This window comes from Pseudoalteromonas sp. BMB (assembly GCF_001709235.1).
GTDB classification, from domain to species: Bacteria; Pseudomonadota; Gammaproteobacteria; order Enterobacterales; family Alteromonadaceae; genus Pseudoalteromonas; species Pseudoalteromonas maricaloris.
Genome location: NZ_MBQA01000163.1, coordinates 1 through 57,671, shown reverse-complemented (window position 1 = coordinate 57,671; position 57,671 = coordinate 1). Strand labels below are relative to the sequence as shown.

The 57,671-nt window shown below is 43.6% G+C and carries 44 protein-coding genes and 1 tRNA gene (1 of these 45 running past the window's edge); 28 read left to right on the top strand and 17 right to left on the bottom strand.

Annotation, left to right across the window (positions count from 1 at the left end; translation table 11 throughout):
- The 7 genes in view from BB427_RS12595 to BB427_RS12565 are tightly spaced (at most 14 nt apart) and all read right to left on the bottom strand, a layout consistent with a single transcriptional unit that may run on beyond the window.
- Nucleotides 1-2,635: the 5' portion of a poly-gamma-glutamate synthase PgsB gene (locus BB427_RS12595; RefSeq protein ID WP_069020976.1), read on the bottom strand. 1,433 nt of this gene lie to the left of the window's left edge; only the first 2,635 of its 4,068 coding nucleotides appear in the window; the start codon lies at nucleotides 2,633-2,635; its stop codon lies beyond the left edge, outside the window.
- Entirely contained in the window at nucleotides 2,625-6,848 is a 4,224-nt protein-coding gene (locus BB427_RS12590; RefSeq protein ID WP_069020975.1) for a hypothetical protein, read from the bottom strand. Before BB427_RS12590 ends, BB427_RS12595 begins: the two co-directional genes overlap by 11 nt.
- Nucleotides 6,827-7,579, bottom strand: a complete 753-nt coding sequence (locus tag BB427_RS12585; protein WP_069020974.1) for a hypothetical protein — start codon at nucleotides 7,577-7,579, stop codon at nucleotides 6,827-6,829. The genes BB427_RS12590 and BB427_RS12585 overlap by 22 nt, the downstream gene beginning before the upstream one ends.
- A complete protein-coding gene (locus BB427_RS12580) occupies nucleotides 7,566-9,818 on the bottom strand; it encodes a hypothetical protein (RefSeq protein WP_069020973.1) in 2,253 nt (750 codons plus the stop codon). The genes BB427_RS12585 and BB427_RS12580 overlap by 14 nt, the downstream gene beginning before the upstream one ends.
- Complete coding sequence (locus BB427_RS12575; protein ID WP_069020972.1) at nucleotides 9,805-12,909, bottom strand: poly-gamma-glutamate biosynthesis protein PgsC/CapC; 3,105 nt, start codon at nucleotides 12,907-12,909, stop codon at nucleotides 9,805-9,807. Before BB427_RS12575 ends, BB427_RS12580 begins: the two co-directional genes overlap by 14 nt.
- Nucleotides 12,910-14,883: a hypothetical protein gene (locus BB427_RS12570; protein ID WP_069020971.1), complete on the bottom strand. Its 1,974-nt coding sequence runs from the start codon at nucleotides 14,881-14,883 to the stop codon at nucleotides 12,910-12,912. It abuts the gene before it with no gap.
- A gap of 14 nt (nucleotides 14,884-14,897) precedes the next feature.
- Nucleotides 14,898-17,102: a CapA family protein gene (locus tag BB427_RS12565; RefSeq protein WP_254663627.1), complete on the bottom strand. Its 2,205-nt coding sequence runs from the start codon at nucleotides 17,100-17,102 to the stop codon at nucleotides 14,898-14,900.
- 290 nt (nucleotides 17,103-17,392) lie between these two features.
- Here BB427_RS12565 and tyrR point away from each other — a divergent pair, with 290 nt between their 5' ends.
- Complete coding sequence (gene tyrR, locus BB427_RS12560) at nucleotides 17,393-18,949, top strand: transcriptional regulator TyrR (protein ID WP_039492229.1); 1,557 nt, start codon at nucleotides 17,393-17,395, stop codon at nucleotides 18,947-18,949.
- A 24-nt stretch (nucleotides 18,950-18,973) separates the two neighbouring features.
- Here the strand turns inward: tyrR and BB427_RS12555 are convergent, their stop codons facing one another.
- Nucleotides 18,974-19,540 carry a hypothetical protein gene (locus tag BB427_RS12555; RefSeq protein ID WP_069020993.1) on the bottom strand — a complete coding sequence of 189 codons (567 nt, stop codon included), beginning with the start codon at nucleotides 19,538-19,540 and terminating at the stop codon, nucleotides 18,974-18,976.
- A 200-nt stretch (nucleotides 19,541-19,740) separates the two neighbouring features.
- Here BB427_RS12555 and BB427_RS12550 point away from each other — a divergent pair, with 200 nt between their 5' ends.
- Nucleotides 19,741-20,274, top strand: a complete 534-nt coding sequence (locus BB427_RS12550; protein WP_069020992.1) for an acyl-CoA thioesterase — start codon at nucleotides 19,741-19,743, stop codon at nucleotides 20,272-20,274.
- Between the two features lie 74 nt (nucleotides 20,275-20,348).
- On the opposite strand, the gene BB427_RS12545 is transcribed toward BB427_RS12550, so the two are convergent.
- Nucleotides 20,349-20,999, bottom strand: coding sequence for an OmpW/AlkL family protein (locus BB427_RS12545; protein ID WP_039492172.1), 651 nt, complete (start codon nucleotides 20,997-20,999; stop codon nucleotides 20,349-20,351).
- 257 nt (nucleotides 21,000-21,256) lie between these two features.
- Here BB427_RS12545 and dapE point away from each other — a divergent pair, with 257 nt between their 5' ends.
- From dapE to BB427_RS12525, 5 genes are all read left to right on the top strand, one after another.
- Nucleotides 21,257-22,444 carry a succinyl-diaminopimelate desuccinylase gene (gene dapE / locus BB427_RS12540; protein WP_069020970.1) on the top strand — a complete coding sequence of 396 codons (1,188 nt, stop codon included), beginning with the start codon at nucleotides 21,257-21,259 and terminating at the stop codon, nucleotides 22,442-22,444.
- A gap of 105 nt (nucleotides 22,445-22,549) precedes the next feature.
- Nucleotides 22,550-22,723 carry a hypothetical protein gene (locus tag BB427_RS24480; RefSeq protein WP_017217799.1) on the top strand — a complete coding sequence of 58 codons (174 nt, stop codon included), beginning with the start codon at nucleotides 22,550-22,552 and terminating at the stop codon, nucleotides 22,721-22,723.
- A gap of 318 nt (nucleotides 22,724-23,041) precedes the next feature.
- Nucleotides 23,042-23,488, top strand: a complete 447-nt coding sequence (locus BB427_RS12535) for an Hsp20 family protein (protein WP_010607857.1) — start codon at nucleotides 23,042-23,044, stop codon at nucleotides 23,486-23,488.
- A 115-nt stretch (nucleotides 23,489-23,603) separates the two neighbouring features.
- Nucleotides 23,604-24,050, top strand: a complete 447-nt coding sequence (locus BB427_RS12530) for an acyltransferase (RefSeq protein ID WP_239652681.1) — start codon at nucleotides 23,604-23,606, stop codon at nucleotides 24,048-24,050.
- A 27-nt stretch (nucleotides 24,051-24,077) separates the two neighbouring features.
- Nucleotides 24,078-24,746 (top strand): hypothetical protein, encoded by a 669-nt coding sequence (locus tag BB427_RS12525; RefSeq protein WP_069020969.1) that lies wholly within the window; start codon nucleotides 24,078-24,080, stop codon nucleotides 24,744-24,746.
- Between the two features lie 50 nt (nucleotides 24,747-24,796).
- On the opposite strand, the gene BB427_RS12520 is transcribed toward BB427_RS12525, so the two are convergent.
- Genes BB427_RS12520 through BB427_RS12510 form a run of 3 tightly spaced genes read right to left on the bottom strand, consistent with a single transcriptional unit; the run spans nucleotide 24,797 to nucleotide 27,494 of the window.
- The gene (locus tag BB427_RS12520) at nucleotides 24,797-25,309 is read right to left on the bottom strand and encodes a hypothetical protein (RefSeq protein WP_069020968.1); all 513 of its coding nucleotides are present in this window, start codon (nucleotides 25,307-25,309) and stop codon (nucleotides 24,797-24,799) included.
- A complete protein-coding gene (locus BB427_RS12515) occupies nucleotides 25,306-26,484 on the bottom strand; it encodes a peptidyl-prolyl cis-trans isomerase (protein ID WP_069020967.1) in 1,179 nt (392 codons plus the stop codon). Before BB427_RS12515 ends, BB427_RS12520 begins: the two co-directional genes overlap by 4 nt.
- A complete protein-coding gene (locus tag BB427_RS12510) occupies nucleotides 26,484-27,494 on the bottom strand; it encodes a phospholipase (protein WP_010370794.1) in 1,011 nt (336 codons plus the stop codon). The genes BB427_RS12515 and BB427_RS12510 overlap by 1 nt, the downstream gene beginning before the upstream one ends.
- 211 nt (nucleotides 27,495-27,705) lie before the next feature.
- Here BB427_RS12510 and BB427_RS12505 point away from each other — a divergent pair, with 211 nt between their 5' ends.
- Together BB427_RS12505 and BB427_RS12500 are read left to right on the top strand one after the other, a co-directional pair.
- On the top strand, nucleotides 27,706-28,521 hold the full coding sequence (locus BB427_RS12505) for a MipA/OmpV family protein (protein ID WP_010370798.1): 816 nt from the start codon (nucleotides 27,706-27,708) through the stop codon (nucleotides 28,519-28,521).
- On the top strand, nucleotides 28,511-28,909 hold the full coding sequence (locus BB427_RS12500) for a DUF3019 domain-containing protein (RefSeq protein WP_039492187.1): 399 nt from the start codon (nucleotides 28,511-28,513) through the stop codon (nucleotides 28,907-28,909). The genes BB427_RS12505 and BB427_RS12500 overlap by 11 nt, the downstream gene beginning before the upstream one ends.
- Nucleotides 28,910-28,934: 25 nt before the next feature.
- Here the strand turns inward: BB427_RS12500 and BB427_RS12495 are convergent, their stop codons facing one another.
- The 5 genes from BB427_RS12495 to BB427_RS12475 form a co-directional block, all read right to left on the bottom strand.
- Nucleotides 28,935-30,494: a cryptochrome/photolyase family protein gene (locus BB427_RS12495; RefSeq protein ID WP_069020966.1), complete on the bottom strand. Its 1,560-nt coding sequence runs from the start codon at nucleotides 30,492-30,494 to the stop codon at nucleotides 28,935-28,937.
- Complete coding sequence (locus BB427_RS12490; protein WP_069020965.1) at nucleotides 30,494-31,798, bottom strand: DASH family cryptochrome; 1,305 nt, start codon at nucleotides 31,796-31,798, stop codon at nucleotides 30,494-30,496. Before BB427_RS12490 ends, BB427_RS12495 begins: the two co-directional genes overlap by 1 nt.
- 59 nt (nucleotides 31,799-31,857) lie before the next feature.
- Nucleotides 31,858-32,370, bottom strand: a complete 513-nt coding sequence (locus BB427_RS12485; RefSeq protein WP_069020964.1) for a hypothetical protein — start codon at nucleotides 32,368-32,370, stop codon at nucleotides 31,858-31,860.
- 148 nt (nucleotides 32,371-32,518) lie between these two features.
- Nucleotides 32,519-32,989, bottom strand: coding sequence for a hypothetical protein (locus tag BB427_RS12480; RefSeq protein WP_017217789.1), 471 nt, complete (start codon nucleotides 32,987-32,989; stop codon nucleotides 32,519-32,521).
- 208 nt (nucleotides 32,990-33,197) lie between these two features.
- Complete coding sequence (locus tag BB427_RS12475; protein ID WP_069020963.1) at nucleotides 33,198-33,977, bottom strand: delta-class carbonic anhydrase; 780 nt, start codon at nucleotides 33,975-33,977, stop codon at nucleotides 33,198-33,200.
- A 487-nt stretch (nucleotides 33,978-34,464) separates the two neighbouring features.
- On the opposite strand from BB427_RS12475, the gene BB427_RS12470 reads away from it, so the two are divergent.
- From BB427_RS12470 to BB427_RS12380, 19 genes are all read left to right on the top strand, one after another.
- Nucleotides 34,465-34,541, top strand: a tRNA-Met gene (locus BB427_RS12470).
- A gap of 270 nt (nucleotides 34,542-34,811) precedes the next feature.
- Entirely contained in the window at nucleotides 34,812-35,267 is a 456-nt protein-coding gene (rimP, locus tag BB427_RS12465; RefSeq protein WP_010370818.1) for a ribosome maturation factor RimP, read from the top strand.
- 39 nt (nucleotides 35,268-35,306) lie between these two features.
- Complete coding sequence (gene nusA, locus BB427_RS12460) at nucleotides 35,307-36,806, top strand: transcription termination factor NusA (RefSeq protein WP_010370820.1); 1,500 nt, start codon at nucleotides 35,307-35,309, stop codon at nucleotides 36,804-36,806.
- A gap of 25 nt (nucleotides 36,807-36,831) precedes the next feature.
- Nucleotides 36,832-39,519, top strand: coding sequence for a translation initiation factor IF-2 (gene infB / locus BB427_RS12455; RefSeq protein ID WP_039492199.1), 2,688 nt, complete (start codon nucleotides 36,832-36,834; stop codon nucleotides 39,517-39,519).
- Between the two features lie 82 nt (nucleotides 39,520-39,601).
- On the top strand, nucleotides 39,602-40,006 hold the full coding sequence (gene rbfA, locus BB427_RS12450; RefSeq protein ID WP_010370823.1) for a 30S ribosome-binding factor RbfA: 405 nt from the start codon (nucleotides 39,602-39,604) through the stop codon (nucleotides 40,004-40,006).
- Nucleotides 40,006-40,953, top strand: a complete 948-nt coding sequence (gene truB, locus BB427_RS12445) for a tRNA pseudouridine(55) synthase TruB (RefSeq protein ID WP_045989551.1) — start codon at nucleotides 40,006-40,008, stop codon at nucleotides 40,951-40,953. Before rbfA ends, truB begins: the two co-directional genes overlap by 1 nt.
- Nucleotides 40,954-41,058: 105 nt before the next feature.
- Nucleotides 41,059-41,328, top strand: coding sequence for a 30S ribosomal protein S15 (gene rpsO, locus BB427_RS12440; RefSeq protein ID WP_010370825.1), 270 nt, complete (start codon nucleotides 41,059-41,061; stop codon nucleotides 41,326-41,328).
- A gap of 224 nt (nucleotides 41,329-41,552) precedes the next feature.
- The gene (pnp, locus tag BB427_RS12435) at nucleotides 41,553-43,679 is read left to right on the top strand and encodes a polyribonucleotide nucleotidyltransferase (protein ID WP_010370826.1); all 2,127 of its coding nucleotides are present in this window, start codon (nucleotides 41,553-41,555) and stop codon (nucleotides 43,677-43,679) included.
- A 388-nt stretch (nucleotides 43,680-44,067) separates the two neighbouring features.
- The gene (nlpI, locus tag BB427_RS12430; RefSeq protein ID WP_069020962.1) at nucleotides 44,068-44,955 is read left to right on the top strand and encodes a lipoprotein NlpI; all 888 of its coding nucleotides are present in this window, start codon (nucleotides 44,068-44,070) and stop codon (nucleotides 44,953-44,955) included.
- Nucleotides 44,933-46,060 (top strand): hypothetical protein, encoded by a 1,128-nt coding sequence (locus BB427_RS12425; RefSeq protein WP_069020961.1) that lies wholly within the window; start codon nucleotides 44,933-44,935, stop codon nucleotides 46,058-46,060. Before nlpI ends, BB427_RS12425 begins: the two co-directional genes overlap by 23 nt.
- Before the next feature lie 203 nt (nucleotides 46,061-46,263).
- Nucleotides 46,264-49,056, top strand: coding sequence for a monovalent cation/H+ antiporter subunit A (locus BB427_RS12420; RefSeq protein WP_017217780.1), 2,793 nt, complete (start codon nucleotides 46,264-46,266; stop codon nucleotides 49,054-49,056).
- The gene (locus tag BB427_RS12415; protein ID WP_010370832.1) at nucleotides 49,056-49,397 is read left to right on the top strand and encodes a Na+/H+ antiporter subunit C; all 342 of its coding nucleotides are present in this window, start codon (nucleotides 49,056-49,058) and stop codon (nucleotides 49,395-49,397) included. Before BB427_RS12420 ends, BB427_RS12415 begins: the two co-directional genes overlap by 1 nt.
- Nucleotides 49,394-50,908, top strand: coding sequence for a monovalent cation/H+ antiporter subunit D (locus BB427_RS12410; protein WP_069020960.1), 1,515 nt, complete (start codon nucleotides 49,394-49,396; stop codon nucleotides 50,906-50,908). Before BB427_RS12415 ends, BB427_RS12410 begins: the two co-directional genes overlap by 4 nt.
- Complete coding sequence (locus tag BB427_RS12405) at nucleotides 50,909-51,445, top strand: Na+/H+ antiporter subunit E (RefSeq protein ID WP_069020959.1); 537 nt, start codon at nucleotides 50,909-50,911, stop codon at nucleotides 51,443-51,445. It abuts the gene before it with no gap.
- Nucleotides 51,439-51,708, top strand: coding sequence for a K+/H+ antiporter subunit F (locus BB427_RS12400; RefSeq protein WP_010370838.1), 270 nt, complete (start codon nucleotides 51,439-51,441; stop codon nucleotides 51,706-51,708). The genes BB427_RS12405 and BB427_RS12400 overlap by 7 nt, the downstream gene beginning before the upstream one ends.
- Nucleotides 51,709-51,717: 9 nt before the next feature.
- Nucleotides 51,718-52,044, top strand: a complete 327-nt coding sequence (locus BB427_RS12395; RefSeq protein ID WP_010370840.1) for a Na+/H+ antiporter subunit G — start codon at nucleotides 51,718-51,720, stop codon at nucleotides 52,042-52,044.
- Nucleotides 52,045-52,261: 217 nt separating this feature from the next.
- Complete coding sequence (locus tag BB427_RS12390) at nucleotides 52,262-54,376, top strand: methyl-accepting chemotaxis protein (RefSeq protein ID WP_069020958.1); 2,115 nt, start codon at nucleotides 52,262-52,264, stop codon at nucleotides 54,374-54,376.
- A gap of 103 nt (nucleotides 54,377-54,479) precedes the next feature.
- Nucleotides 54,480-56,402, top strand: coding sequence for a DNA topoisomerase III (locus BB427_RS12385; RefSeq protein ID WP_069020957.1), 1,923 nt, complete (start codon nucleotides 54,480-54,482; stop codon nucleotides 56,400-56,402).
- Nucleotides 56,403-56,480: 78 nt separating this feature from the next.
- Nucleotides 56,481-57,338 carry a tetratricopeptide repeat protein gene (locus tag BB427_RS12380; protein ID WP_010607880.1) on the top strand — a complete coding sequence of 286 codons (858 nt, stop codon included), beginning with the start codon at nucleotides 56,481-56,483 and terminating at the stop codon, nucleotides 57,336-57,338.
- The last annotated feature ends 333 nt before the right edge of the window (nucleotides 57,339-57,671 follow it).

Genomic DNA, 57,671 nt, shown 5'->3' with positions numbered 1-57,671 from the left:
CGGAGGCCATATTCTGCTCGGCGGTGAACACTTGGGTGTTGTAGCCCAAAAAGGCAGACATTTCTTTTGCTACATCCAAACCTGTCGGGCCCAAAATATCTTCATGATCCGGGTAGGCATTAGTAATGGTAGCAAAATTGTCTTTCATCCAGCGCACTAGAATTTTTACATATCTCGGAGTCAGGCCCATACATTCCCACAGGAAAACGTCCGCTTTTACCTGCTTTGCAAAATGTAGCACATCAGCTTGCTCCCAAATACTCGCTTTGTCGAAAGGCCGAAATAGTGGGATCTCATATTGTTCACCAGAAATTTTTGAATAGATAAGCATCGCTTCACAGCCCGTGGTCTTGCTCACGACTCTCAGCGCCAAGCTGCTAAATAAAGCCGACTTCAGCCTCTCGGTTCCTGATTTTCCTCGTGTTCCCCAGCCGCCAATGGACACCGGAATGTGTTTGCGATTTTGTTTTATTCTTTTACTGACATAAATATGCCGAGTCCAAAAGTAGCTAATAAATGCCAGTACAAAGAAAACCAGCTGCGAAATACTATTTTGATAAATGGCATCGACGTATTCTTTAAAACTGCTCCAAATTGTGAGTAGCGCTGAGGTGGCACCAGAGCGAGTATAAAGTTGCTGAATGTCTTTCGCGACAGGAAAGGGCGTTTTTGCGATGTCGCCATAGGCACTAAAGCACAGCGAAAACCCCAGTGTGTTAAGTGCATCCAAATACTTACCTTGCTCAAGTTCGTTGCCTTTTCGTAAGCGGTCTAGCTCTGCAAACTGCCATGTTATGGTCCAGTACGCCTTAAGGCGTCGCCACAAAGTTGATGGCGGAGTAACGGCTAAAATACCATCCGGCGTATAGGTTTTGGCGTCTTCTTTACTGTGGTCATTAGTCAGTACACTTAGCAAAAAGTCGAGTAATGGTAGATGTGGTCGACTCGTTTGTTCGGCGATATTAAAGAGCAATTCCCCTGGCACTTTTGTTTCGCTAATTTCCGCGGTAGTGCAGCTAGGGACGTGGATCGATACGCTGGGCTTTTTCGCTTTGGTGTGGGAATAGCTTTGACGTTTATCGGTACTTGGTTGTCTTATTTCGTGTATTACTCGCCATAATCTTCTTGCTTGACGATAGCCTTGTTGGATACGCCAGCCAGCTTTTGTTTTTGAGGCATTAAGACTTTGACCGCGCTGTGCAATATAAGAAAGTGAGCGACCCAGTTCATCACGAGACCAAGTTGCCAGTGCGTCACTTTGTTCATTGGCTTCAAGAGAAGCATTGAGCTGCGCGATGATGGCTTGATGATAGAAGCTACCTAGCTGCTCTCTGGCTCTGGTGATATAACGGCAAACGGCGATGTTTGTTTCGTTCGATAAACAGTTATTTAAGGTATCAATAAACCGTTTGAAGCAGAGATCGGCTTGATTTGATTCAAGTTGCATATTCAGCATAATACGCGCGCTTTGCTCAAGCGCTAAGCGCTTGAGCTGCATACTAAAGTCGCCAGTTAGTACGCGTTGCCACAGTAAAAATGCAAAGTCCTGTTGGCAAAAGCGGTCTGCGGATAACTGTTTTATCAAGGTAAAAAGTACGGCATTCTCATTCTCTTGCTCAAACCGCTTGGCGATTAACTCTTGTGCAAACGATGTGGGATAAAACTCGACAAACTCTAGCGTAACCTGGCGCACCCTAGGTAAGGTGTGCTCGCTGAGTGCACAAAGCATGTTGAGATCTTTTTCTGTAAGCTTTGGCTGGCTGACAATAATTTTAGGAAAGATACTCAAAATATAAAGTACTTCGGCATCAACTTGCTGACTATTTTCAATGTCGTTCGCTTCTTCAAGCAAAGCCCACATGTAGGCACGAATAAAGGTGGGGCGTTGATGTATTAAGATCTCTAAAATATCGACGGTGGCCTGATAGGGCATATTGTCAGATTCAAGCAATTCAATAAGTTTGGCGATAAGCTCTGCGTCTAATTCTGAGTCAACCTCATAGTTGTTTAAGGTTGCGACCATATTCACCAGTGCGCGGATCAAGCCATGACGAATATGTTGATTTTGACTATGGGCGAGTAAATTTAAGCAAAATGGCTGTAAATCCAAGCGTTGCCAGGCATTTTCTAGGGTATCGTGGTGAGCACGTAAATATCGATTCGTTAGCGCCCCAAGTTTGGCGATTAAAAATTTAACCTGTTGCTCAATAGCGGCAACTTGATGTTGATATCGAGCAACGACAGCACCTTCGTCAAACCATCGTGAAAAAGCTTTTTTATCTTGTTCTAACGCGGCTTTAGTGGTGCCAAGTTCTTGAGCATATGCAATAATATGAAGCTCTTTTTCACTGGCAAATTCAGACTTAGCGATACGCTGTACAAATCCGGTGTGGGATACCTCAAGCAGCAAAATTTGCTCATGTAGAGTCTCAATTTTATGGCGTAAAAAGGCGATAGATTGAAGTACCAGCCAGTCGGTTTCATCCTCGTTTTCAGGGCGATTGTAAATGAGTTCCCATGCACACAATTCGTCGATCAACGCACTGTATTTATGTTGATACAAGTTCAGCCAAAACTTTTCAGTTTCGGCAAAAAATAGGGCTTCTAATTGACTCTTTAAGGCTTCAACGCTCATGTAAATCTTGCTCTAATAAATGACTTAGCTGTAACGATTCAAAAATAATTTCATCGTGAGCATAGGGGGCAAAAGCGGTTTGCTGTAAGTTGCCTAAACGTACTTGTAGCCCAACCTGATGGGTATTGTTAAACCAGTCTTGAGTCCAAGTTACACCTAACCAACCTGCGGTGTTATGACTAAAGTCAAAGCCCGTTTGCCAACCTAATTGAGTTAAGTATTGCCACGTTGGATTGGGGCGGTTCTGATCGGCAAATACATAGCTTGATGTTAATCCGGCATGGAAAATATGGCCTTGATAAAACTGATACCAATCAAATGAAAACAGTGCATTGTCGAGCGTTTGCCAATCTTGATTTGACGTCAGGGTAACGCCGGAGCTGAAGTAACTATCAACCCAAGGCTGATAGCGCAGCCCAGCATGCGCTTGCCAGCCGTGCTTGTGATTATTACGGTAAAAGGTGTACATATCAGGGCCAATTTGCTCGTCTGCAATAAATTCGTCCTTGCTGATACTGGTGTAAGTGTAAAAAGGCTGCCACCACCAAATGCTTCTAAAACCGCTGTTATAACGGTGAATTTGGCCAAATTTTGCCGAAATACTAGAGCTTAAATGGGTTTCACTGATTGCCGTTGCATCCTGCCAGCGATTACGCATTCTTGCTTCTGCAAACCAGTTCGACTGCTGCGAGAGCCAATCATATTGACCATTGATAGAGAAGGTGTCTTGGTGATGATTATCCATCGTGTAGAAAGTATCGATGCGGTACCAGTTATTTTCATCCTTCATTCTCAATGATAAACCTAAATCGAGTGTAGTACGGCTAGGGCTAGGCTCCGTTGTCTGTACAATGTCGTCGCTATCAATATTCAAAAAGCCTTCGACGCCAGTGCGACTCTCATCAGTTTCAATGCGAGCCTGCTGAAATACGGGTTCAGCACTTGTTGGTGTTAACTGTTGCTTGGTTTTTAAGAACATTGGCACTTCAGGTACTAGGTTAACGCGGTGCAATGTTGGGCTTAACGTCCAGATAGACATGCGTGCTAACGTTTGCTGCTGTTGGCCGGTTAGTGATACTTGTCCTGCTGGGTGAAAATAGGTGGCTTCACTTCTTATACCATCGGCAAAGGTTTCAATTTTAATCAGGCTATCTCGAGTTAATTTCGCCGTGATTGGGGTTGTTTCATCAGAGCGATAAAAAATCTGCCTCGTATCCAATGGGATATCATGCCATTGACCTTGGTCGAAGTATTGCGGACGTACACTCACACTTTGTCCCGATAGAGGGTTGAGCCAACGCAATTGCAGCAGTCCTTGTCGTGTCTCGATTTGTTTAATGCCGTAATAGAGCGGTTGCGTTGGCTGCAGCGAAATCACATCACCTTGATTTGGCCCCACCAGCTCTACATCAGCAGGCGGTGCTACAACTTGCTTGGCGGAAGAGTAAGCAAACTTTACTCTTACTTGAACTTGTTGATACTCAGAAAAATCAATAGTCAGTATTTCGTTTGCTCTGAGTGGCAGGCCTGACGGCGGATTTTCTGTGAGGTGTGCGGTGATCTGGTCACCAACGCTTTGCGCCGCAGGCGTATCAACTTTTACCTTTTGTGTGCCAACATAGCTAGTGTATTGTTCCGCAGCAAGCCATTGACCATAGCGCATCAGGCGGGCATATAAATCGGTTAAAACGGCATCACCCGATAAGCTTGGGTGCAGACGTTGAAGGACCCTGTTGTAGCTTTCATTAGACAGTGTTTGCTGGCTCAATTGATACAAGGCATTTATCGCAATTTCTCTGGCGCTGAGGTCATTTGCTATGCGCGCATCAGCGCGACTAACCAAGTCTGCAGACTTATCTACAAAAGCCGGAGTATCAGCGGTTTCTGGTTGTACCCGGATCTCTACAAACAACTCATTATTACTGAAAAGCGTGAGGCTTTCATCTGCCGCTAATTGAATATATTGCTGCGATGCAATAGATAATCGAGTCGTTTGTGGCTGCAATTGTAAGTTTGCTGCAATATCACTAAAGATGGGTAAAATTCGGGTTTTGGCGTTGTGTTCATACAGCAGCCATTGAGTATTTTTGTATTCTTGTCCTTGGTATGCTGCACGCGCACTTAGCTTGACCGTCAAAGGCGTTTTAGCAACCAGTTTGATGGGTTTTCCCGAACCTAGCGGGTACAGCTCAGTTTGATCATCCATTGACTCCACGACTTGTAAACCATAGTGATTAAGGCTGTATTGAGGCTGGGTTAGTTCGTCCGTTTGAATTGCCGCGACTTGTTCGGCCTGTTTTGGTGTTAATGCCATTTGCTGGCTTGTCCACAGCGCTTCTTGCTGAAGGCCGGAATCAAGCAGGTATGTCAACAGGATATCATTGCATTGATATTGCGTGATATCGCTTTCGTGAGCTGCGCATAATAGGCTAGCTTGGATATACTCATTCAGCGCTAAATATCTCGTGAGTAGTTCATTGGCGGCGTACTCTCTTAAAGATTGGGCAGTGCTTTTTAGCAGCGATTTTAGTAACACCTCGGCGTTTCCACTGCGTTCTAGCTGAGTCAAAATAGCAATATTAAGCTGCCAAGCCATTAACGTAACTTGCTCACTATGCCCACTCAAATACGGCTTCAGTTTTGCAAGTGCTATGAGTGGTTTGGTCTTTGCTACCATTTGTAGTTCCGCAAGCACTTTAGTGGCGGTAAACTGGTCGTGGCTGTCTGTCTTAACTCTTAGTTCCGGCGCACTCAGCCCACTCAGTGATAAATGGTAAGTGTCCGCTCGATTTTGTTTGCTTCTTGCAAGTAGACCTTGAACGAGTGGCCCTTGGCCTAGCGCCTCTTGCGTCATGGTCAAGAAGTCGGGAAATGGTTGTAAGCGGTTTACTGCTACAGCGATATCAAGCGCTTGCTTAGCCCCTTCAATCATCACAACTTTGGATGCTGGATTTATGTGTAGAGTAAGTCTTTGAAAATGACTGCTAGGCGCAACAAGCAGCGTATGTTGGCCATACTCGCTGGAGATGGTTAAGCGCTCTTGCGTTCTTGCTCGAACATACAAGGTAATTGCATTATCAACTCTCACTATATTCTCAAGATGATACTTCAGTGGTTGAGACGAGGTAATGTAATTGACTCGCTGAGCGCTTGAAGTGAGCAACACTTGCCCAGCGGCGCTGCGGCTGCCCAGTGTCACTCCACTTATCGCAATATGATGAGTGAGCGGTTGAGGGGAACTTGGCGTTAAAAAATACACCGTAGAGGCAATATCGTTAAGCATTTGCTTACGTTTGACCGCCAGCGCCGTGTCAGAAGCGTTAAAAGTAAGTGGAGAAGTATCACCATTTATGTAAAGGGCGCTAAGCTGCTCGTTCAGCTGTTTATTCCAATACGGATTAAATAGCGACTCTTGCTGCTTTATTCCCGCATTATCGTCGTAAATACCACGGTGCATTTGTAGTAAGTTAAGGTAGGTAGGCACCGATGTTGTGATTGTGAGATAACTACCTTGCGGGATGGCGATATAATCTTGGTTAGACAAGCCGACTTTAGGCTCAAGGTACTCATCCGCTTGGATATCTGATATTGCAATGGTGCTGATAACCTCACCGTTGACTTTAATTGTGACAGTACCGTTTTGCGCAATTGCGTGTAGATCTTTTCGAACCTCTAGTTTGAGCTTTTTGGCGTGTTCAAAGAATACGCTTGTCACTTGTGTAGGTTGTAGATAAAACCAGCGCTCTGTATCTTGCGCTAATTGCAGTGTTTGGTCGTCAAGCCCTGGCAGTCTGAGCGCTCTTCGATACGGATCTCTGTGGCTGTGCATGCTGCCTTGCCAAAGCGCGAGAGATTGAGTGTTATCACCGGTGTAAGCAACCTGAATTAAGCGATTTTGTGCTATTGCACTCAGTTGGCATCTGGATTGAATACATAACCAATCGGACGTTGGAATGGCACGTCGTAGCTTTGGAGTTTCCCCTGCAAAAAACTCGAATGTATCGAGGGCACTAGGTGTTGTGACTAACCATGCGTGACTTGGCAAAAACAGCCACGCTTTTTGCCGAGGTGCAAAGTGCTTGTTAGCATTGGCTTGGATAAATTGCATACGTGACAGATCAACCCATTGGGCAGCCGTTTGTATCCCTACCTCATTGGCTCGGGATATCGTTGCAAACAGCAGTAGTGTCATTATAAAAGTGATTGCACGCATTTAGTAAACTGCTCTAGTTGTTGATTGTTATTAATTAATTGCTTTCTTGTTTGATAGCTTAGCTCAATATGGATGAAGCTATATTCAGGAAGCGCAAGCTGATGCATGATATTTTGCGTCCCGCCAAGTTCTTGCACTTCTTGAGGGTAAATCAGCGCCCGATAACCTTGCTTAACAAGACAAGACTTCAACTTCCATAGTGCGTCGTCATTCGCTTTACCTTGGCTCAAAATTATTTCGCTTAGTTTACCGCCGTCGGTTTTTCGCTTCTTCTGACTAAACCCATGTATTTGGAACACTTTTGCTGTTGGGTGTAAAGATGTAAAAGCTACGATAGCTGACGCGTGAATATTGTGAGGTTGCTTGGCGTAATCATAGGTTTTACCGGTGTCGTTGTTATCGTATCTGTGTTTTGTATTGCTCAGTAACACTTGGCAACTGTGCTGGAAAATGTGCGCACCAATGGTCAGCGTATGTTTATCATGAAAGCGATGTGGAACAGACACCACGCAAGGCCGATGCTTTGGCGCATACGTGACTTCGCCGTGCGCTTCACTTTGAGGCTTTGGCGTCAATGTAAACTGCTCTGCTTGGTGCGTAAATTGCCAGCCATCGAGCGCTACGGGTTGTTTAAACCAGCGCGTCATTTTGCTGCTGTCTGGAATCGCAGCGTTAACATTCAATGACAGGCACAATGTAATGTAAAGTGCGCAGCGACTAAGGCGTTTCATCTTGCCACCAGTTTAATGTTGCATCAGGTTGTTCATGTTCCTCTAATACACTTATCCAAACATCATGTGAAAAGCTGAGCGTCATGGTTTTAGGCGATGTTAAGTCTTGAAATAGCGGCAAAGTAATACTTGGATACTCGTACAGCTCTGTGTGATTAGGGTTAAAAAACATCCTCGTTTGTGCAGGGTTTAGGTGTAAGGCAAAGTGTTTAGCTAAAATCGTGTATTCATCGCTTGGGGTGATTACCTTAGTGCTATCCAGAGCGGTTGCTACCGTGATTTCAGCTTGAGGTTCGGCACTAAACACTTTGACGACCAAAGCGTTAGGTTGCAAGTTATTCTCACTAACAGCAACGGTAAGTGGCGTTGTTTTTGCCACTTTGTACAGGCGGATCTTCCGCACGGTTCTTGGAAGCCCTTGATTGATGAAAAGTGCTTGGGTGTTCGCTAACTCCTCTATTTGTAAGCTGTTTAACGGAACTTCAAATAATGTAGGTTTGCGCTTTTGCTTCACAATCACACTGCTTGGGTAGCTTGTTGCTTTACCGAGCTTAAAGAGTGCAGATTTAGTTACCTGACGATATTCAAACTCCATTTGCGGTACTGAGTTATCAAAGTAAGCTTGCTCAATGGGCACCAACGCGATATCCGATACAGCTAAAAGCTGATCTAAGTCTTTGGAGCGGTATTGAGGCAGCAACTCAGGTACTTCAGGTGGCGCTTCAAATAAGCGCACCGATGCTATCTGCTTTTGAGTGTGAAAGAGGTAATGGTTGTCGGCCTTTTGGCTAAACCATGCGTCAATCCCCTGATAAATTGGGCTTTCAGGGTCGCACACTGGGTCACAGCGATGATTCAGATAATTAAATGTTGGGCTGCGGGCTTGCAGCTTCACCATCGCGTCTTCGGCTTCAATTTTGATTTGATTAACGTTATCTGGTATTGCCAAATAACGCTTCTCTGCGGTTGGTAAGGTTTGTCGCTCCGTGGTTTCAGTTATCAGTCTATCAAACAAAGCTTGCTCCGCCGTTGCGGTAAAAACATAGTCCTTGATCCGCTCATTGTTGCTATAGAGGCTCACAGAGAGAGTGCTGCCAATGGGCGCACGCCACTCTAAAGCGATATCGCTTTTAGGGGAGACTTGATAGTAAGCCGGCGTTTGCGCGTTGAGCATATAATAGTAACTATGCAACGGGACTATAGGGTCGACGCCATTGCTAAATACCCGAATGCTGGTGGGGGCGCTTGCGCTAACGGTAACAAGGCCAGCTGGTAAGTTGCTTAGTTTAGCTTGCGCAGCGGATAGCACCTCAGGCGTTAGTGGCTTTGGCGCATCGAGTTGGCGTAAATCGTGCCAAACAAAAGTGAGATTTGCATTCTCGGAATGGCTTAATAAATATTCCGTGTGTTCATAGACGCGAAAACTTGCGCTTAGCTGCTCAGAAATAAACAAACTATCTAAGTCTAGCTGGGTCGAGAAATCATGATTAAGCACATTGTAGGGCAGTGACTCGTATAACAAGTCAGCACGAAAGTCGATGTTAGGCACGCCCTGTGGCGCTAGCTTTTGCCAATCTAACATGACCGAATTGTATTTTTCTTCGTTGGTTAAGGCGTTTTCACCTATGGTGTGGTAATTCGTCATGCGTTCACGCCATTCGGTTGGCCTTTTCAGCCATGCTTTGGCGGGGTCGGTAATACTGTTACTGGTTTGGGCATGGACGCGTACCACCACGCCTTTAAGCTGAGCATTTTCTGGTATTAGCTTTAACATGATGGTTGCAGCCTGTTGTAACTCTTCACGATTTAAATAAAAGGATTGCCCAGACGCCACGGCCAACGCTTCACGGTTTTCAATGATCTGTTTTACCTGTTGCTGAAAGTCGTTCGAGGCAGCTTTAGCTGCATGATGATAAGTACCGCGATAAATAATCGCTCCTTTTGCATCAAGTAACTGATATTCAATAGCATAGTTGACAGGCTGATTATCCAACGGCTGCGATTCGAATATTCCATTAGACAACACCCGAACAGACATAGTCCGAGACGCAGAAAAAGAAAACTTCAGTGCACTGTCGGTTTTTAGCCAATGCACATTGGAGCGAATATTAAACAGGGTAGAGGTATTTGAAGGCTCCGCCGATTTTACCCACACAAATAAAGTGACGGCGAACCAAACAAAAAGTAGCAGCAGAGCCGTAAAAATAGCAAATCGTAATATCTGCTTAATCCAGTACATAACGCCCCTCATGAACCGCTTTTGCATAAGTGGCTAAATCAATAACGCGATTTCTTCTTGGTAAGTATAGCGCGAGCAGTGCGTTATCTCGGGTAAACATTAATCCCAGCTCACCATTTCTATGCGTGCTAAAGGCGCTTATTTTACACAGGCTTTCAAATTGACAAAGTGCTTGGAGCACAGGTAAATGTTGGGTGGTGGCATAGCGCCCTGTGGCCACTTTAAGTGCGTCAATAAATTGCGCACTGGCCTCATGCCAATCATTTGGAGAGAGGGCAAGCAAATCGATTACTTTGAGCCTAGGTGTGTGTGCAACGGCTAAAAGGCGTTGCAATAAAGCATCATTGGTAATGGCAAAGTGCGATTTAAAATCCGATGCCAACCACAGTGCCGCTAACTCACTTTTTGGTGCGAACAGCTGATATCCCGACTGTGGTGTGGTACCGAGCTCTAAGCCTCTTGTTGCTTGTTGTCCTAATACGGTTTGAGTATTAACACCAAGATCAGCTAGCACCCTTTGTAGTGTAGCAATGGTGTCATTATGAATAGGGTTAGGCGTTGTGAATTGATATGCAAGCGCTGAAGGTCTGATGCTTGCCGGCGCGCTATGACTGCGGATCTGTAAATTAAGTAAGGGGTTGTCATAAAAGTAGCGCTGTGCACTTTGATACACCACATTAAATAATGATCGCACGTTGTCGGCTGCCATTACATTTGCATCGATGCTGGTATACGGATGAGCACCAGCGATTGCCAGTAACTTTGCATGGGTGGCCGTAAACAACTGCCCAGAGAACTCCAAGGTGTTACTTTCAAAGAGTGGTCTAGGCACTGCAATGGTGAGGGATGGTTTAGCCAGCAAGGCAATAAAGTACACCCCTTGACCCAAATCATAGGCAGATTTGGTATCTAAAGGAGAAAGTGCAACGAATTGCCCTTGATTATTTTCAACTAAAGTTAATTGGTACTGTAATAGGTTTGCTACGCGATTTATCTGACTCAGCCTTACCCCAAGCGTTTCCGGCGTTGTCACTATCTCAAGGTTTTGGGTGATAGCAAATAACGGCCTTAACACTTCATATTCCCACAGTGCAGCACTGGTATCGCTCAGTGAGCTAAATGCACCGCTGCCTTTGGCGCTAATGTGACTGGAAAATGCTTCAATAAGTGCCTGTATGCTCTCATCGCTTGTGCTTATTTTATCCATGTCTTTGTCGATGCGTTGCAGGCCATATGCGCTTAGCAACGACGAATAGCTATCCGAGCTTAAATACGCCTCAATCATCTGGCCATGGAATTGGCTGTAAGGTAAAGGCGCATTTGCCGCGAGACCAAAGTGTGCATCGTTGATGTTAAATAAGGTAGCAAGTTCAGATTGTTGCACTGAGCTTGGCACACTGTTAAATATCCACATCTGTGCGTCTTCTTTTAAACTGTGTTGGTGCATCAATTGGCTTACTTGCCGATTAATTTCTCTGAGTTGGACGACCTCTGGAATATCCATCGCCATAAAAAAGTCACTATAGAACTCGCTTTGTTTACCGTTCTTATCGCCACTTTGGTTAGGTCGCGCATTGCCAAACGCCATTGCCTGGCTTTGCCAATAGGAAAACAATATCCCACCAGCCTCACTGGCAAGCCGCTCTGCAGTGGGGTAGGGGACGCTGATGATATGGGCTTTTTGAGCAGTTAAATTAATGATAAACAGACCGCGCTTGTGATCTTGTTGATTGTCTTTTATTACTAAAAATTGTGTTGTACGTTGCAAAGAAAAGTTGGCTTGTCGCAGTAAGGTGGCGGCCTCGACATAGTGTGACTCACTATCCTGCTTAAGCAACCTAATTGCTTGTTTAAAGTGGCTACGTTGCTGCTCGGTCACATATTGGCTGACATTAACGTTAGCCGCATTTTGAGTATACAGCTGGCTCTTGTAATTACTGATCACTTGACCGAGCGTTAAATCGCTGGCTGTTTCATTTATCGCTAATGTATTACTTTGTACGAATAGGCTTGGAATAACCATAATTGCAAAACCGATACAGATGGCGATAAAGCCACCAACAATTGAAGTTTGAAAAGTTGCACGGATCACAAGGCCTAGCGCATTTTTTTGGCAAATTTTAAGGGCGAGTAAGGTCGATAGCATGTAGCCAAAAGCAAAGGTATCGGTCACTTTTAAGGTTGGGAAGTAACCGACGACGACGTAGTTTAAAATCAGTTTGTAGACAAAGCCAATATTAAAAAACAGTAGCATGAGTCGCGCGCCTTCGATATTGGCGTGTTTTAAACGAGTAAAGTTTAAGACTACATATCCAAAGACCAAAATAATCGCTGTTTCTACGAATGATGTGAGCAGCTTAGTGGGTTGCATCAGTTGTAGTGCTAGCAGCGCTGGCAGCATAATGCCATTGAATTCCCAGCCGTACTTTAAATTAGCCCTTGATGCGATAAAAGCGGTGATCACCAAGATAATATAAGCTTTAGGGGCTGCAATAATGGAGGCCGCAACAGCTTCGTACATGACGGCAAGATTGGCAATGCTAAAGTTGGTAAACGTCATCAATCCAAAACGAATGATGATATAGGTAACAATCAACTGAATAGCGGTGACTTTTATGCCATATTTAAAGCCACCATTCCACATTACATTGGCGGTTAAGGCGATGATAATCAGCCCGAGGCTATACAGCTGTGCGGCGTAATCAAAAGTGATGTCCCATTGTGTTAAGTACGCGGCGACCAGCGGCCAAAACAGCACATCCATGGTAACTCGAACAATAATGCTTAACAAAACGATGGCAAAAAATCGGTCACGGCCAAACATTTCTGCATAGCCCAGTCGCTCAACAAGTGTTTTGGCAAAAAACCGCATTAAGCTATAAACAACAATGGCCTCAACAATGATCACCCAAGCCGATGTTGGGCTCACGATAAATAAAGGGACTAGGTAACCTGGAACCACTAAACCAGTTAACGGGAAGCCAAACCTTAGATTGAAAAATGCGACAACCGCGATGCCTATCCAAACACACGTGATAACGGACTGCCCAAGTCCGCCCGCGCTTGGGAATAGCGTCAGCGCCCATTCCATCTATTCGTCATCCCACTCTTCAGGCAAAAGTTGCTCATTAACCGCAAGCTGCTCTGACAAGTGTGTTAAAAAGGCTTCTTTATCATCTAGCTGAGATAACTGCTCGCCAAGGTCAATAAACTCAAATAACACCCCGCTGGTTTCAAATGGGGTACTAGTGTTAAGGCTGGTTGATTGTTTGAGTAAGGCGCGAATGCTTAATAAATAAGTTCGATTGTCTAAATATACGGGTAATACGATTTTGCCACGTTTTAAGGTTAAATAGCGCAGCTTTCCTTTAGCTTGTTCACTATCCATCTCGGTACAGCGACAAAGTAAGTCTAAGGCGGACATGTCGAAAATAGACAGCTTATGCTCTCTCGCAAAGCGTTCAAGAGATTCATTTACCTGCACAATTTGGCCAAATAAGTTATATAAAATACTGGCACTGTGAAGCTGGTTGAAGACATGCTCCAGTGAGGTGAGTTTTTGATCCATCTCATTAATTGCATTTTTGATTTTATGACTTAGTGGCTCTTTCAGAGAAAAGGTCAGCGCCCGAGTCAGTGTGCTTTTGAGGTTTTTTTGCTCAGCAGAAAACACTTTATAGTGGAATAATAATTCACCGATTTGATGTGCAAAGAGATTTACATTTTTAATAAATGCTTGCTCATCAAAGTTGTCTTGAGGAGTGACGGTTAGTGCCCAAAAACCCCGAACATCACCTGCGTACATCAAAGGTGCGATATACTGCTGCTCATCTTCCGCTAGATGTTGGAAGAAAGGGCGGGTAATTTTGATAGCACCGAACGCTTTGATTGCATCGGAATAAGGTACTCGCTCGTAATCTCGTCGCATCTCTAAGATATCACTGAGCTGACAGTGTATTGCGCGTATTTCAGTTACTCGGTGGTCACCCTCTAAGCGAGTGAGAAAGATACTTCTTCTCAGATTAAGCTGCTGATTAACTAGTTGGATGATTGCATCCCAAGGTTCATTATGCTCGAGAAAGTGCCGTGGTAGATATCGACCCATCATACGTTGTTGGATCAGGGCTATCAGAGATTTTAAGTTTTCTTCTTCTGACCATTTCAAAGAGATAAACACCCAAAGTAGCGTCAGCCATATTAAAGATAGCAGCTCACCAAGCGGCAATAACACGGAGTACCAATGATGCGCAGCAAGGCCGCTTATGATCAGTAATATGCTGGTGGATACCGCAATGATGACATTGGTCTTGGTCGCATTTCTTTGGTACCACACTAAGAAAAATATTGATGCTAGTACCATGAGTGCGACTATCGTCACTTTATTTAAAGGCTGAATAAAGCTGTCGGATGCAAAGCTATTGGCGATAAATGCCTGTAGGTAAACTGGCGGAAGTTCTTGCGCACCAAAATAAGCATTACTATTTAAGCGTGAAAACTTTGAATGCTGAGCAACTAAGATGACCTTTTCGCTGAGTTGTGCTGTGAATAGGTCACCATCAAGTACTCTCTGTGCACTGAATTTTGGTAGTGAATAATAAGGCAGCGAGTAGTCTATGATTTTGTTGAGGTATTCACCATGCTGCGGAAATATCTTATCCCACAGTATGTCACATGTGCTTGCTGGCGGTGCAAGGCTGATTGCGCTGCCATACCAATTTTCTGTTTCCAACAGACAAACCGATTGCGTATTGAATGGATAGTAAATCGAGCCGCCGTTTTGTTGTGGTGAAAGTTCGGTATTTGCAAAAAACACAACGGCTTTTGGTTCATAGTCAGAGAGTATTTTTGCCAACTGCTGATGTTGTTGCTGTAAGTTTTCTGCTTCAATCACGACTACTTGCGTTGCTTGCGTAGTGTTGAGCTTAGAAAACCATTGTAATCCAATTAGGTTTACCTGTTTATATAAGCCGGACGCTGAGGCGATCAACAAAATAGCGAATAAGCTCATAAATAGCCAAAACTCACGTTGGCGTTTTATAAAGTTTAATTGACTAAAAACCGACATGCCTTTTCACTCTCTTATTGCTGGCTAAAAGTGAGAGTCAGCTCAATCGTCTTCGCTACTTTTACTTTGATAAATTCTAGGCCATGGATTTGTGCGCTTTGCCACTGACCGTTTTGAAGCAGCACAGGGCGCTGCCACGAGATCATCGCAATATCATCTAAAAATAAGGCACTTTCACCACTACTTGGTGGCGCCATGGAGAGGCCAAACTGGACGCCACGAGCAGGCAATCCTTCATCGCCAAGCACAACGGAATCGTCAGGTAAGGTAATATCTTGTCTAAACGTTTGCCACTCATAACTACCTGCAGGCTTTAATTGGGGCGTTGACTCAGAAAAGATAAGGCTATCTTCTGATGTCAAGATACGAATATCAGCCTTAAACTCACCAGCGTTCTCTCCTTTGGCATAACCAAAGAGCGAGAGCTCATGGTAAGCCTGTGCCGTGCTCGGCGCCGGCGTAATAGGCATGGTACGAATTGTGTGTTTGAACGGCACACGCGTTGGTGTTTCGTTAAATTGCGTTCGTTGTAGACAAAGTCCTTGTACGCCACGATATTTGCCGACTAAACATGGCGCGATATCGTCGGCCTCAATTAACCAACGAGAGACTTCCCCTTTTTCGTTATCGCTGTCCCAGTCTTCAAAATCCCCAAAGAACAATAAGTCTCGACCAAGCACAATCTCTGCTTGAGCATCACTAGCCGTGAGTTTGCTAAGGAACTCAGCACTGCTTGAATATTGGCGTAAATCGACAATATGCTCACCGGCTTCTAAGGTAATAACTTGTTGCTCGGTTGCTTTTGCTTGAACCGGTTTATCAAAGGTGACTTCTGCAAACCCCGGGCGCAATGAGATACCAACTTCGGGTGAAGAAAATTCAGCGATACGTTTTAGTAGGGCATTGGCAAGATCGCCACTTACAAACTTAGGAACATAGTCTTCTAGATAAACGGGATAGGCTTTTAGTGCACTGATTTTAGGTGTGCCTGCAGTTTCTAACTCTACCACTGCTATCAGTCCCAAAAAGGTTTCAAGACGATTTTGCTCAAACACAAAGTTGCCTAGTCCAAGTATGCTTGGTACGCCATTGTATAAGCCAAACCCTTGCGCAACGTGAGGATGATGCGCAATCATCAAGTTAGCGCCATTTTTGGAAAGTAAATCAAAGCGGTTTGAAATATACGCCGTTGGTGCGTATGAATACTCATCACCGCCGTGAAGCTGAGCCACAACAAAGTGGCCGTTGTTACTGGCTTGCATCACCGTTTCTTTCATGCCATTGGTATCTGTTAGATCGGCAGCTCCCCCTTTAGCATCCGATGCCACATAAGTAACGGTATGTTGATCGCCTGTAATGGAAGTCGCAGACACAAAGTCTATGGTTGCTTCACCAAGGCTTAGGCTATAGGGCTTAAATGCCTCTGCCGCGCTTGTGCCCGCGCCACTGTGTTTAAGTCCCGCTTGCTCGACGTACTTCAAGGTTTCGTTCAGTCCAGATGCTTGATAGTCATAAACGTGGTTATTGCCAAGTGCGACATAGTCAATACCCAAATCATTGAGGGCAATTAATGACTCTGGCAGACTAAAAAATGCAAACTCTTTACTTGGATGGACCGTGGTTGGGTTTTTTAGGATTGGAGACTCCAAGTTAACCGAAGCAAAATCGATATGTTTAAATAAAGGATGCATAAACTGCACCAGCGCTTGGGCATCAGGTCCTGCGCTTTGGGGCTGGATAAGTCCGTCAGGGGTGCTGGGCAATGAATTCCCCATGGTAATGAGGTCAGGGTTGAAATAACGACGCCCAAACATGGTATCACCCGCGAAAAGTACGGTTTTTAGCGTGCTCGACTTAGCTTTTAGTTCAAGCGTGAGCTGCTGTTCATTGTTATTTTGATTCGCAAAGGTAAAAACCAAGGGTAAATAATCGGGGTGAGATATTTCTGCAACATAAGCGCCGTATGCTAGAGCCGACAGGTCAAATACACCATCGCTACTTGAGGTAAATGACAGATCATTTATCGTGAGGCTGGCATTGGCGATGGGCATCGCTTTTGTGTTTTGCAGCAACACGCTTAAGTTGGGCGTCTCGTTATCCCTATCTTGTTGGCTTTTATCTTCATCCTTATCTATTTGTGAAGGACCTGTTTCATTTGGGTCCTCTACTGAGCAGGCCGTGAGCGCAAATAGTAATACTAAATTTAAGATTTTTTTCATTGTGGCCAGCCTGCTTTCAAAAAAGATACATTATCCAATTCTTTAGTATTATATCTGTAACTCTTTATGCGTTGCAATCCTTTGAAATGGAATGTAAGTTTCCAAATCAAAAACTTAACAAGCGCTGAAAAATGTCTTAAAAAACAACTTTTTTCAGTTCTTCATTAGTATAGGACAAGAATTTGCGAGGATAGCTAAAATTCTGTTCAATATTCTTTACGTTTTTCTAGTCGGCCAGCTATTCTTAGAGTATGATCTCGTCAATTGTGAAAACCCGCTTTGAGGAACAAATGCGTCTAGAGATACATTGCGCTGACCGTATTGGTATTGCCCAAGAAATTCTCAATATCTTGGTGAGTTACCGTGTCGATTTGAAAGGTATAGAAGTCGATTCAGTAAATTGTCGAATGTACGTGAGCTTTCCACCCATCGAATTTGAACAGTTTCAGAAGATTATGCCTGAGATCCGCCTAATCGATGGCGTTGAAGATGTTCGTACTACAGCGTTTTTACCGTCAGAACGTGAACATAATGAGCTGAATACTTTGCTCAGTGCGTTGCCTGATGGTGTAATTTCTATCGACGCTAAAGGCTGGGTACGTCACTGCAATGACGCAGCTTGTCGCGACCTTAACATGGTTGAAAAGGAAGTGATCGGTGCCAACATTAACAACCTTTTGAAAGGGTTTAACTTTACCCGTTGGTTAGAAGGTAAAGAGGTGTTAGGCCAGACAACCCGTGTAGAAGTGGGCGGGGAAGATTTTATTGCTGATATTTTGCCAATTTCGGTGCCCCAAGGGATCGAAGGCGATGTATTAGCCGGTGCGGTGATTAACATTAAATCGCAGTCGCGATTAGGGCAGCAAGTCAGTGCGTTTCGTCGTTATGGTCAAGAAAGTTTTGCGACGATTCATAACCACAGCACAGCCATGCGTAGAGTCGTGCGTGAAGCCAGAAAAATGGCACAGCTAGAAGCGCCAATTCTGATCACAGGTGAAACTGGTACGGGTAAAGAGCTATTGGCTAGAGCATGTCATTATGCGTCTAACCGTTCGTTAAAGCCGTTTATCGCGCTTTCTTGCGCTTCGCTGCCAGATGATGTTGCCGAGTCAGAGCTGTTTGGTTATGCAGGCTATGAAGAAAATGCAGCGCCAAAACGTGGTGTATTAGAACAGGCTGATGGTGGCACGGTATTCCTCGACGAAGTGGGTGAAATGTCAACCCAGTTACAGACTAAGTTACTGCGTTTTTTACAAGACGGCACGTTCCGTAAAGTCGGTGACGAGAATGAAGTTAAGGTTAATGTTCGCATTATAGCTGCAACGCAAAAAGATTTGCCAGCAATGGTGCAAGAGGGCGTATTTAGAGAAGATCTCTACTATCGCATTAACGTGCTAACACTTGAAATTTCTCCGCTGAGAGATAGAAAAGCAGATATCGGGCCTTTGGCTGAGCATTTTGTACAAAAATATGCCCAGCAAAATGGTCATCCAGCGCCAACACTTGCTAGAGAATGTATTGAGTTTTTAGAGAATTACCCTTGGCCTGGTAATGTGAGGCAGCTAGAAAACGCCATTTATCGTGCGGTTTCGTTGCTTGATGATAAAGAACTTCGTACTGAGCATCTAAACTTACCGACTTTTACCCATGACTTAGGTTATTTGGAGTCTGATTTTGAAGGGACGTTAGACCAAGCGGTGAAGCGATTTGAAGCAACCTTGTTGCGCAAGCTTTACCCCGCTTATCCGAGTTCAAGGCAACTGGCTAAGCGTTTGGGATTAAGCCACACAGCCGTTGCCAACAAGCTGCGTGAGTATGGGATAAACAGAAAAACAGTCAAAGTATGATCTAAAGGCCACGCAATGTGGCCTTTATGATTTAGTTCCCATGTCTTTTGTCACGCCATCTACCTTAATATTCTTAATGCCATCTTCTTCAAAAGAGAGTGTGATACTCACGTTATCTCGCGCAAAGAAGTAATCTATCCCATTTACCGTCAAGACGTAATTACCCTTGACAGAGTCGCTAAACTCTTTTTTCACAAGAGAGATTTGATGGTCTGCAATTTGCCACTTAAATTCAGAAATAAAACCTTGATTGAATTCTTGGATCCACACGCGGGTATCGTCTTTACTCAGTGTAATGGCAACTGAGTAAGACTCTGGTAGTTCAGACATGTCATAATGATTTGCACCGATGCGAAACTGTTCAGTCTGTTTGTTCCAAGCAAAACCAAACTCAAACGCTTTCTCTACACCGGTTGGGTAGGTTAGCGCGCCTTCTCCTTTAAAGTCGAAGTCTGCGTAGCACATACTGGAAAAGACAAATAAGGTGGAACAGGTAACAAGGGATAATTTTTTCATTGACTTCACTTCAGCTATTTTACTTAATTTGAGGTTCGCGTATGTAGTAACCGAACTCATTGTTTTTAAGCTCATTTTATGGGCATTTCTGGTCATGCTAGAAAGGCGTTCATTTTTTGAAGCTCAGGTTATTAATCTAGTTTACTGACAGCATTACTGCAACCAAGGGTCAAAGTAATGTATCGGTTATAGACGCAAGCGTAGCAAAATAATCACTTTAGAATATGAATTGCTATGCTAGAATCGAAAAATTATTAACTGGTAAGACCATTGTTATGAATTTATATTTTCGTTTACTGCTGCTGTTTTGGAGAATAAGACAGAATAAACAAACGGCAGATTCCATTTTGTCTCCGATAGATATTGAGTACCGCGCCCTGCCAAGCGATTGCGATATCAATATGCACTTGACCAATTCACGATACCTGGCATTTATGGATTTGGCGCGTACTTGGATGACAGACCGAGTTGGGTTATTTGCAGCTGTGATGAAACGCCGCTGGTTCCCAATTGTTAACGCAACAGCGATTACCTATATTCGCGATATCAAGCCGCTGCAAAAGTTTACCATTACCACTAAGGTGGTGGGATGGGATCACAAATACTTTTACATTGAACAGCGCTTTCATTCTAAACGTGGACTGCATGCAATTGCTTATGTACGTGGGGTATTCAAGCGTAAGGGTGGGGTAGTTGCGGTCGAAGAAATGCTCGAAGTAGCTGGGTTTAACGATGAAGTACCTATTTTATCTCCTGAGATTATGCATTGGAAAGCCATGTTAGAGGCAAAGAAAAACAGTAATCTATAAACTATAAAGGCCACATCTGTGGCCTTGGGGATTGAGAAAGTAACAGTAAATCTGTGATTTAAACCATTTAGGTATTAGAACTTATATTTCACACCGAACATGGCCACAACAGGGTCTAGCTCAACGTCAGATGTCAGTGCCTTTACACCGTTAGCGTAAACTGTTGCATCGGTATTGATGTCAATTTTAGAGATCATGCCGTGCAGGCCCCATTTTTCATTTAAGTCGTAGTTAAAGCCGATTTGTAATGCAATACCAAAAGAGCTATCCAAATCAACTTCTACGTCGTTAGTCTTCAGTGTTGCTTTTAGTGCAGCACTTGGCTCTTCATCGAAGAATACTGTGTAGTTTAGACCCGCGCCGATAAATGGACGGAACTTAGCGCTTGCATCAAAGAAGTGATACTGTGCAAGTAGTGTTGGTGGCAAGTGTTTAATGTCTGCGATTTCAGCTCCTGCTAAGCCACCAGCACCGTCAACTGTGTGAGAAAATGGTGTTGCCGCAACCAGTTCAAATACGATGTTATCGCTGTAGTGGTAGTCAAGCGTGATGCCTAGCTGAGTATTTGAGTCAGCAACTAGACCAAGAGAGTTATCTTGATCAATTGCAGAAGCCGAATTGTCAGGGTTTACGTTAATAGCACCAACATTAACACTGAAATTTGCGTGTGCGAAGGGAGCAGCAACTAGCAGAGTAGATAAAAGTGCAGCGCTTAAAGTTTTCATTTTCTTCTCCTAACCCTATGTGAGGACATTTTTAAACTGTGAAACAGTGTGTTTTCAATGAAGTCATCTTAAAAGGGTTCAAAAAATGAAAAACTGTTCTAGATCAATTTTTAAATTGTAAGATTTCAGAAATTTTTGAAAGTTTGATTTAGATTAAGTTTTCTCGATGTCATTAATTTGCATTAAAACTGCAATGCTGTGGTCAAAGTTTCATCTTTAAATAATTGCTAGATTTCATCTACAAATCATTCTTAGTTATGTCACTAGCAACACAGTATCAAAACCTCAGTACTTCATACGCTACAGAGATATTAATGCGTTTGATCCAAGCGCCTTCGGTTACGCCTTGTGATGCAGGCACTATCGCGTTCATGTCAGAGCAACTCGCTGCGCTGGGCTTTACTATTGAGCAGTTTGAGGTGCAGGGAGTAAAAAACTTGATTGCAAGTTATCGTTTCTCTCAAGGACCAACTTTTGCTTTTTCTGGTCATGTGGATGTCGTGCCTGCAAATAATAAAGGCTGGATTGTGCCACCATTTAGTGCGCAGATTATTGATGGCGTGATGTATGGACGCGGTGCTGCAGATATGAAAGGTGGCGTTGCGGCAATGCTTGCTGCAACCAAAACATTACTACAGCATCCTGAAAAATTACGAGGAAGCTTTTACTGGTTACTTACTTCTGACGAGGAAGGTGAAGCGGAGTTCGGTTCTAAATTGATTGCAGAGCGATTAGCTGAAAATGGCATCGAGCTAGACGCTTGTTTGGTTGGTGAACCGACTTCACACCAAGTGGTGGGAGATACGGTTAAAAATGGTCGTCGTGGGGCGATTTCTGGGCGTATTCAGGTTAAAGGAAGAGCGGGGCATGTGGCTTATCCAGAACAAACGATTAATGCTGCTCACATCGCAGGCCAGTTGGTTAGCCAGCTCGCGCTTTTACCTTGGTGGAAAGACGAAGCGGGATCGCAAACCACGCTACAAGTCACTGGGATCACAGTACCAAATATTGTGGATAATTTAGTGCCAGCAGAGTGTGAAATCACCTTTAATATTCGTTACAGCCATGCCTATAAGAGCCAAGAAGTTGTGCACTATATTCAAGAGTCGCTGGCTAAATCCGGTGCTATGTTAGCGATCAGTTGGGAGCGGCCTTGTGAGTCGTTTTATACCGGCGCGAAGCAAGAAAACTGCTTCTTAACGCTGGTAGAACAAGCAATCCAGGAAACAACGGGGCAATATCCGAGTTTAAGTACTGCCGGCGGCACCTCCGATGGTCGCTTCTTTGCGACCGGAAAAACGCAAGTGATCGAATGCGGGGTAAAGAATGATTCAATTCATCAAGTGAATGAACATGTATCCCTCAATGACCTATATAAGATAGAGAAGATATACACACTGATTTTAAATAGAGTTTTCTCAGAGGATAATTATGCTTTGAGTTAGCGCTGTGTGTGGAGTTGATTTCTTTTTTTTGACACTTTAATTTCCTTTTATTGACATTGTTTTTTGTTATCGGTACGGTGTGTATTCACTAAAAAGGAGTTAAATATGAAACCACTACTAAAAAAATCCAATTTGAAAAATCTATCGGATGAAGGAATATTAAAAGCTAAAGAAACTAAAAAAGTCGGTGGCGGTGATAAAAACTGCAAAAAGACTTCAGATATTGAAATTCCACCGATTGTAGACCCAAGAACGAACTACGAAAACTGTCAAGGATAACGATTGAAAGCAAGAAGGCTCAAGTCGTAGCTTCTTGACTACGACTTGCTAATTGAAATGAAGGGGAAGTTGTTATAACTTTCAAAATGTTAAGTACCACTCTTACACGCCGATACCTCTACGGATATTCAATTCCCATATAGCGATATAAAACGCTCAAAGTAAAAAAATACTTGAAAATAAATTTGCTGACCATAAATAGCTTTATGAGGACGCCGACAGGACCTCATAAATTAAATAACTATTTGTTTTAAAAGTGCTTATTGGTTCTTTTTGAAGAGTGAGCACCTATGTATAGCTTTAAGAGGATACAAAATTATGCGTACAGTAGATTTATCACCATTATATCGTTCATTTATCGGTTTTGATCATTTAGCTTCTATGATGGATGCTGCTGCAAGAACAGATAAACAACCTAGCTATCCACCATACAACATCGAAGCGCTAGGTAAAGACAAGTACCAAATTACTATGGCTGTTGCAGGGTTTACCGAGCAAGAGCTAACGCTGGAATCAGAGAACAATACGTTGACCGTAAAGGGACAAAAGCAAGCAACTGAAGAAGCCAACGAGCGTAAATTTATTCATCAAGGGATCGCCGAACGTGGATTCGAGCGCAAATTCCAACTTGGTGATCACGTCAAAGTATTAGGCGCAGACTTAGCGCACGGCTTACTGGTTATTGACCTCGAGCGTGAGATCCCAGAAGCACTGAAGCCAAGAAAAATAGAAATTGGCTCGGGCAACTTGCTTGAAAGCAAATAATATCAATCTAATTTATTGATTTCCAACCCGCCGCCGTCAGGCGGCTTTTTTTTTTGCCTAAATACAAAGCATTTGTTATTAGTAAAGTTATGCCTCACTTGGTATCCCTCAGAAAATGAAACTAGGACTAAGACAATACGTAAAAAGACGAAATGGTGTACCACTGGGTCATAGTCAGTCACTAGGAAACATGTTACGGCGCGCTTTCGGCGCTCAGTCTTTCGATGGCTTCTGGGTTTATTGGAATCCTATCTGGAGTTATTACTTGGCGCGCTTCGTATTTCGTCCATGTACAGCGAAAGTGGGGGGAAAACTTGGCTATTGGTTTACTTTTATAGTGAGCGGCGCATTGCATGACGTTATTGTTGGATTAGTAGTGGGAGAAGCTATTTTTACATTTACCCCATTCTTTGCTGTACTCGGGGTTGTTGCGCTTGGATTTAAAGTGACGGGGTATCGTTATCCGAGTCAGCACTTTCTCATTGCATCTTTGTTTAATGGCTCGATCATTGTATTTAGTTTTTATCTAAGTAGTGTTTTTACCGAGTTACTTGTATGGTAGAAGAAAAATATAGCGTTGAGATGAAGAATGGAGCTAAAAGATAAGCTGATATTGTTGTTGAAATCAGGTGGGTTATCGTTACTCATCGCAGGTGGATTTTATACTTTGTTGTTTCACATGTCCGCACAGTTTCATCACCAAGTGCAATTTTCGCCCTTTTCGCAAGATACTGGCGTAAACGCGATGCTAATTTATAGCTTCTTGGTTTTTCTATTTAGTGCCATTTTTAGCTATTTCTTTTTGAAAATGCATGCTGCCCGTCATGATATGCATGTTGATGGCTTAGTTCTGAGCATCAAATATACACACTTAGTGCTTTGGGGAGGTGTTGTCAGCATTGCGATTTATATCTTATTACACATGAATCAACATGTTTTGGTGTTACATCAAGCCAAAGACAGCCACACTTCAGCTCAGCAACTTGAAGCGTTGGTTTCTTATCTGCCTGAAAGTGGCGATGTGATAGATCTTGCGGTTGCACAAAACCCCGCGACGGCACCAAACACGCTAACTTATTTGAGTCTAAAACGAGACTTTGCTACGCACTTAGCACTTGCCATGAATCCAAGTACTCCAAAAAAAGTGCTAGAAGAAATTATTAGCTATTATCACGGAGGACAACAAGATGTAGTCCTCAATGCGGTGATGAAAAACCCTAATGTGGCTAGCGGCAAGGTTCAGCTGCAGGTACGTTAATTGTTTTCGTTTTTGGCAGGGGGTTAGGCGAGTGGAGCTACTGCCTAACTTTATTTGTTATCACGTTCGCTCAATTCAGTACGTAGTTTACTTTGCATGTCTTTAAGTGCCGTGATTTTATCTCTTGCCTCTTGTAACTGTTGTTGTGGTAATTCCTCTTTAATCCCACGTGCTAGCAGTACTTCTATTTGTGCTACTTTATCATCGACGGCCGCAATATACTGTTGTTTTAGCTTGGCGTCTTTTTGATCCAAATACGCTTGGTAAGCTTCGGTATCCGACAAATCCCCTTGAAAATCATCCATTTGCTTTTCTGCTTGGTTTATTGGCGGCAGATATTCAGGATCCGTGATTGGCTTAACGGCTTTGGGTGAGGTCTCTGCATTTGGTTTGATAGGAGCATAAGTATTGATTAACGTTTCAGTTCTTTTCTCCTGCTCGGGCTTTGTCTGCGAGGGGGGATTATATGTGGGGTTTTGCCAACCTATGCTGGCAAAACGCAGTGTGAATACAGCGATCACTGCCCCAAGGAAGATGACAATCAATGCTTGCCAATACTTCATATTACTGCTCCGCTGTTTGCCGCTTTCCAAGCCATATAATCTTGCTCGAATTTGTGCTGAGCAAACTCTTGGGTCAGTGCCCGCAGTGCTTGGTAGCGTACTGTTTCACTTTTCACATCGTAGTAATCATATACCGGTGACTGACTATACAATACCAGCCATTCGCCACTTGGCGTGCGAATACTAGGTGTTATCTTGCCTTGTTGATTACTAAACGCCAGCTGTGTTTCCCATTTCGGCGTGCTTTGGCGCGTCAGCGGAGTGAGTTGGGCCTGCCATATTAATATCGGGGTATATTTAGCGACGGCTTGTTGCCATGAGTGTGCATTTGCATATTCATTAAATTGCTGTGCGGCTTTTTGTTCGGGAAATTTCGCTGCGCTCGCACTGACTTGCTTGATGTATTTAAACCTTTTCTTATGACGCTCATAATACTTCGCGATAGCACTTTCTGGAATTTCACTTCTCAGGGTATCAACATACTGGCTCGTTGCACCATGCATCTCTTCCTTAACACCAAGAAATGCCAACATGCTCGGCCTCAATAGTTCTGCGGTTACCACTTGTCGTAACTGTTCTATTGTCAGGCCTTGCTTAGCAACATAAGGTTTTGCGGCGGTAAATAGCGCCTGTTGATTGAGATGTTGATTGACAATAGCTTGCAGTAACGCGAGTTCTCCCTGGTGAAGTTTAAAGCGGTTTTGCATTGATTGGCTATGTAATACTTGAGCAAGTGTCAGTGGCGCTGATTTTGTAAGTTGCAGCTGTTGCCATTTGAGTAATTGCTCAGCAGGGTATTGCCCATCAGCGGGGTACTGTCCTAGTAAAGACAGCATCTGATCCTTATCAAATACCAAAGGGTAGTGTTTTTTTTCAAGCTGAGAAAGTGCCGGGAACCAATGTAAGAGTGAGCTTGCGAGAAACTTATCGACGTGATATTGGGTGCTGAAACCAACGTTAGATTGGCGCTCCAAAACACTTGGATTAAGTTGCTTCGCTTGGAATAGTAAGAACTGGTTTTCAAGTAACTGCGCTGTAGTTTGCTTTTTAGATAGTGTTCGGCCTTGCTCAAGGTAGAGTTGGTGAACCAAAGGCGTCAGGGCTTTAGGTATACTTGGTGATGCAAAGCTTGGTAAGCAAAAACTGCTTACCAAGAAAAGTAAAACAAATCGCATTATCTCACGTCCATCGCGTGATTAAGTAAATGAACCACCATCGCTATCGCATGTGGGATCACTTGTTTTCCTGTATTTACGCGATCGTAATGATCCTCAGAGTTCAATACGATACCACCTTGTGAGTAGGAGAAAGCGCCACCTTGCGTTAGTAGTGGGCGGATGTCTGTTGAGTTAGTATCAACTGCACTAAAACTATTCATTGCTTGCTTGACCAAAGTAAAGTCATTTAATGATTCTTGATCATAATAGTCTTTCACCCAAGACTCCCAGCCAGCATGATTCAGATCTGATGTTGTCCAAGTATGGTGTGGTTGAAGTAAATCCGTGGTGTGAAATACAAAACCGAGTACTTGTGGGTTCCCGCTTTGCACATAACTTTGGTACCAATACTGACCTAAGTTGTCAATCGGTTGAAAAGGCATTTCCTCAAAGTCATCATACATGCTGTACGTTGAGTGACTATCAATACGATAGTGCTTTTCTGTTATCCCATAACTATCGTATTCAGTGTCATCAGCACTAAACCATCCAGTTTCGCCGCCATGACCATCGTCTAAATAATCGCCTTTTAGCCAAGTCGCCGCCATCGTATCAACAGAGCCCCACACGGTTAACTTTTGATAGTTATAACCACCGAAGTCATTGCCGTGAGTATCAGCTCCTTGAGTATGGTTTTGGAAGTGCCAGTAACTGGTGTATTTCACGATGCTTTCAGCAGCACCCCAAAGAGGTGCCTGTACACAGTCACCCGTAATGGCACCACAAAAAAACGTATCTTCAAAATCATCGACGTCATAAGCCGCTTGGCCTAGTAAGTTGGCAAGCGCAGATACAGACATACCGTTAGCTTGTGCGTAGGCTTGTAGCTTTGCATATTGTGTTGTTGTCGGGTTTTGCGCCATGTAGTTCACAGCGTCGATTACGATACGCTTATGTGTTTCTTGACTAAATGCGTGGCTTTGACCAGCAGCAACTACTAGCGCCAAAGGGAGTAAATATTTTTTCATGAATTGCCTCTATTGATTTTAATTTATGTGAACGCGAATTTTTCTGCTTAAAGTAAAGTGCGCTATTTAAAATAATTTATGTGAAATATTTATTAAAATAAAGTTAAATTATGTTTGGGTTAAAAATTAGAGAAGATGCTTGTTGGTCACAAATGGGTCAGGTATGATCTCGGGGAGAATTTAGGCACACCTGCGCTAAACGAATGGAACTATGAAAAAACTACTTATAATAATCAGTTTATTGTTACCGTTTTATGGAATTTGCGAAGAACAAAGTGACGAGCTTGATGACGAGTTTGCTTGGCAGCTGAGTGTTGGTGCCTTTTACGTTGATATGACAATGCCTGCTTTGATTGGCACGGACTCGACATTCAAACATGGTACTTTTCTAGTCGATGCAAAAATAGAATATAAAAGTTTTTACTTGAATACCCACTCAGGAGATTTCTTTGGTGGCTCGGATGTTGGTTACCAAATTATCAACAATGGTGAATGGGGAATTGATGCCATTTATGGCAGTTATATGTTGCCTTTTTCTGAACGTGGTTACTACGATACCGACGATGTGGTACCTGAGCTAAGAGGCATTCGTAAACGCGATCAAGATAATTCTTTAGGCTTTTCCTATTATCGCCATGTCGGTGAATTTCTTGCCGTTGCTGAAATAGTCTACGATGTTTTTGGTGACACAAACGGTTGGGTTTTTCACCTCGAAGCGACACGTAACTTTGAATTGAGGAACTGGGATTTATGGCTTAACTTTGGCGCTAACTATTATTCTAGTAATTTTCATAATTACTTCTATGGTGTTTCAGAGGATGAAGTCAATGACTATTTGACTCCCTATAAACCCGGTGCTTCGGCCTCGGCGTTCGTACAAATGCAACTAAATTATCCAATTGCAGAAGATTGGGTGTTTAGCGCAGGCGCATCATGGTTAGTTGGTTCTCAAGATACGTTAGATAGCCCCTTAGTTCGCTCTCGCCACGCCAGAGTATTCTTTACTGGGGTGAAATATGTATTCTAAATTAATCACATGGACAGTGTTGTTTCTAGGGGTCTTGTGGAGCCACCAGCTCCGCGCCGAAGAAACGAACTCAGTGGGAATACTTCATGCTGTACCGAGCAAGTGTGTTGCCCTGAACCAGGGGAGGACTTGCTATGCGGACGTCAAAGTAACGGTAAATGCACCAACTGAAGGTGACTATTGCATTCGAGAGAGTTTGTCGAAAAAGATCCTCCAGTGTTGGGCCAAAGCGGATACTTTTAAATATGAGTTAGACTTTAGCTCTGATGAGAGTTTGAGCTATGAGCTTATCTCAAAGCAGTCTCGAGATGTGCTAGCAGTGACCACTATTGAGGTGAACTGGGTTCACAAAGTAAAAACCAAAAAAAGGCGTTGGCGCCTCTTTTAATGTTTAGGCTACGTCCGAGCGTAGCCTAAAGTTGCTCAATGTTATCTAAGCACCATTGTGCCCTTGTGAGCACTTCCTGCCGTGTTTTCTCATCTTGTTTTTGCCAATTTCGATAGATCATGCCAATCCGGTAGTTATTGGCAAACTTATCCTCATGGCGGTGCATAAAATGCCAATAGAGGCTGTTTAGTGGGCAGGCATCATCACTCGATTTTTGCTTGACGTCGTAGTGACAATGCTGACAATAATCACTCATTTTTTGCATGTAGTTACCGCTTGCAGCGTAGGGTTTGGTTGCTACTATGCCGTGATCAGCAAATTGTGTCATGCCTCTGGTGTTCGGCATTTCTACCCATTCAATGGCGTCGATGTATATACCTAAATACCATTCATCCACTTGATCTGGGTGAATTCCGGTCAACAGACAAAAGTTTCCCGTGACCATTAATCGTTGAATATGGTGAGCGTAGGCGTAATCCAGGCTTTGGTTGATGGCTTCACTGAGGCAGCGCATCTTCGTTTTTCCATGCCAAAAATAGCTTGGTAGATTACGCTGGGCAAGCAAGTAATTTTTATGGCGGTAGTCTGGCATATTGAGCCAGTAAACAGCTCGGATATACTCTCGCCAGCCTAATATTTGCCTTACAAACCCCTCAATTTGTGCAATATCAATTTGTGAGTTGTCTTGGTATGCTGCGATAGCACTGTCGATAACGTGTTTGGGGTGAAGCATTTTTGCGTTGAGGGCAAAAGAGAGTCGTGAGTGATACAGTGTCCATTTATCGTCACTTTTACAGGTCATTGCATCTTGAAATTGACCGAACGAAGGCAATAGGTGTTCACAGAAAAAGGTCAAAAGATCTTGAGCTTGCGCACGGGTAGTCGGCCATAGCAATGATTCTCCGCTGTTGCCAATGGTCTTTACTTTATGCCGCTTAATCCGCTTTAAAATGTCACTAACATCGTTGGCAAAACAAAGCGGATGTGGGATAGCGTCGATGTCTTTTGACTTAAGCTTGTTACGGTTTTGACTATCGAAATTCCATTGCTTGCCAAGCGGCTCGCCGTCATCCATTAATACATTAAAACGGCGTCTGAGCTTGCGATAGAAAAACTCCATTGTAGTGTGTTTTCCTGGCGTTAAGTAGTCATCCAGCTCTTCATAAGGGACTAAAAAATGCTCAGTGTCAAAGCAGCGAACCTGTAACTGGTCGAGTGTTAATTCCATCATTTGCTTCAGTAAGCGATATTCATCCGGTCTTTGATAGTCAAAACTAGACACCTGATATTTATCACATAAATGCGCAATTAAAGCGGGGAGATCCGAATAGTCCTGAGTCTCATCGAGGGTGAGATGTAGCACATGGAATCCAGCTTTATCCAGCGCAACGGCAAAATTCTCCATAGCTTTGAAGAAAGCACACACTTTTTGTATGTGATGTTTGGTGTAGTCGGTCTCTTGTTTGAGTTCTGCTATCAGATAAAGATACTTTGCTTTATCGTCAGCAAACCAACTATGTTTGGCATTGAGTTGGTCGCCAAGAATTAATCTGAGGCCTTTATATTGAGGTTTTTGTTGTGCCATTAGTTATCCTCCAAAGGCCAACCAACATGATCTTGGCTGTCGAGTTGTGGAGTGGCTTCTCCTTGCCATAATTTTATATATTCACCATCTGGGTCAAATAGTGCTTGTTGCTTTGTGATATTGAAATGGCGACCGCCACGAGGATCTGCCCCAACACCCGCAATATACTGCCAATTTCCCCAATTTGCCGCGACGTCGTAATCGATAAGATGTTGCTCAAAAAAAGCGGCACCATAGCGCCAATCTAGCTGTAGCTCATTAACACAGTAGCTCGCTGCTATTTGTCTCGCTCTGTTGGAAATCCAGCCGGTTTTAGTCAATTCGTGCATAATAGCATTAACCAGTGCGCTGGGCGTTCGGCCTTGGCACCACTTTAAAAAGCGCTCTGGATAGAAACTGGTTTTTGGTGTTTTGGCTTTGACGCCTGAAAAGCAAAATAGCCTGTGTTGATGTTTGAGCGCATACCAATAAAAATACTCACGCCACAACAGTTCAAACCAAATCCAATAGGTTGATTCATTTGCGCCTCTTTGCTGCTCAAATTGAGTAAGTGCTTGCTTGATCTGTCTAGGACTGATAGCGCCATAGGCAAGTATAGGACTAAACCGAGTGGAAAAATACTCACCGAACAAGGCGTTTCGGGTTTCTTTGTATGTGAGAGCCGCATCCGTTTGGAAGTATTGTTGTAGCTGCTGTTGAGCTTGCGCTTCACCGGCGGCTACTTTGATACTGTATGAAGAGTTTGCTTTAAATTCAGCTAACTCTGATATCCGATTCGGTCTTGGTGGAAGCTTCGCGGTTGCAATAGGTGAATTAGGTTCAATTTCCTCTACAACTTTGCGAAATGGCGTAAAGCTCTGTGGTAGTTCACTGACGCTGATTGGTAGTGAGTTTGGCTCAAAAAGGGTGTTTGAATAAGCACTAATATATTGAATGTGTGGGAAATTATCTTGTAATTTTAACCAAAGCTTTTGTTCATCGAATCCTGGATGAACAGTGCGACCGATATGAGTTACCTGCTGTGTATGAATAATCTCAGTCAGTGCTTTGAGCTGAGCTGTGTCACGCAACAGATACAGCTTCTGTTGTTGTGAAACTAGTGATTGATGTAAGGCATTGAGCGTCTGATTGCGATAACATTCGACAGCAAAAGAAGGTGAGCACTGCGCTTTGCGAGCCGTCCATAGGTTTACGGTGGGTAGATAAATGCAGATGAGTGTGTCGACTTGAGGCGCCAGCGTTGTAAGTGCGGGATTATCACTAAGGCGGCAGTCGTTTTCAAATAAATAGAGTCCTACTTTCACGTTTATTCTTAACAGTCATGAACGAATAAGACTCTATACGTAACAATCAGCTAAACTGCTCAGTTAGTTCGGCAAGATTCTATAAGTGTACGCAAGTGAGCACCAACGTCTTGTGTTTTGGTTTGGCCTCGCTCAAGTAAGTTGCTCGCTTGCTGTTTTAGCTCCGCCAAATCATACTGCTCGAGCAAAGTTCTTAAATATCTAACTGTATCAGCACCTTGCTGAAGCAAATCAGGAAATTGTTCGATGGAAATTTCCTGTTGGCTTAGGCGAGAAATAGAGTTGAGTAGGTCGCTTAAATTTGCACTGTCTTGCAATGCGCCTTCAACCGCAATAAGCGCGCCCATCGGATCGGCATCTAGATTATTTGCAACGCAAGCTGCAACACTACCTGCCTCTGCTGATGCTTGCACGGACTCGATCCCTTTATCACGGATCTGCTCAACCACTTGTTGTAGCTCTTGATGTTCAGATAAATATTGTGCCTCGATTTGGGCTTTAGAGTCTTCCAGCATATCGCATGCGGTAAGTGAAACGACCATAGTAGACGCAAAGGCAATCGCTCTTAGCATTTTATCACTTCCTATATAAAGATTTTGTGAAAGTCTAAATAGCTAGGGGCCAGAAGTCACGCAGAGTTTGGTTTTGTAAGCTCTGCATGACTTTGATCTTAGAGTAATGTTTAGTGGCTGCCGTTGTCTCTTCGTTTAGCTGCTCAAGTTAGTTTGCTTGTTGCTGCGCTCTTTTGAACTCCTGTAGACCAACGATATTCGTTTTCTTGAATAATTCAAAGCGCAGCATATTTTCGATGAGTAACAGTGCTTTGTTCCAAGCGTTTTTTGCTGCTGTGGTAAAATGCCTGCCAAGATGACTTTTTAGCGTTGCTGTAAAGGTAAACAACAAGACACTGATATCTTTTTCTGACGTTCCCATAAATAACAGCGTACCGCGTTGTTTTTGCAGATAATGTAATAAGTTTGACTGCTGTGGGATACGCATCACACAATTTTGCACAAAATCAAATATTTGATGCTCCCAGATTATGAGTTGTCCCACATTTGTTGGAATTTGCATGCGCAAATCGTAATGTTGAATTTGGTTGTACCAAGAAGTGCAAAAGCCATGGAAATTCGGACGAATACTCGCAAGCGTTTGAGTTAAAAGTTGATATTGATAGGGAGTAATGCTCATAGACGCCTCTTCAAACTGATGAAGAGCGGATCCTTTGCTCAAAAACAAATAGCCTAAGTCTGAGTATAGCTGTTTTTTTTAAATGCGAGACTTTTTAATATTTTTTGTGAGATTTTTCTTACATTGCAATAATTAATTGAATTTCAATATGCTGGACCTAGCTAAAGTAGGCCGATATTGAGCAACGGCCCACGTTCATTTAAAAATATTAGTGCTTAATTGGTGAAAGTAACTGTGGATCTGTCACGAGTTTACGAATGCCATGCGCATGGTCCTCTTCAAAATCATTGTCTTTACACCAACGCGCGAGACTATTTATATCAACTTTGGCACAGCTTGGGCGTACACTCCAGCTTACCTGTAAAGGTGAGCACTGTTGGTTGTTATAGCTAGGTCCTGTGGTTGAACCTAAAAACTCAACTGGTGTGCCGGTATTGCTTGGTAGAGCACCTGCTTGATGGTAGCCGCCAACTTGGCCTTGATAATCGAGCTCAGTGAAGTCTTGCGCATTTTCATCATTAACCACTAAAAACACCTGAGTTTCGACGCGTAGATCAGGGTTGGCGCAGCTGTCATTTAAGCAAGCACCGAGTGTCGGGCCTGGTTTTACATCACAAGAGCTATGAACCCAGTGTACTTCAATTGTATCGCCGGGCTTAACGTTGTTACATACTTTATCTTCTACAGGAGCAAGCTCCGCAGGGGTGAGGCTTGCAGTTGCATTACATTGGAATCCACCATACTTCGGGTCATTGGAAACGACAGAGAAGTCTTTGGCTTTATGTTCCGCATTTTTATGAAAGTGGATGTTACATAGGTTGAGTTTTTCTTTTGGTGGAGCCATAGCAAAAACCCGTTTGTTGTGACCCTGCAAACTATCAATATCTCTCGGTGTTTGTGGTCCTGCCGATTCACATTGCGCTGCAAACGCTTCAAAGCTAAATATAGACAGCGCTGTCAATTTGCTTGATTTTATAACCGTTCTCATTTGGTTTTCCTTTCTTTCGTGATTTTTCTGTCCCCAATTATGGATCAAATATTTCTTTTTTGTTACAGAAAATGGAAGGAGACGAAACTGGACCGATGAGTTTGGTGTCACGGTATTGTATGTGAAAAGTAAAATACCTGATTACATCTCAGCAATGAGCTGAAACGTCAGAAGATAGTTCTAAATCAAGGTTGCTATCTAGGCATACTGTCTTTATAATACGCAGCATATTTAGTCAATCGGACTGAAACTTTCGTTTTTCAGTATAATTGGCTTTAAGCATGGGCAATACATCGCTCATTCAAATGACATTTTTGAGATGTCACTTCTTTGAAAAGTAGAAGTAAAACAATTTTATGTTTCGGTGTAGAATGGAGTGGCTCGATAGATGGTCGGGTGCTTGATTTGGTAAAGTGCCGAAGGTCGTCGGTTCAAATCCGGTTACCACTTCTTTGAAAAGTAGAAGTAAAACAATTTTATGTGTTGGCGCGGGATGGAGCAGCCTGGTAGCTCGTCGGGCTCATAACCCGAAGGTCGTCGGTTCAAATCCGGCTCCCGCAACCAAGTTAAAGATTGAGTTCTTTGATTTCGCGCATTCCTTGTAATGCGCGTTTTGCGTTTAAGCATCGGCTTTTTTGTTTAAGTTGATGATTAATTTGGCTGAGATAGCTCGCAAACCAAGCACGGCCTTTGGCCACACAGTTTGTTATTCGTGTGACGCCCCGCTTGGTTCGGGGCGTTGTTGTATCTGGCGCAAGGTGTATTCTGAGCCCAAGATCAAGCAGCTATGATTTGGGGCTTTAGGCCCTTTTTTTGTTTGTATGGAGGAGTTCTGTGTCAAAACTCGAGCAAGATTTGACTGAAATGTTGGAGCCTGCAGTTGCTGCGTGTGGCTTTGAATTACTCGGTCTTGAGTTTGTGCAAGCTGGTCGTCATTCTACACTTCGTGTATATATCGATCATGAAAACGGCATTAATGTAGATGACTGTGCGGAAGTGAGTCGTCAAGTTAGTGCAATTTTAGATGTCGAAGACCCGATTACGAACGAATATAGTTTGGAAGTATCTTCTCCTGGTGTTGACAGACCATTATTCAAACAAGCTCACTATGAAGCAGCAGTGGGAGAGGAAGTACGTTTGCGTACTAAACTTCCGCAAGAAGGTCGCCGTAATTTTAAAGGCGACTTAGTAGCAGTTAATGGCGATATGATCACGTTAAAAGTTGACGCTCAGGATTTCATCTTGATGTTGAGCAACATTGAGCGTGCCAATATCATCGCAAAATTCTAACTTTGAGTGCGAAGGACAAGGGCAAGCGAGGCATTACCTATGGCAAAAGAAATATTGTTGGTGGCAGAAGCTGTTTCCAATGAAAAAGCGGTCCCAAGAGAAAAGATTTTTGAAGCATTAGAGTTCGCACTAGCGACAGCAACAAAAAAGAAGCATGGCGGTGAAATCGAAGTACGCGTTACTATCGACCGTAAAACGGGCGAGTACGATACTTTTCGTCGTTGGAAAGCAGTTGAACCACAAGAAGACGGTTCACTAGAAAATCCATATGCGGAAATCACATTTGAAGCGGCGCAAGTTGATGAGCCTGACATTCAATTAGGTGATTACGTTGAAGAGCAGATCGAATCAATTAAATTTGACCGTATCACCACACAGATGGCGAAACAGGTAATCGTACAAAAAGTACGTGAAGCTGAGCGCGCATTAGTTGTTGATGCATATAAAGATCAAAAAGGCGAGCTAGTGACAGGTGTTGTTAAAAAAGCAACGCGTGACGCTATCGTTATCGACCTTGGTAACAATGCTGAAGCGGTAATTTACCGTGAAGACATGCTACCACGCGAAAGCTTCCGTCCGGGTGACCGTGTACGTGGCCTACTTTATGAAGTGAAGCCTGAAGCGCGTGGTGCACAGCTATTTGTTACGCGTTCTAAGCCTGAAATGTTGATGGAACTATTCCGCATTGAGGTTCCGGAAATTGGCGAAGAAATGATTGAGCTTAGAGGCGCGGCACGTGACCCTGGTTCTCGTGCTAAAATCGCTGTAAAATCAAACGACAAGCGTATTGACCCTGTAGGTGCATGTGTTGGTATGCGTGGCGCACGTGTACAAGCTGTGTCTTCAGAGCTTGGCGGCGAGCGTGTTGATATCGTACTTTACGATGATAACCCAGCACAGTTCGTAATCAACGCGATGGCACCGGCTGAAGTAGCTTCAATCGTAATGGATGAAGATACGCGCACAATGGAAATTGCAGTTGAAGCTGACAACCTAGCGCAAGCGATTGGTCGTAATGGTCAAAACGTACGTTTAGCTAGCCAACTTACTGGTTGGGAACTAAACGTAATGACAGTGGAAGAGATGGAGCGTAAGAGCTCGGAAGAATCAGATAAATTGGTTAATCTGTTCACTGAAAATCTAGACATCGACGATGATTTTGCAACACTACTGATTAACGAAGGCTTCTCTTCACTTGAAGAAGTGGCTTATGTGCCAGTAGCTGAATTTTTAGAAATCGACGGTCTAGACGAAGAAACCGTTGAAGAGTTACGTAACCGTGCAAAAGATGCACTGACTACGAAAGCACTTCGCGATGAAGAAAGTCTAGAAAATGCAGAACCTGCAGAAGACCTACTAGCACTTGAAGGACTTGAGCGTCATACCGCTTTTGTTTTTGCTAGCAAAGGTATCGTTACACTTGAAGACCTTGCAGAGCAAGGTATTGATGACTTAGTTGAAATTTCTGAGTTATCAGAAGAGCAAGCTGGTGAGTTAATCATGGCTGCACGTAACATTTGCTGGTTCAGCGAAGAGTAATTTATTAACGGAGGTAACATCACGTATGGCAGAAGTGAGCATTAACAAACTAGCCGAGAGTATTGGTACAACTGTTGATAAATTACTACAACAGTTAAAAGATGCAGGGATCACCAAAGCCGAGGGCGACCAAGTTACTGAATCCGAAAAGGCGACGTTGCTTGATCACCTAAGCAAGCAACACGGTGGCACTGGTTCAACCGGCCCTGAGCGTATGACTCTACAGCGTAAGAGTAAAAGCACGTTAAGTGTTAACTCATCTGGTAAAGCGAAGTCTGTATCTGTAGAAGTCCGTAAGAAGCGCACTTACGTTAAAAAGAGCGCAATCGAGCAGCAGAAAGAGCAAGAACGCTTAGCTGCAGAGGAAGCTGCGCGCAAAGAAGCAGAGTTAATGGCTCAGCAACAAGCAGAGCAACAGGCCAAAGTAGAAGCTGAGCGCAACGCGCGCGAAGAAGCGGAACGCAAGGCCGATGAGGAAGCCGAGCGCAAAGCTAAAGAAGAGGCGAAGCGACAAGCTGATGCTGAACGTCAAGCCAAAGATAAGCAGAGTAAAGAAGTGGATAGCGCGCAACAAATTAAAGAACGTCAAGAAGCTGAGCGTCTGCGTCAAGAAGCAGAAGCGGCAGCCCTGAAAAAGGCAGAAGAAGAAGCAAAACGTCAAGCGGAAGAAGCTCGTCGTCTAGCTGAAGAAAATGAAGCACGTTGGAAGGCGGAAGAAGAAGAGCGTCTTCGTCGTGAAGAAAATGCTGATCACCACCTAACAACTTCTACTTACGCTCGTGAAGCGGAAGATGAGTCTGATGCACGTGAAGAGAAAAGCGCACGTCGTAAGAAGAAGAGAAAGCCAAGTGCGAAAGAAGAAGCTGCAGAAGCGAATGCGAAGAAGCTGAAAGGCAAAAAAGGTCGCTTAAAAGCGCCAACTTCGTTACAGCATGGTTTCCAAAAGCCAGCGGCAGAAGTGAAACAAGAAGTACGTATCAGTGAAACAATCACTGTTGCAGAGCTTGCTTCTCGTATGGCTGTTAAAGGCGCTGAAGTTGTTAAGACAATGATGAAGATGGGTGACATGGTTACGATTAACCAAGTTATCGATCAAGAAACTGCACAGCTAGTTGCTGAAGAAATGGGTCACAAAGTCATTCTAGTGAAAGAAAACGAGCTAGAAGAAAAAGTACTAAATGACCGCAGCGAAGATGGTTCTCTTGAGCCTCGTGCACCAGTAGTAACAGTAATGGGTCACGTTGACCACGGTAAAACGTCAACACTTGACTACATTCGTAAAGCGAAAGTTGCAGACGGCGAGGCCGGCGGTATTACTCAGCATATCGGTGCATACCATGTTGAGACTGAAGGTGGCATGATCACTTTCCTAGATACTCCTGGACACGCGGCGTTTACATCAATGCGTGCTCGTGGTGCGAAAGCAACCGATATCGTTGTACTTGTTGTTGCAGCGGACGATGGTGTAATGCCTCAGACGAAAGAAGCGGTACAACACGCGAAAGCGGCAGAAGTACCACTTATCGTTGCTGTGAACAAAATGGATAAAGAGGGCATTGACCCTGACCGCGTTAAGAATGAGCTTGCTCAACTAGACGTAATCCCAGAGGACTGGGGCGGTGAAACGCAGTTTGTTCATATCTCAGCGAAGACTGGTCTTGGTATTGATGAACTACTAGAAGCAATCCTGATGCAATCTGAGCTATTAGAGCTACGAGCTTCTGAAGAAGGTATGGCATCTGGTGTGGTAATCGAATCTCGTCTTGATAAAGGTCGTGGCCCGATTGCTTCTGTACTTGTTCAATCAGGTACCTTAAACCAGGGTGATATCGTACTTTGTGGTCTTGAATATGGCCGTGTTCGTGCGATGAAAGACGAAAACGGTAAAGACATCAAAACCGCAGGTCCTTCAATTCCAGTAGAGATCTTAGGTCTTTCTGGCGTACCAGCAGCTGGTGACGAAGCGACAGTAGTTCGTGATGAGCGTAAAGCACGTGAAGTGGCACTATACCGTCAAGGTAAGTTCCGCGAAGTGAAGCTTGCTCGTCAGCAGAAAGCGAAGCTTGAGAACATGTTCTCTAACATGACTGAAGGCGACGTATCTGAAGTGAACATCGTTCTAAAAGCAGACGTTCAAGGTTCTATCGAAGCAATCGCTGATTCATTGACTAAACTGTCTACAGATGAAGTAAAAGTGAAGATAGTAGGTTCAGGTGTTGGTGGTATCACTGAAACGGATGCAACGCTTGCAGCGGCTTCTAACGCTATCATCGTTGGCTTTAACGTACGTGCGGATGCTTCTGCTCGTAAAGTTATTGAAGCTGAGAACCTAGACTTACGCTACTACAGCGTTATCTACGACCTAATCGAAGAAGTGAAACAAGCAATGACAGGTATGCTTGCACCAGAATTTAAGCAAGAGATCATTGGTCTTGCTGAAGTTCGTGACGTGTTCAAGTCGCCTAAGATCGGCGCTGTTGCAGGTTGTATGGTAACTGAAGGTGTGGTTAAACGTAGCGCGCCAATCCGTGTACTTCGTGATAACGTGGTTATCTACGAAGGTGAACTTGAGTCACTTCGTCGCTTTAAAGATGACGTTGCTGAGGTTCGTAACGGTATGGAATGTGGTATCGGCGTTAAGAACTACAACGACGTTAAAGTCGGTGACCAAATCGAAGTATTTGAAACTGTACAGGTAGAGCGTACGCTTTAATTGTAAGTTATTAAAATACTTGAGATGGGGGCACTAGCCCCCATTTGTGATCTCATAGATTTTGAAATTTTAAGTGGTGAAAATGAGAGAATTTTCTCGTACAGATCGCGTAGCACAGCAAATTCAAAAAGAAATTGCGGTGATCCTACAGCGCGAAATTAAAGATCCAAGATTGGGTATGGTAACAGTGTCAGCTGTTGAGGTATCACGTGATCTTTCTTATGCAAAAGTATTCATTACTGTGCTGAATACCAGTGATGAAGACAAAACTAAGCAAAGTGCGGCTATTCTGAATGAAGCAACCGGTTATATTCGCTCGCTTCTTGGCAAGCGTATCCGTGCGCGTATCATGCCTGAGCTTAAATTTGTTATTGATAACTCCCTAATGGAAGGTATGCGTATTTCTAACTTGGTTGACTCTGTGATCAGAGAAGACAACGCAAAGCGTGGTCCTGAGTCTGGAGATAAAGACCAAGAGGAAGAGTAATGGCGCGTCGCACCAAAGGCCGTGCGATCGACGGCATTCTGTTATTAAATAAACCGCAAGGTATTTCTTCTAACAAAGCACTGCAGCAAGCAAAGGGCATTTATTTCGCTCAAAAAGCGGGCCACACCGGTGCTTTGGATCCGCTAGCAACCGGTATGTTGCCAATTTGCTTTGGTGAAGCAACTAAGTTTACCCAGTTTTTGCTTGATACCGATAAAACCTACGTGGTGAGAGCGCAGCTGGGTGAGCGCACGACGACATCAGATTCTGATGGTGAAATAGTTGAAACGCGACCAGTAAATGTAACACTTGAGCAGCTAGAGCAAGAAATTGCCAGCTTCTTGGGGGAATCTGATCAGTACCCTTCGATGTATTCGGCGCTCAAATATCAGGGCCAACCGCTATACAAATATGCCCGTGAAGGCATCGAAGTACCGCGAAAATGCCGCAAAATTAATGTTTATCGTATCACGTTAGACGAATATGACGAGCAAACTCAACAAATTCAAATGACGGTGCATGTGTCTAAGGGCACTTATATTCGTACGATAGTCGATGATTTGGGGGAAAAGCTAGGCTGTGGTGCGCATGTCATTATGTTACACCGTAGTGAAGTTGGTCATTACCCTAGCGACAAAATGATTACCTTAGTCGAGCTAGAAGCTTTACTTGAGAAAGCAAAAGCGGAAGAAGTTGCGCCTTCGACTTATCTCGATGAATTATTGTTGCCGATGGATACCGCTTTGGTCGACTTGAGCGTTGTTGATATTAGCGCTGAGCAAGGTGTTGCTTTTGGTCATGGGCAAACCGTTGCTGTCGAAAATTTACCAGACGGTATTGTTAAAGTGGTTGCTGATGGCAAGTTTGTTGGGATTGGCGAGCGTAATCCACAAGGGTTATTGAAAGCAAAACGCGCGCTATCTTCCGCTCAGCCGGAATCACAATAAAATCTTCCTATGCAAGGGGAGTTTATGCTGGTATAATCCGCCAGCTTCCGCTTTGGCTGAATTAGTGATCGGCTGAAGCATTACTAAACTTATTTTGGAGTTATTATGTCACTAAGCAATCAAGAAAAAGCAGAAATCGTAGCAAAGTTCGCACGCGCAGAAGGTGATACAGGTTCACCAGAAGTACAAGTTGCACTTCTAACTGCTGACATCAACAAGCTACAAGGTCACTTCGCTAACCACAAGCAAGATTTCCACTCACGTCGTGGTCTTCTACGTAAAGTTAGCCAACGTCGTAACCTTCTTGACTACCTAAAAGGCAAGAGCGTTGACCGTTATGCTGCACTAATCAAAGAGCTTGGCCTACGTCGCTAATATTTTTGATTTCTTGTTGGAAATTTATCCAACAGTAAAAAAGGGGCTAATTAGCCCCTTTTTTTGTGGCTGTTCTATCAGTATACTTACAGCCGTTTAAAAATACTTTTAAACAAGCGTCAATCGGATTTCCAATTGTAGTGCTTAAGTAAATTATGGTGAGTTTATTTAAGACTGTGATTGGTCCCCGTTGACGTTGAAAACCATTTAGTAAGGAAAATATTGTGCAAGCAATTATTAAAGAATTTCAACTAGGTCAACACACGGTGACTCTAGAAACAGGTGCTATCGCACGTCAAGCTGACGGCGCAGTACTTGCAAGTATTGGTGATACTTCGGTACTTGTTACTGTTGTAGGAAGAAGAGAAGCGGCTCCTGGCCAAGACTTTTTCCCACTAACGGTTAACTACCAAGAAAAAATGTACGCTGCGGGTCGTATCCCTGGTGGTTTCTTGAAGCGTGAAGGTCGTCCTTCAGACGGTGAAACACTAACAGCTCGTCTAATCGACCGTCCAATTCGTCCTCTTTTCCCAGACGGCTTTGTAAACGAAGTTCAGGTTATCGCGACAGTGGTTTCTGTAAACCCTGAGATCCAACCTGATATCGTTGCTTTGATTGGTACTTCAGCAGCACTAGCTATCTCAGGCATTCCATTCAATGGCCCGCTAGGTGCAGCACGCGTTGGTTTCATCGACGGTCAATACGTACTTAACCCTACGCTAAAAGAGCTAGAGACAAGTAAGCTTGACCTAGTTGTTGCGGGTACTGAAAACGCAGTACTAATGGTTGAATCAGAAGCTGAAGTGTTAACTGAAGAAGAAATGCTTGGCGCTGTTGTATATGGTCACGAGCAATCACAAGCTATCATCAAAGCAATCGAAGAATTCCGTGCTGAAGCTGGTAAAGCTGCATGGGATTGGACAGCACCTGAAAAAGATTTAACCCTAGCTGAAAAAGTCGCTGCAATTGCAGAGCAAAAAGTAGGTGATGCTTACCGTATTACTGACAAAGTTGCACGTAAAGAAGCACTTTCTGAAGCAAAAGCAGAAGTCATTGAAAAGCTAGGCGCTGAAGTTGCTGAAGGCGAGTCACTAGACGAGCAAGTGGTAGGTAAAACATTCAGTTCACTTGAGAAGAAAATTGTACGTAGCCGTATCATTGCAGGCGAAAAACGTATCGACGGTCGTGAACCAGATATGGTTCGTGCGCTAGATGTGATGACGGGTGTACTGCCACGTACTCACGGTTCTGCAATCTTTACTCGTGGTGAAACTCAGGCACTTGTAACTGCAACCCTTGGTACTGAGCGTGACGCGCAGATGCTAGACGACCTAACTGGTACTCACAAGCATCACTTTATGCTTCACTATAACTTCCCTCCATTCTGTGTAGGTGAAACGGGTTTTGTAGGGTCTCCTAAGCGTCGTGAAATCGGCCACGGTAACCTAGCTAAGCGTGGTATTGCGGCAGTAATGCCAACACTGGCTGAATTCCCATATTCAGTACGTGTAGTATCTGAAATCACTGAATCAAACGGTTCATCTTCAATGGCATCAGTATGTGGTACTTCACTTGCGCTAATGAACGCTGGTGTTCCAGTTAAAGCGTCAGTTGCTGGTATCGCGATGGGTCTAGTGAAAGAAGGCGAAGATTTCGTTGTACTTTCTGACATTCTTGGTGACGAAGATCACTTAGGTGATATGGACTTCAAAGTAGCGGGTACAGCAAACGGTGTAACTGCACTACAGATGGATATCAAGATTGAAGGTATCACCAAAGAAATCATGCAGATCGCGCTTCGCCAAGCGAAAGCAGCGCGTCTACACATCCTAGGTGTGATGGACCAAGCGATTTCTGCACCTTCTGAAGAGCTATCTGAGTTCGCTCCACGTATCTACACGATGAAGATCCCTGCGAAGAAGATTGCTGAAGTTATCGGTAAAGGTGGTGCAACAATTCGCCAGCTTACTGAAGAAACAGATACAACGATTGAAATTGAAGACGACGGTACTATCAAGATCGCTGCAACGAATGGTAATAGCGCACAAGCTGCTATTTCACGTATCGAAGCGCTTACAGCAGAGCTTGAAGTTGGTACGCTTTACACTGGTAAAGTTATCCGTATCGTAGACTTCGGTGCGTTTGTAAATGTACTTCCTGGTAAAGATGGTCTAGTGCACATCTCACAAATCAGTGAAGAGCGCGTAAATAACGTTTCAGATCACTTAACTGTTGGTCAAGAAGTGAAAGTTAAAGTACTTGAAGTTGACCGCCAAGGCCGTGTTCGTTTAAGTATCAAAGAAGCACAAGAGAAAAAAGCTGAGCAGCCTAAAGAAGAAGGCGCTGAGTAATCTTTGCAATGCTTTGCATAGAATAGAAGTGTAAAGGGGCTGAATAGCCCCTTTTTTTATGCTTTAATGCTGTTTGACTCAAAATGATGAAACAAAACTGAGTTTATCTGGTCAATAGAGAACAAGGCAAAGTTATAGTACATAACCTGAGCTGCGGATAATTAATGCCTTTCTAGCAGAAAGTTTTAGCGCTAACTGCGTTGAATTCACTTCCAATAGCCAGCTATTGGTGCGTAAACTCTCTGGCTAGACAAGGAGAAAACTAAGTTGTGATTTAGCAACAATGAGTTGGAACATTCCTTATCCAAACCTCAGGTTAAATAATCAGATTGTTGGTATACCTGTGCAAAGACTCTAAACGGGCAAATGCCATTGAATGAGGAAGGAAATGAAGTTAGCGAAAATAGTTGTGCCATTAGTGCTAATGGGGCTGGTAGGATGTAAAAGCACGCAGCCAGAGGCCACTAAAAACATTGTAAATGTTCCGCTTGCAGTACCACTTCAAGCCAATTTCCGTAATGAGATTGCCATTGCTCGATTTAACGAGTTACTCTTGCAGCCGGATATGGCAAATGAGCAACGCGCGCAGCTGCTATACAATCGCGGTATGCTGTATGATAGCATTGGCTTACAAACGCTTGCTCGTATTGACTTCAATCGTGCCGTACAAATTAAGCCGGATCTCGCCGAAGTATATAATTTCCTTGGTATTCATCAAACGTTAGAACAAAATTATGGCCGCGCATATGAAATGTTTGATGCTGTGCTAGAGCTTGACGAGCAACATGAATATGCTTATTTAAATCGTGGTATCGCATTGTATTACGGTGAAAGAGCTGATTTAGCAGTAAAAGATTTTGAAGCCTTTTTGGCGCGAGCTCCAAAAGATGCGTACCGTGCTATGTGGCTGTATATTGCTCAACAACAAGTAGACGGTGCGCTTGCTAAGCAGACATTGGCGGCAAATAGCCAAGCATTAGACCCTGACGAGTGGTCGTCTCAGTTAGTTGCACTGTATTTGGGTACTTTATCTGAAGAAGCATTTCTTGCGCAGATCTCTGATGGCGTGAGCACCCAAGAAGAGTATGCGCAGCGTCTCTGTGAAGCCTATTTTTATTTGGCTAAGCGATATCAGACCAAAGGGGATTTAGCCTCTGCGATTAGCTATTTTAAGCTCGCGCTGGCAACTAATGTATATGAGTTTGTAGAACATAAATACGCCCGTCTTGAGCTTGATTTACTTGCCCAGTTGAATGACGAACAAGACGCGAGCTAAACATCTTTTTATTTTCGTGCTTATTGGGCTGCTGTTTTCAAGCAGCCCTAATTATGCACATCTCTCCATCGCGCAAAAATCAGCACTTGTCGTCGCCAATCCAAATAGCTATTTTGCCATTGCACCGGTGCTTGAGATGTCACCCTCCCAAGCAAGTACACAATTAGTACGAGCTATTGCAGACCTAAAGCAACCAAGTTGGGAGTTTGAACGGTTACAGCGCGATTTGAGTGCTCAAGAGAAAAATAGCACTAAGCTGCTTTTACTCGATACTTGGTCCCGTTTAAATCGTCAGCAGCGTCAGCAAGTGTCCGAGCAGTTAATATCACTTGGCCGATATCACTTGCTTTATGCGCTTTCAAAGCGTTACGCTTTAAACCCAGAACTCACTTCGTTGCTCGCGGTGTGGCAAGGAAAGTCTGTCACGACATTTTTGAATAACCCCTACTTAAGACAGTTTCACACTCTCTCAGAGCGTCAGCATTCAAGTGCGTCTTGTCAGTTTAATCTTGCATTAATCGCCAGTGATTTAGATGGTTTGCAGCGTTTACAAGTACTTAAACATGCTTATGAGCAACAACCAGAGCCAGCCAAAGGCGTATATTGTTTATCTAAACCGATATATGCGGCGAATAAGCTCAGTTGTAAGAGGCGAAGGGGATTTGCAATGTGTGACTTACGACACGAGCAGGGCTTGTCGGAATACGATCATCTGGTGTTAATGGCAACGGAAGGACTTGCTAATGTCAGTGGCAAGCACATGACTTTAACCGCCACCAGCACCTACAATACGCTGATACATGAGCTTATGCACTTTAGCGGCTTTGAAGATGAATACCCAATACCAGCCCAAAAAGCAAAATGGCTTTGTGCGACTTCAGGGCAAAAGGCACCAAATCTTTACGTTGGTGACCAAGCACCGAGCAATTGGGTACCGAGTCGCACTTGCGAGTTAGGTAAACTTTCCTCATATAAACCCTCGAATAGTCACTCTTTGCTGGAATATCAATCAATTAAGTTAGATGAAAATTACCGTAAAAGGTGGTTAGCAGTACTGAATTCAAGACGTTTAGAAGATAAAATAGCAGTTAATTCGGCTGAATAGTTTTGAACTTATTCTGAATAGTTTGTTAAGGTTGGCTAAAATAGCACCAGCTAGAAAGTGAAACTCTAGACAACTCAAACACTAATCAAGTATAACAGGGTTCATGTACGTGTGGTTAATGTGTACCGATCGCTCCAACTTGGAAGGGGGATTGTCACATTAATCTAAACGAGCCATAACGACGCAAATAAAAGGTTTCATCTATGACTTTATTTTGGATACCCTTGCTATCCTTAATTGGCAGTTTTATCTCTGCATTTACGGGAAAGCTTTCTCGTAATCAGTCGACTGCTATAACCTTAGTAGCGCCAGCAGTGGCAATTTTACTTGCTGTTGATCTCGCCCCTGCCGTTTTCGCAGGAGAGACTATTCGGTACACATTTGAATGGGTCCCGCTTCTAGATATTAACATCGCGTTTAGACTGGATGGTCTTGCGTTGCTGTTCGTTTTCATGATCTTGGGCATTGGTATGCTGGTTATCTTCTATGCCAGATACTACCTTAGCAGCAATGATTCCATGCCTAAACTTTATGCTTACTTAATGCTCTTTATGACCGCTATGCTTGGTATTGTTATGTCTAATAACGTATTACAGCTGTGGTTATTCTGGGAGCTTACCAGTATTAGTTCATTTTTACTTATTAGCTATTGGTGGCATAAGTCAGAGGCCCGCAAAGGGGCGAAAATGGCACTTGCTATCACTGGCGGTGGCGGCTTAGCACTGCTCGCTGGCTTGATGTTGATAGGAGATATTGTAGGCAGTTATAACCTTGATGTGATTTTATCGAGTCGTGAGCTTATTCAATCCCATGCATTATATGAAGTGGCGTTAATCCTTGTGCTACTGGGCGCATTTACCAAGTCCGCGCAATTTCCATTCCATTTCTGGTTACCGCACGCGATGGCTGCACCAACGCCTGTAAGTGCGTACTTACACTCTGCGACTATGGTGAAAGCTGGAATATTCTTACTGGCGCGCTTTTATCCTGCGCTGGCGGGTACAGAGCTGTGGTTTATTCTCGTTGGCCTAACTGGCTTAGCGACGCTGCTCGTTGGCGCCTATATCGCGTTATTTAAACATGATCTAAAAGGTCTGCTGGCGTTTTCAACGATCAGTCATTTAGGCCTTATTACTTTATTACTTGGTCTGGATACTGAGCTTGCGACTGTTGCGGCGGTTTTCCATATTATTAACCACGCAACGTTTAAGGCCTCTTTATTCATGGCGACGGGGATCATCGACCATGAAACGGGCACTCGTGATATGCGTAAACTTAACGGTATGTGGCGTTTTATGCCCTATACCGCAACGCTTGCGATGGTTGCCGCTTCTGCGATGGCTGGGGTGCCGCTACTTAATGGTTTCTTGTCTAAAGAAATGTTCTTTGCCGAGACGCTACACCAGCAACTTCTGGGCTCTATGTCGTGGTTGATTCCAATTTTGGCGACAATCGCCGGTGCATTCTCTGTTGCGTATTCGGCGCGATTTATTCATGACGTATTCTTCAACGGAGATCCAATTGATTTACCCAAGGAGCCACATGAAGCGCCACGCTATATGCGTTTTCCAATCGAAATCTTGGTCGCTTTATGTTTGATAGTCGGCATGTTCCCTAACTTTATCGTTGATGGCATGTTAAAAACAGCATCAAGTGCGGTATTAGGAGAGGCTGCGCCAACCTTTGAGGTTGCTATTTGGCATGGCTTTAACTTACCACTGCTTATGAGTGGCCTTGCGGTATGTGGTGGTTTATTAATTTATACTCAGCGCAAATACCTATTCCAATTCCAAGCTTCATTACCGCCAATGAACGCTAAGAAAACGTTTGAACGCACTATGTACAACATAGTGTCTTGGAGTCGCGCGCGCGTAAACGCAATAGAAAATGGCTCGTTACAGCGTTATCTGATGTTGATGTTTATCGTTGTGCTGGTGAGTGCAGGCTGGCCATTGTTTGAAATGTCACAGTTAGTGGGTAATTTAGAGCCGACGCCAATTGACGTACATAACGGTATTGGTGCTGGTTTATTAATGATTGGAGCGATTGGCACGGTTATCTGGCATCGTACTCGTATGGTTGCACTGCTGATGATTTCGGTTGTTGGTCTCATGGTGTCGGTTGCCTTTACGCGCTTCTCAGCACCAGATCTGGCGCTTACTCAGTTAACGGTAGAAGTAGTAACCATTATTCTGTTGATGCTTGCGTTATTCTTCTTACCGCAAAGAACGCCGAAGGAGTCTAGTTCTATTCGCGTACTACGTGATATGGGTATTGCTTCAGCAATTGGTGTGATCATCGGAAGTATCAGTTACGCCTTGATCACAAGGCCATTGGATAGTATTTCTGAGTTCTTTATTGCAAACGCCAAAGTTGGCGGTGGTGGGACGAATGTCGTTAACGTTATCTTAGTGGATTTCCGTGGTTTTGATACGCTAGGTGAAATTACCGTGCTGGGAATTGCGGCGCTGGGGATTTATAAGTTGCTGATCAACTTACCACTATTTATGCCAGGTAGTGACAGTGAAGGCAGACCTTGGGCAAAAGAGAGATATCCGTTACTGCTGGCAAGTATTTCGCAAAGCTTATTGCCTTTGGCATTGCTGGTCTCGGTTTATATTTTCTTGCGCGGCCACAATCTACCAGGTGGTGGATTTATCGCGGGCCTAATCACGGCGATAGCCTTTATTTTACAATACATTGCTCATGGTTCGAATTGGATTGCAGAGCGCTTTGATGTCAATTACCGCAAGATTATCGCAACGGGTATCGCTATTTCTCTAGCAACCGGTGTGGGAAGTTGGTTCTTTGGCAAACCATTCTTAACCTCATGGTTTGATTATTTTGATATCCCATTGGTAGGTAAAACTGAGTTGGCAAGTGCCATCGCATTCGACCTTGGTGTTTATATCACCGTGGTAGGTGCAACGCTGATGATTTTGGCGAGCCTAGGTAAAGTAACGGCAAATGCGCCCAAAGAAGAGGTGAATATTTAATGGAATTGCTTTATGCATCGTGTGTGGGCTTGCTAGTAGCCTGTGGCGTATTTTTGATTCTACGAGCAAGAACGTTCCCAGTTGTTCTTGGTTTAACTATGTTGTCTTATGCGGTCAACTTGTTTTTGTTCGCATCGGGTAGATTGACCTTAAACAAAGCTGCAGTGCTTGGTTATAGCAGTGAGTATGCAGATCCACTGCCGCAAGCCTTGGTATTGACGGCAATTGTTATCGGGTTCGCGATGACGGCATTTGTCGTGATCTTAGCTATTCGCGGTCGTTCTGATTTGGGTAATGACCATGTAAATGGCATTGTTCCTGACAAAAAGGGTAAAGCATGATCCAACATTTGACTTCTTTACCTATTTTATTACCTATGTTGGCAGGGGTGATCCTGCTGATGCCACCGTGTGGTAAGAACTTAGCGATTAGGCGTAAAGTTTCAGTACTTATGTCGCTAATTACGTTTGCAGTTTGTGCCTCACTTTTACTACATGTTCAGCAGTCTGGCATTCAGGTTTATGCGATTGGTAACTGGCAAGCACCGTTTGGTATTGTGTTAGTTGCTGATCAACTTTCTACTCTGTTAGTCAGCTTAACCGCTTTGTTGTGTTTTGTGTGTTCGCTGTATAGCTGTGCTGGAGATGACGAAAGAGGAAGTTTCTTCCATCCGTTACTGCACTTTTTGGTGATGGGGGTAAACGGTGCCTTCTTAACTGGTGACGCGTTCAACTTATTTGTATTCTTTGAGATTTTGTTGATAGCGTCTTATGCGTTGTTAATGCATGGTGGTGACAAGCATAATACCCGTGCTTCATTGCAATACGTGATCCTAAATCTTGTGGGTTCGTCGCTATTTTTGATTGCATTAGGTATCTTGTACGGTGTACTTGGTACTCTGAACATGGCGGATATGGCATATAAGATCACCTTCTTACAAGGAGATGATGTTTATCTTGCTAAGATTGGCGGCTTGTTATTATTGGTTGTATTTGCGCTAAAAGGCGCCTTGTTACCGCTTCATCTATGGCTGCCAAACACCTATGCAACCGCGTTACCTGTTGTAGCTGCTTTATTCGCAATCATGACTAAAGTGGGTGTGTATTCCATGATGCGTGTGTATACACTGATTTTTGGCGATCAAGCTGGTGAATTAAGTCATATGGCACAAGAGTGGCTATGGTGGCTCGCTCTGGCGACTATCGTCATGGGTGGGATCGGCGTACTTGCTAGTCAAGATTTGCGTAAGCTGTCTGCAAATTTAGTGGTGGTGTCAGTTGGTACCCTAGTGGCATTAGTCGCCGTACAAACGGTAAATAGCAGCGCTGCAGCCATTTACTATTTAGTGCACTCGACATTAGTGTCTGCTGCTTTGTTCTTACTTGCTGATTTAGTGGGGAAACAAAGGGGTAAAGTTGCTGACAGGATCACCGCGGGTCGCCCAGTAGTTCAACCTATGTTACTTGGCATCATGTTTGCGATTGCGGCAATCACTGTGATTGGTATGCCGCCGCTATCAGGCTTTATTGGCAAAGTATGGATCTTAAAGTCGACCATCGAGTCGAGCCACACATACTGGTTTTGGGCGGTGTATTTACTAGTAAGCTTAGCGGTATTAGTCAGTGTCTCAAAAGCAGGTAGCACTGTGTTTTGGCATCATACGGGTAAAGTCGATACACAATCGGCAGAAAAAGCGCATCCTGCTCAAATTATCGCAATTCTTACTTTGATAACTTGTGCGCCGTTAATGGTGATTTTTGCTGGTCCATTGACTGATTACGCATTGTCGGCAGCCGACTCTTTACACGACTTTTCTAGCATGACGAATGCTGTGTTAAAAGGAGCGAAATAGATGCGTTTAGAAGCAAGGTTTAAATGGCTACCAACTCCATTTCGCAGCTTACTGCTATTTACTGTGTGGTTATTGCTGAATAATAGTGTGTCAGCTGGGCATATTATTCTCGCGACTATTCTAGCGATTGTGATCCCGCTGATTACCTATCGGTTTAGAACTAAGCAACCACTGATCATTAAGCCATGGCGTGCGTTTACTCATTTGCTGTTGGTGCTTTACGATATCATCACCGCCAACGTTGAGGTTGCGATAAAGATCTTAGGACCAACGAAGAAATTACGCCCCGGTTTCGTGTTGGTGCCGCTCGATATAGATCAAGCTATGCCAATTACTATTTTAGCCAGCACGGTATCTTTAACTCCTGGCACCGTAAGTGCTGAGGTATACCCTTGGCCTGAGTCTGTAAAAAGTGGCGAAAAACCAGAACGTAAATACTTACTGATCCATGTGTTAGATCTTACGGATGAGCAAGCATTGATTGATACGGTTAAATCTCGTTATGAAGCGCCATTGAAGGAGATTTTTGAATGCTAGAAACTGTAATTCTGATTGTCTTTGCGATGATAGGTGTATCGCTTTTGCTAAACCTGTGGCGTTTGGTTGTTGGGCCTTCAATTCCAGATAGAATTTTAGCGCTCGATACCATGTATATAAATACCATTGCGCTTATTATTCTGTACGGAATGAGTATGGGAACGGCATTGTACTTTGAAGCCGCATTATTAATAGCAATGCTTGGCTTTGTAAGTACAGTTGCGGTATGTAAGTATTTGCTGCGCGGCGACATCATAGAATAGGAGAGCGATATGTCAGAATGGATAATTTCCATTTTATTACTGTTAGGTGGTGCGTTTGTATTGATAGGCTCTATTGGTCTTGTGAAAATGCCTGACTTTTTTATGCGTCTCCACGGTCCTACAAAAGCGACAACGCTTGGAATGGCGTGCTTATTGACCTCGGCAATGGTGTATTTCAGTACCACGACTGATGGCGTGAGTGTAAAGGAAATCTTGATTTCAATATTTTTGCTGCTCACCGCTCCCATCTCTGGATATATGCTGATTAAGTCAGCAATACATCACCGCTTGCCAAGCAATGAAAAGACGACTGGCAAAGACAAGATAAAAAAATAGTGCTTCGGCGCTATTTTTTTTATCCATCACTTTATAATTTATTCGTCAAAATACTTCGCCTAAGCATCATAAATTTCAGTACGTTATTAAATTTTTTGCTACAGTTAAAAAAGACTTCATAGTCGCCGATAAAAATAGGGGTCACTCGTTTTATCAAGTTGATGATGAACGTGCAGTGCAATTTGTTTGCATACTAAGTCTAAAAACTGGGAATGTTATGAAACAAGCTTCGATTAAAAACAAACTCTTATTCTTTGTAACAGCATTAGTAACGAGTTTGGTTGTTATATTAGTGACAACAATGTGGTTTCACCTTGCAGCAGAAAATACCAAGCAAAGTGAAGGGGTCCAACAAGCGATTTATGATGAAATATCCCAAGGCCTTATCGCTAAAGGTAATCAATATGGGCAACGTGTGGCTGGCTTTATCAATGAAGCCTATCGTGTTCCTTATACTTTGGCGGGTGTACTATCTCATACCGCCACACAGGATCCTCTGAGCCGTGAACAAGTACAAGAAATTGTCAATGGTGCGCTAAAGCAAAATCGCTTTGTGTCTTCTATGTATGCACAGTTTGAACCGAATGGTTACGATGGCAATGATGCCAGTAATCAAGGTGGTTCCAGTCACTCTGTGCCGGGCGCTGGTACCTTAGAGCTCTACTTTACTCAAGAAGCCAATGGTCCGATGCAACAAAAAGTTGAGTCGGCAGAAGAAAAATATGCCGATGCAATCAATGAATTTGGCCTACGAGAAGCCGAGTGGTATCTGTGCGCAAAAGATAAAATAGCGCCTTGTATCATGGAGCCCTATTTATATGAAATTTCTCCGGGCAACAAAATGCTGATGACCTCATTGACTACACCAGTCGTGGTCAATCGTCAATTTAGAGGCTTAGTGGGCGTGGATGTAAATTTGCCGATTTTTCAAACTATGGTCGACGAGCTCTCAAACTCGCTTTACTCAGGAGCCGCTAAGGTAACCTTGTTAAGTGAGCTGGGTCTTGTTGTGGGTTCTAGTCACTACAAGAATTTAGCCCGCCCACTTGCTGAGTCGACAAAGTCAGATAGGGCTGAGGTGTTAAAATCGCTGCACACAGGTTCTGGGATTAAAGAGCTTGGTGAAGATTTAGTCGTAGCAGTACCGATCAACATTGCGTTGCCAAATACCACTTGGTCTCTGGTAATCGAACTACCTAAGGCAATTGCACTTAGTTCTGCTACAACGCTGCAAAGTCAGCTGGAGGAGTCGACAAACTCCGTTGGTCGCTGGATGCTTATTATCGGTATTGTTATTGCTGTTATTGGCATTGCCATTGCGGTGGTATTAGTGAACACAATTATCGGGCCGCTTACGCATATTCAGGAGCGGGTAGAGAACTTAGCTTCTAGCGAAGGCGATTTAACGCATGAGCTAGAAGTGAGTCATCATGCTGAGTTGATTGCCTTGGCGCATGGCTTTAACCGCTTTACTGATAAACTACGAAAGATGATTGATGACCTCAAAGGTCTTGCTGAATCTTCCTATGAGCAGTCGCATCGAACAACAGAAGCCGCGATAAACATCAAAAACAAAGTCGCTAATCAGCATTTGGAAATAGATAGCGTAGTTACTGCAATTAACGAACTTAGTGCAACCGCTTCAGAGGTGGCTCGGGCGTCGGAAAAAGCGGCTGCAAGTACGAATCAGGCCGCTGATCAAGTTCAGCAAAGCGAGCAAAGTATCATTAAAACAACTGAAACGGTGCAATCAATGGCGGATCAAGTTATTGATGCAAAACAAGCGGTCGTGAAGGTATCTGAGCGCAGTAATGATATTTCCAAAATACTAGAAGTGATCAGAGCCATTGCAGAACAAACTAATTTACTGGCCTTAAACGCAGCAATTGAAGCGGCAAGGGCGGGGGAACAAGGGCGCGGCTTTGCGGTTGTTGCCGACGAAGTTCGAGCTTTGGCGTCAAAAACACAGGCCTCAACGGACGACATTAGTAAACTAATAGATAACCTCCAGAGTGAGGTCGCGAATTCAGGTCGGATCATTGAGAGTTCTGTGCAGTTAGGTGAAGACGCAGTGAGTTATTGCCAAGAATCAGCAAGGTTAATGAGTACCCTAGTTGCTGAGCTGACAAGCATTTCTAATGAAGTAACACAAATTGCGACGGCTGCGGAAGAGCAAAGTATGGTTACCGAAGAAATTAATACAAATACAACGGGCATTTCAGATGCCGCTGCTGAGCTTTCGAAGTTCGCAGATGAAGTTGAGCAAGCGGCCAGTTCAATGACGCTGATAGTTGAACAAAAACACAAGCAACTTAATTTATTAAGAACGTAAGTTTGTTGGTTCGCAAAGAGACTGGAGACAGTCTCTTTGCAGCTATGGTGTTTTTCGTCAAAATTCACTATGATAACTGTATCTATATACAGTTAAGCTAATCATGAAACTCTATATCGCAGAAAAACCCTCTTTAGGTCGAGCAATCGCCGATGTCTTACCAAAACCACATAAAAAACAAGATGGTTATATAGAAGTCGCGAATGGTGATGTGGTTTCTTGGTGCATAGGACACCTGTTGGAGCAAGCAGAACCTGAAGACTACGACGCCAAATACAAAAAATGGCAGTTTCATGATCTACCAATCGTGCCGACTCAATGGCAGTTCAAAGCAAAGCCAAAAACAAAAAAGCAGCTTAGCACTTTAAAAAAGTTACTCACAAAAGCCGATGAAATCTACCATGCTGGAGATCCTGATAGAGAAGGGCAATTGCTTGTGGACGAAGTATTTCAATTCGTAAATTTGCCAGAGCGGAAAAGAGCAACGATCCGACGCTTGTTGATCAGTGATTTAAACCCACAAGCTGTGAAAAAGGCTTTGGCTTCGACACGTTCTAATCAAGAATTTGTTCCTTTAAGTGTATCTGCACTTGCAAGAGCTAGAGCGGATTGGCTATTTGGGATGAATTTAACCAGAGCATTTACGTTGGCCGGGCAAAAAGCGGGAGTGAATACCGTTTTGTCGGTTGGCAGAGTGCAAACTCCGGTACTTGGTTTGGTTGTTAGAAGGGATTTAGAAATAGAGAACTTTGTATCTAAACCATTTTATGAGGTGATTGCACACATCAATAAACCAAATTGGGGTGTTTTTGAAGCTAAGTGGGTACCAAGTGAAGCATGTAAGCCCTATATGGACGAAGATGGGCGTGTTCTGGTTAAAGCCTTAGCCGAAAACGTTGCGGATCGGATCAGTCAAAAGCAAGCAACAATAAATAAGGTTGAAACGAAACCAAAAAAGATAAATCCGCCGCTACCCTATAACCTTTCTTCTTTGCAGATTGACGCAAATAAGCGCTACGGTTTATCGGCTCAGCAAGTGTTGGATATTTGTCAGGCACTCTATGAGAAACATAAACTGATCACTTACCCTAGATCTGATAACCGTTATCTACCACAAGAACATTGTGTTGAAAGAGAGCAAGTCATTGCGGCTGCCGAGCACAATCAGGGAATAGAAAGTAAGTTTATTAAGTTAGCTGATATGAACCTAAAAGGCGCGTGTTGGAATGACAAAAAGGTAGAAGCGCATCACGCTATCATTCCAACCACTAAAAAGCTCCGCAGTGCTCAGCTTGGGCATAGAGAATTGCAGGTCTATCAACTTATCTCTGTACAGTACCTTGCGCAATTCTTTCATCCCTACCGCTACAACGAAACTAAAGTGGAGTTGGAGATTAGTGGTGGTCAATTCAAAGCACAAGCGAAGCAAATAACAGATCAAGGATTCAAGATACTGTTTAAAGGTCATGAGGTAGAAAAAGAAAGCCTATTGCCGGAGTTACAGGTGGGAGAGCAACTTTTATGTGAGAGAGGTGAAGTTAAAGAAAAACAAACTCAGCCGCCAAAGCATTACACTGAAGCCACCTTATTAGGTGCAATGACAGGTATTGCGCGGTTTGTTTCCGATCAATCTATCAAAAAGGTATTGAAAGACACTGACGGGCTTGGCACTGAAGCAACGCGGGCCGGAATTATTGAGCTTTTGTTTAGACGGCAGTTTCTTAGACGAGAAGGTAAGACGATTTATTCTACGGCGCTGGGAAAAGCATTTATTCAAACCCTACCTGAGTCACTTTCATTACCAGACAGAACTGCGCTCTGGGAGTCATTGCTTGGAAAGATCGCCAATAAGGAAACGTCGTATAATCAATTTATGCAACCGCTTTGTGATGAGTTAGGTGGATTTATTGACAGCGCTCAGTCTATCAATACAAATGCACTGAAAGGTGTTCCTGTACCTGCATTTAAAAAACGTGGGGCAAGAAAGGGGAAATTTACCCGAAAGAGAAAGCCAAGCTCTACATAATTGTTTTCTTGGCTTGGTTGTAAATTCAGATAGTGTCACTATATCAACCATATTAATTACTCAGACAGAAAATAGAATATGAGCAATAAAATCCAACTAACCCCTGAAAACATTCAGCAAGTAATAACCGATCCAAATCCAGAGAAAGTGTTATTGCTGACCTTTTATAGCAATCAAAATCCTGAATGTGTTCAGCAAGACCAGATATTGGAGAGGATAGCGGCAGCTTATAGTGAGCATATAACCGTAGGCGTTATTGATTGTGATGTCCAACAAGCTCTGGCATCTCAACTCGCTCAGCAAATTGGTTTACAAGCTTTGCCAACGATTGTGATTTTAAAAGGTGGTGCGCCAGTAGATATGCTGGCAGGGGCAAAAACAGAAGAAGAAATTAAAGAAGCTTTGTCTGAGCATTTACCATCACCTGAAGTTATTTTACTTGATCAAGCGAAGCAGTTCCTCGCAAGCGGTGACCTAAATAATGCCTTTGGCTATGCGAAGAAGGCATACGACATTGACAGTAGTAACACTCGGGTTAAGTTGGTGTTTGCGGATATCTGTATGCAAATTCAAAAATTTGATGAAGCTCAAGCGTTATTAGATTCTATAAATGAAGAACAGCGAGACCCGTATTACCACAATTTAGTCGCTAAATTGGCGCAAGCTGCGGCTGCACAAGATTCACCAGAGGTAAAGCGTCTAGAGCAAGCGGTGGAAGCTGAGCCTGATTCATTAGACTTACGTTGTCAGTTAGCTCAAGCTCAGTTAGATGTGGGTAAAAAAGAAGAAGCATTGGCAAGCCTACTTATGGTGCTTAAGAAAGATATGAACTACGGTGAAGCCAAAAAGGGATTTTTAGATATTATTGCTTCGCTTCCTGATGGCGATAGTGTTGCTTCAGCATATCGACGAAAGCTATATAGTCTTCTTTACTAAAAGAATTGATAGTTGAATACCAAGATACAGGTGAAAATTTCTTCAACTGTATCTTGCATCCTCCCAAATTTGATCAATACTTATGATCCCTTCGCGAAAACTGGTGACAGTTTTATGAAGAAAATATTGCATTAATGTGGTTTTTAAGCGGTTTTGTGTGTTTTCTGTTCGAACGAACCTTTTTTATAAGTTTTAATGAAAAAAGGGGTTGCACTAAAATCGGATCTCCCTATAATGCGACCCCACTGACACGGGGCGCTACGCTGAAAAGCAAAGCAGCAACGAGTTAGCGTCAAGTAAAACTTAAGTACGAAACTTCTTCTTAAGAAATTC

Excerpts from the sequence above, each read along its gene's own strand:
- BB427_RS12590 (WP_069020975.1), bottom strand. The coding sequence starts at position 6,848 with ATGCGTGCAATCACTTTTATAATGACACTACTGCTGTTTGCAACGATA.
- BB427_RS12585 (WP_069020974.1), bottom strand. The coding sequence starts at position 7,579 with ATGAAACGCCTTAGTCGCTGCGCACTTTACATTACATTGTGCCTGTCA.
- BB427_RS12580 (WP_069020973.1), bottom strand. The coding sequence starts at position 9,818 with ATGTACTGGATTAAGCAGATATTACGATTTGCTATTTTTACGGCTCTG.
- BB427_RS12575 (WP_069020972.1), bottom strand. The coding sequence starts at position 12,909 with ATGGAATGGGCGCTGACGCTATTCCCAAGCGCGGGCGGACTTGGGCAG.
- BB427_RS12570 (WP_069020971.1), bottom strand. The coding sequence starts at position 14,883 with ATGTCGGTTTTTAGTCAATTAAACTTTATAAAACGCCAACGTGAGTTT.
- BB427_RS12565 (WP_254663627.1), bottom strand. The coding sequence starts at position 17,102 with ATGAAAAAAATCTTAAATTTAGTATTACTATTTGCGCTCACGGCCTGC.
- tyrR (WP_039492229.1), top strand. The coding sequence starts at position 17,393 with ATGCGTCTAGAGATACATTGCGCTGACCGTATTGGTATTGCCCAAGAA.
- BB427_RS12555 (WP_069020993.1), bottom strand. The coding sequence starts at position 19,540 with ATGAGCTTAAAAACAATGAGTTCGGTTACTACATACGCGAACCTCAAA.
- BB427_RS12550 (WP_069020992.1), top strand. The coding sequence starts at position 19,741 with ATGAATTTATATTTTCGTTTACTGCTGCTGTTTTGGAGAATAAGACAG.
- BB427_RS12545 (WP_039492172.1), bottom strand. The coding sequence starts at position 20,999 with ATGAAAACTTTAAGCGCTGCACTTTTATCTACTCTGCTAGTTGCTGCT.
- dapE (WP_069020970.1), top strand. The coding sequence starts at position 21,257 with ATGTCACTAGCAACACAGTATCAAAACCTCAGTACTTCATACGCTACA.
- BB427_RS24480 (WP_017217799.1), top strand. The coding sequence starts at position 22,550 with ATGAAACCACTACTAAAAAAATCCAATTTGAAAAATCTATCGGATGAA.
- BB427_RS12535 (WP_010607857.1), top strand. The coding sequence starts at position 23,042 with ATGCGTACAGTAGATTTATCACCATTATATCGTTCATTTATCGGTTTT.
- BB427_RS12530 (WP_239652681.1), top strand. The coding sequence starts at position 23,604 with ATGAAACTAGGACTAAGACAATACGTAAAAAGACGAAATGGTGTACCA.
- BB427_RS12525 (WP_069020969.1), top strand. The coding sequence starts at position 24,078 with ATGGAGCTAAAAGATAAGCTGATATTGTTGTTGAAATCAGGTGGGTTA.
- BB427_RS12520 (WP_069020968.1), bottom strand. The coding sequence starts at position 25,309 with ATGAAGTATTGGCAAGCATTGATTGTCATCTTCCTTGGGGCAGTGATC.
- BB427_RS12515 (WP_069020967.1), bottom strand. The coding sequence starts at position 26,484 with ATGCGATTTGTTTTACTTTTCTTGGTAAGCAGTTTTTGCTTACCAAGC.
- BB427_RS12510 (WP_010370794.1), bottom strand. The coding sequence starts at position 27,494 with ATGAAAAAATATTTACTCCCTTTGGCGCTAGTAGTTGCTGCTGGTCAA.
- BB427_RS12505 (WP_010370798.1), top strand. The coding sequence starts at position 27,706 with ATGAAAAAACTACTTATAATAATCAGTTTATTGTTACCGTTTTATGGA.
- BB427_RS12500 (WP_039492187.1), top strand. The coding sequence starts at position 28,511 with ATGTATTCTAAATTAATCACATGGACAGTGTTGTTTCTAGGGGTCTTG.
- BB427_RS12495 (WP_069020966.1), bottom strand. The coding sequence starts at position 30,494 with ATGGCACAACAAAAACCTCAATATAAAGGCCTCAGATTAATTCTTGGC.
- BB427_RS12485 (WP_069020964.1), bottom strand. The coding sequence starts at position 32,370 with ATGCTAAGAGCGATTGCCTTTGCGTCTACTATGGTCGTTTCACTTACC.
- BB427_RS12480 (WP_017217789.1), bottom strand. The coding sequence starts at position 32,989 with ATGAGCATTACTCCCTATCAATATCAACTTTTAACTCAAACGCTTGCG.
- BB427_RS12475 (WP_069020963.1), bottom strand. The coding sequence starts at position 33,977 with ATGAGAACGGTTATAAAATCAAGCAAATTGACAGCGCTGTCTATATTT.
- nusA (WP_010370820.1), top strand. The coding sequence starts at position 35,307 with ATGGCAAAAGAAATATTGTTGGTGGCAGAAGCTGTTTCCAATGAAAAA.
- infB (WP_039492199.1), top strand. The coding sequence starts at position 36,832 with ATGGCAGAAGTGAGCATTAACAAACTAGCCGAGAGTATTGGTACAACT.
- rbfA (WP_010370823.1), top strand. The coding sequence starts at position 39,602 with ATGAGAGAATTTTCTCGTACAGATCGCGTAGCACAGCAAATTCAAAAA.
- truB (WP_045989551.1), top strand. The coding sequence starts at position 40,006 with ATGGCGCGTCGCACCAAAGGCCGTGCGATCGACGGCATTCTGTTATTA.
- rpsO (WP_010370825.1), top strand. The coding sequence starts at position 41,059 with ATGTCACTAAGCAATCAAGAAAAAGCAGAAATCGTAGCAAAGTTCGCA.
- nlpI (WP_069020962.1), top strand. The coding sequence starts at position 44,068 with ATGAAGTTAGCGAAAATAGTTGTGCCATTAGTGCTAATGGGGCTGGTA.
- BB427_RS12425 (WP_069020961.1), top strand. The coding sequence starts at position 44,933 with ATGACGAACAAGACGCGAGCTAAACATCTTTTTATTTTCGTGCTTATT.
- BB427_RS12420 (WP_017217780.1), top strand. The coding sequence starts at position 46,264 with ATGACTTTATTTTGGATACCCTTGCTATCCTTAATTGGCAGTTTTATC.
- BB427_RS12415 (WP_010370832.1), top strand. The coding sequence starts at position 49,056 with ATGGAATTGCTTTATGCATCGTGTGTGGGCTTGCTAGTAGCCTGTGGC.
- BB427_RS12410 (WP_069020960.1), top strand. The coding sequence starts at position 49,394 with ATGATCCAACATTTGACTTCTTTACCTATTTTATTACCTATGTTGGCA.
- BB427_RS12405 (WP_069020959.1), top strand. The coding sequence starts at position 50,909 with ATGCGTTTAGAAGCAAGGTTTAAATGGCTACCAACTCCATTTCGCAGC.
- BB427_RS12400 (WP_010370838.1), top strand. The coding sequence starts at position 51,439 with ATGCTAGAAACTGTAATTCTGATTGTCTTTGCGATGATAGGTGTATCG.
- BB427_RS12395 (WP_010370840.1), top strand. The coding sequence starts at position 51,718 with ATGTCAGAATGGATAATTTCCATTTTATTACTGTTAGGTGGTGCGTTT.
- BB427_RS12390 (WP_069020958.1), top strand. The coding sequence starts at position 52,262 with ATGAAACAAGCTTCGATTAAAAACAAACTCTTATTCTTTGTAACAGCA.
- BB427_RS12385 (WP_069020957.1), top strand. The coding sequence starts at position 54,480 with ATGAAACTCTATATCGCAGAAAAACCCTCTTTAGGTCGAGCAATCGCC.
- BB427_RS12380 (WP_010607880.1), top strand. The coding sequence starts at position 56,481 with ATGAGCAATAAAATCCAACTAACCCCTGAAAACATTCAGCAAGTAATA.